The organism is Pseudomonas sp. Z1-12 (genome assembly GCF_051132015.1).
GTDB lineage: Bacteria > Pseudomonadota > Gammaproteobacteria > Pseudomonadales > Pseudomonadaceae > Aquipseudomonas > Aquipseudomonas zanjanensis.
This window is the reverse complement of the sequence record NZ_CP071647.1, coordinates 2353897-2410495: the sequence shown is the minus strand read 5'-3', so window position 1 is coordinate 2410495 and position 56599 is coordinate 2353897. Positions and strand designations below refer to the sequence as shown.

At 61.3% G+C, this 56599-nt stretch carries 54 protein-coding genes and 1 tRNA gene (1 of these 55 cut by a window edge); 15 read left to right on the top strand and 40 right to left on the bottom strand.

Annotated elements, in window-relative coordinates:
• Nucleotides 1–6: 6 nt before the first annotated feature.
• Nucleotides 7–2028, top strand: a complete 2022-nt coding sequence (locus J3P85_RS10750; protein ID WP_434705765.1) for a DKNYY domain-containing protein — start codon at nucleotides 7–9, stop codon at nucleotides 2026–2028.
• On the opposite strand, the gene J3P85_RS10745 is transcribed toward J3P85_RS10750, so the two are convergent.
• The 11 genes from J3P85_RS10745 to thrS form a co-directional block, all read right to left on the bottom strand.
• Nucleotides 2025–3065, bottom strand: coding sequence for a zinc-dependent alcohol dehydrogenase family protein (locus J3P85_RS10745; RefSeq protein WP_434705764.1), 1041 nt, complete (start codon nucleotides 3063–3065; stop codon nucleotides 2025–2027). The genes J3P85_RS10750 and J3P85_RS10745 overlap by 4 nt on opposite strands.
• Before the next feature lie 119 nt (nucleotides 3066–3184).
• Nucleotides 3185–3424: a YceK/YidQ family lipoprotein gene (locus tag J3P85_RS10740; protein ID WP_434705763.1), complete on the bottom strand. Its 240-nt coding sequence runs from the start codon at nucleotides 3422–3424 to the stop codon at nucleotides 3185–3187.
• Between the two features lie 154 nt (nucleotides 3425–3578).
• A tRNA-Pro gene (locus tag J3P85_RS10735) sits at nucleotides 3579–3655 on the bottom strand.
• Nucleotides 3656–3744: 89 nt separating this feature from the next.
• Nucleotides 3745–4101 (bottom strand): MerR family transcriptional regulator, encoded by a 357-nt coding sequence (locus J3P85_RS10730; RefSeq protein ID WP_003179985.1) that lies wholly within the window; start codon nucleotides 4099–4101, stop codon nucleotides 3745–3747.
• Nucleotides 4082–4384: an integration host factor subunit alpha gene (ihfA, locus tag J3P85_RS10725; protein WP_002553164.1), complete on the bottom strand. Its 303-nt coding sequence runs from the start codon at nucleotides 4382–4384 to the stop codon at nucleotides 4082–4084. The genes J3P85_RS10730 and ihfA overlap by 20 nt, the downstream gene beginning before the upstream one ends.
• Before the next feature lie 3 nt (nucleotides 4385–4387).
• Nucleotides 4388–6766 carry a phenylalanine--tRNA ligase subunit beta gene (gene pheT, locus J3P85_RS10720; RefSeq protein WP_186730393.1) on the bottom strand — a complete coding sequence of 793 codons (2379 nt, stop codon included), beginning with the start codon at nucleotides 6764–6766 and terminating at the stop codon, nucleotides 4388–4390.
• A 26-nt stretch (nucleotides 6767–6792) separates the two neighbouring features.
• Entirely contained in the window at nucleotides 6793–7809 is a 1017-nt protein-coding gene (gene pheS / locus J3P85_RS10715) for a phenylalanine--tRNA ligase subunit alpha (protein WP_186706639.1), read from the bottom strand.
• Between the two features lie 109 nt (nucleotides 7810–7918).
• Nucleotides 7919–8275 (bottom strand): 50S ribosomal protein L20, encoded by a 357-nt coding sequence (gene rplT / locus J3P85_RS10710; RefSeq protein WP_002553161.1) that lies wholly within the window; start codon nucleotides 8273–8275, stop codon nucleotides 7919–7921.
• Between the two features lie 30 nt (nucleotides 8276–8305).
• Nucleotides 8306–8500 carry a 50S ribosomal protein L35 gene (gene rpmI, locus J3P85_RS10705; protein WP_002553160.1) on the bottom strand — a complete coding sequence of 65 codons (195 nt, stop codon included), beginning with the start codon at nucleotides 8498–8500 and terminating at the stop codon, nucleotides 8306–8308.
• A 60-nt stretch (nucleotides 8501–8560) separates the two neighbouring features.
• The gene (gene infC, locus J3P85_RS10700) at nucleotides 8561–9112 is read right to left on the bottom strand and encodes a translation initiation factor IF-3 (protein WP_169432615.1); all 552 of its coding nucleotides are present in this window, start codon (nucleotides 9110–9112) and stop codon (nucleotides 8561–8563) included.
• Nucleotides 9112–11034: a threonine--tRNA ligase gene (thrS, locus tag J3P85_RS10695; protein WP_014337550.1), complete on the bottom strand. Its 1923-nt coding sequence runs from the start codon at nucleotides 11032–11034 to the stop codon at nucleotides 9112–9114. Before thrS ends, infC begins: the two co-directional genes overlap by 1 nt.
• A 370-nt stretch (nucleotides 11035–11404) precedes the next feature.
• Between thrS and J3P85_RS10690 the strand changes: the two genes are divergently transcribed.
• Nucleotides 11405–11707: a hypothetical protein gene (locus J3P85_RS10690; RefSeq protein ID WP_434705762.1), complete on the top strand. Its 303-nt coding sequence runs from the start codon at nucleotides 11405–11407 to the stop codon at nucleotides 11705–11707.
• Nucleotides 11708–11996: 289 nt separating this feature from the next.
• Nucleotides 11997–12209 (top strand): cold-shock protein, encoded by a 213-nt coding sequence (locus J3P85_RS10685; RefSeq protein WP_003179963.1) that lies wholly within the window; start codon nucleotides 11997–11999, stop codon nucleotides 12207–12209.
• Between the two features lie 68 nt (nucleotides 12210–12277).
• Here J3P85_RS10685 and J3P85_RS10680 read toward each other — a convergent pair whose 3' ends face one another.
• Nucleotides 12278–12592, bottom strand: a complete 315-nt coding sequence (locus J3P85_RS10680) for an I78 family peptidase inhibitor (RefSeq protein WP_434705761.1) — start codon at nucleotides 12590–12592, stop codon at nucleotides 12278–12280.
• Nucleotides 12593–12747: 155 nt separating this feature from the next.
• Entirely contained in the window at nucleotides 12748–13053 is a 306-nt protein-coding gene (locus J3P85_RS10675) for a hypothetical protein (RefSeq protein WP_186706636.1), read from the bottom strand.
• 127 nt (nucleotides 13054–13180) lie between these two features.
• Between J3P85_RS10675 and J3P85_RS10670 the strand changes: the two genes are divergently transcribed.
• Nucleotides 13181–13378: a hypothetical protein gene (locus J3P85_RS10670; protein ID WP_434705759.1), complete on the top strand. Its 198-nt coding sequence runs from the start codon at nucleotides 13181–13183 to the stop codon at nucleotides 13376–13378.
• 46 nt (nucleotides 13379–13424) lie between these two features.
• On the opposite strand, the gene J3P85_RS10665 is transcribed toward J3P85_RS10670, so the two are convergent.
• The 8 genes from J3P85_RS10665 to J3P85_RS10630 all read right to left on the bottom strand — a co-directional run bounded on the left by J3P85_RS10665 (nucleotide 13425) and on the right by J3P85_RS10630 (nucleotide 20987).
• Nucleotides 13425–14453, bottom strand: coding sequence for a nucleoside hydrolase (locus J3P85_RS10665; RefSeq protein WP_003203636.1), 1029 nt, complete (start codon nucleotides 14451–14453; stop codon nucleotides 13425–13427).
• Between the two features lie 30 nt (nucleotides 14454–14483).
• Nucleotides 14484–14888, bottom strand: a complete 405-nt coding sequence (gene rbsD / locus J3P85_RS10660) for a D-ribose pyranase (RefSeq protein WP_250962210.1) — start codon at nucleotides 14886–14888, stop codon at nucleotides 14484–14486.
• Nucleotides 14885–15799: a ribokinase gene (rbsK, locus tag J3P85_RS10655; protein ID WP_434705758.1), complete on the bottom strand. Its 915-nt coding sequence runs from the start codon at nucleotides 15797–15799 to the stop codon at nucleotides 14885–14887. Before rbsK ends, rbsD begins: the two co-directional genes overlap by 4 nt.
• Before the next feature lie 23 nt (nucleotides 15800–15822).
• Nucleotides 15823–16842, bottom strand: coding sequence for a LacI family DNA-binding transcriptional regulator (locus J3P85_RS10650; RefSeq protein ID WP_186706632.1), 1020 nt, complete (start codon nucleotides 16840–16842; stop codon nucleotides 15823–15825).
• A gap of 3 nt (nucleotides 16843–16845) precedes the next feature.
• A complete protein-coding gene (locus J3P85_RS10645) occupies nucleotides 16846–17823 on the bottom strand; it encodes an ABC transporter permease (protein WP_186706631.1) in 978 nt (325 codons plus the stop codon).
• Nucleotides 17820–19373 carry a sugar ABC transporter ATP-binding protein gene (locus J3P85_RS10640; protein WP_434705757.1) on the bottom strand — a complete coding sequence of 518 codons (1554 nt, stop codon included), beginning with the start codon at nucleotides 19371–19373 and terminating at the stop codon, nucleotides 17820–17822. The genes J3P85_RS10645 and J3P85_RS10640 overlap by 4 nt, the downstream gene beginning before the upstream one ends.
• A 55-nt stretch (nucleotides 19374–19428) precedes the next feature.
• The gene (locus tag J3P85_RS10635) at nucleotides 19429–20388 is read right to left on the bottom strand and encodes a sugar ABC transporter substrate-binding protein (RefSeq protein ID WP_186706629.1); all 960 of its coding nucleotides are present in this window, start codon (nucleotides 20386–20388) and stop codon (nucleotides 19429–19431) included.
• Nucleotides 20389–20534: 146 nt separating this feature from the next.
• Nucleotides 20535–20987 (bottom strand): hypothetical protein, encoded by a 453-nt coding sequence (locus J3P85_RS10630; protein ID WP_434705756.1) that lies wholly within the window; start codon nucleotides 20985–20987, stop codon nucleotides 20535–20537.
• Between the two features lie 203 nt (nucleotides 20988–21190).
• Here J3P85_RS10630 and J3P85_RS10625 point away from each other — a divergent pair, with 203 nt between their 5' ends.
• Entirely contained in the window at nucleotides 21191–21490 is a 300-nt protein-coding gene (locus tag J3P85_RS10625) for a DUF1654 domain-containing protein (RefSeq protein ID WP_053121397.1), read from the top strand.
• Between the two features lie 5 nt (nucleotides 21491–21495).
• Entirely contained in the window at nucleotides 21496–22185 is a 690-nt protein-coding gene (locus J3P85_RS10620; protein WP_186706626.1) for an endonuclease, read from the top strand.
• A 263-nt stretch (nucleotides 22186–22448) separates the two neighbouring features.
• Here the strand turns inward: J3P85_RS10620 and J3P85_RS10615 are convergent, their stop codons facing one another.
• On the bottom strand, nucleotides 22449–22814 hold the full coding sequence (locus J3P85_RS10615; protein ID WP_434705755.1) for an SPOR domain-containing protein: 366 nt from the start codon (nucleotides 22812–22814) through the stop codon (nucleotides 22449–22451).
• 247 nt (nucleotides 22815–23061) lie between these two features.
• Here J3P85_RS10615 and csrA point away from each other — a divergent pair, with 247 nt between their 5' ends.
• Nucleotides 23062–23256 (top strand): carbon storage regulator CsrA, encoded by a 195-nt coding sequence (gene csrA / locus J3P85_RS10610; protein ID WP_003179932.1) that lies wholly within the window; start codon nucleotides 23062–23064, stop codon nucleotides 23254–23256.
• 193 nt (nucleotides 23257–23449) lie between these two features.
• On the opposite strand, the gene J3P85_RS10605 is transcribed toward csrA, so the two are convergent.
• From J3P85_RS10605 to J3P85_RS10595, 3 genes are all read right to left on the bottom strand, one after another.
• Entirely contained in the window at nucleotides 23450–23905 is a 456-nt protein-coding gene (locus tag J3P85_RS10605) for a DUF2214 family protein (protein WP_434705754.1), read from the bottom strand.
• Nucleotides 23906–24218: 313 nt separating this feature from the next.
• Entirely contained in the window at nucleotides 24219–25601 is a 1383-nt protein-coding gene (cysS, locus tag J3P85_RS10600; protein WP_434705753.1) for a cysteine--tRNA ligase, read from the bottom strand.
• A gap of 21 nt (nucleotides 25602–25622) precedes the next feature.
• Nucleotides 25623–27320 carry a glutamine--tRNA ligase/YqeY domain fusion protein gene (locus J3P85_RS10595; RefSeq protein ID WP_186730386.1) on the bottom strand — a complete coding sequence of 566 codons (1698 nt, stop codon included), beginning with the start codon at nucleotides 27318–27320 and terminating at the stop codon, nucleotides 25623–25625.
• A gap of 248 nt (nucleotides 27321–27568) precedes the next feature.
• Here J3P85_RS10595 and J3P85_RS10590 point away from each other — a divergent pair, with 248 nt between their 5' ends.
• Both J3P85_RS10590 and J3P85_RS10585 read left to right on the top strand, forming a co-directional pair.
• Complete coding sequence (locus tag J3P85_RS10590; RefSeq protein WP_411385057.1) at nucleotides 27569–28072, top strand: peptidylprolyl isomerase; 504 nt, start codon at nucleotides 27569–27571, stop codon at nucleotides 28070–28072.
• On the top strand, nucleotides 28069–28836 hold the full coding sequence (locus tag J3P85_RS10585; RefSeq protein WP_434705752.1) for a UDP-2,3-diacylglucosamine diphosphatase: 768 nt from the start codon (nucleotides 28069–28071) through the stop codon (nucleotides 28834–28836). The genes J3P85_RS10590 and J3P85_RS10585 overlap by 4 nt, the downstream gene beginning before the upstream one ends.
• 141 nt (nucleotides 28837–28977) lie before the next feature.
• Here the strand turns inward: J3P85_RS10585 and J3P85_RS10580 are convergent, their stop codons facing one another.
• The 7 genes from J3P85_RS10580 to J3P85_RS10550 all read right to left on the bottom strand — a co-directional run bounded on the left by J3P85_RS10580 (nucleotide 28978) and on the right by J3P85_RS10550 (nucleotide 40173).
• Nucleotides 28978–30507 carry a DHA2 family efflux MFS transporter permease subunit gene (locus J3P85_RS10580; protein ID WP_434705751.1) on the bottom strand — a complete coding sequence of 510 codons (1530 nt, stop codon included), beginning with the start codon at nucleotides 30505–30507 and terminating at the stop codon, nucleotides 28978–28980.
• Between the two features lie 150 nt (nucleotides 30508–30657).
• Complete coding sequence (locus J3P85_RS10575) at nucleotides 30658–31857, bottom strand: efflux RND transporter periplasmic adaptor subunit (RefSeq protein WP_186730384.1); 1200 nt, start codon at nucleotides 31855–31857, stop codon at nucleotides 30658–30660.
• A 15-nt stretch (nucleotides 31858–31872) separates the two neighbouring features.
• Nucleotides 31873–33342, bottom strand: coding sequence for an efflux transporter outer membrane subunit (locus J3P85_RS10570; RefSeq protein WP_434705750.1), 1470 nt, complete (start codon nucleotides 33340–33342; stop codon nucleotides 31873–31875).
• Entirely contained in the window at nucleotides 33339–33812 is a 474-nt protein-coding gene (locus J3P85_RS10565) for a MarR family winged helix-turn-helix transcriptional regulator (RefSeq protein ID WP_186706617.1), read from the bottom strand. Before J3P85_RS10565 ends, J3P85_RS10570 begins: the two co-directional genes overlap by 4 nt.
• 240 nt (nucleotides 33813–34052) lie before the next feature.
• Nucleotides 34053–37739: a translocation/assembly module TamB domain-containing protein gene (locus tag J3P85_RS10560; protein WP_434705749.1), complete on the bottom strand. Its 3687-nt coding sequence runs from the start codon at nucleotides 37737–37739 to the stop codon at nucleotides 34053–34055.
• Entirely contained in the window at nucleotides 37736–39463 is a 1728-nt protein-coding gene (locus J3P85_RS10555; protein WP_434705748.1) for an autotransporter assembly complex protein TamA, read from the bottom strand. The genes J3P85_RS10560 and J3P85_RS10555 overlap by 4 nt, the downstream gene beginning before the upstream one ends.
• Before the next feature lie 65 nt (nucleotides 39464–39528).
• The gene (locus J3P85_RS10550) at nucleotides 39529–40173 is read right to left on the bottom strand and encodes a GNAT family N-acetyltransferase (protein WP_186706615.1); all 645 of its coding nucleotides are present in this window, start codon (nucleotides 40171–40173) and stop codon (nucleotides 39529–39531) included.
• A 177-nt stretch (nucleotides 40174–40350) separates the two neighbouring features.
• On the opposite strand from J3P85_RS10550, the gene xthA reads away from it, so the two are divergent.
• The 3 genes from xthA (at nucleotide 40351) to J3P85_RS10535 (ending at nucleotide 43527) form a co-directional block, all read left to right on the top strand.
• The gene (gene xthA / locus J3P85_RS10545) at nucleotides 40351–41163 is read left to right on the top strand and encodes an exodeoxyribonuclease III (protein WP_186706614.1); all 813 of its coding nucleotides are present in this window, start codon (nucleotides 40351–40353) and stop codon (nucleotides 41161–41163) included.
• A gap of 205 nt (nucleotides 41164–41368) precedes the next feature.
• Complete coding sequence (locus J3P85_RS10540) at nucleotides 41369–42703, top strand: substrate-binding domain-containing protein (protein WP_434705747.1); 1335 nt, start codon at nucleotides 41369–41371, stop codon at nucleotides 42701–42703.
• Between the two features lie 476 nt (nucleotides 42704–43179).
• Nucleotides 43180–43527, top strand: a complete 348-nt coding sequence (locus J3P85_RS10535) for a DUF6124 family protein (protein ID WP_434705746.1) — start codon at nucleotides 43180–43182, stop codon at nucleotides 43525–43527.
• A 151-nt stretch (nucleotides 43528–43678) separates the two neighbouring features.
• Here the strand turns inward: J3P85_RS10535 and J3P85_RS10530 are convergent, their stop codons facing one another.
• Nucleotides 43679–44917 carry a M20/M25/M40 family metallo-hydrolase gene (locus J3P85_RS10530; RefSeq protein ID WP_434705745.1) on the bottom strand — a complete coding sequence of 413 codons (1239 nt, stop codon included), beginning with the start codon at nucleotides 44915–44917 and terminating at the stop codon, nucleotides 43679–43681.
• 85 nt (nucleotides 44918–45002) lie between these two features.
• Complete coding sequence (locus J3P85_RS10525) at nucleotides 45003–46088, bottom strand: diguanylate cyclase (RefSeq protein WP_434705744.1); 1086 nt, start codon at nucleotides 46086–46088, stop codon at nucleotides 45003–45005.
• Nucleotides 46089–46359: 271 nt separating this feature from the next.
• On the opposite strand from J3P85_RS10525, the gene J3P85_RS10520 reads away from it, so the two are divergent.
• The 3 genes from J3P85_RS10520 to J3P85_RS10510 all read left to right on the top strand — a co-directional run bounded on the left by J3P85_RS10520 (nucleotide 46360) and on the right by J3P85_RS10510 (nucleotide 49638).
• Nucleotides 46360–47289: an alpha/beta fold hydrolase gene (locus J3P85_RS10520; protein ID WP_434705743.1), complete on the top strand. Its 930-nt coding sequence runs from the start codon at nucleotides 46360–46362 to the stop codon at nucleotides 47287–47289.
• Nucleotides 47290–47433: 144 nt separating this feature from the next.
• A complete protein-coding gene (gene hglS, locus J3P85_RS10515; RefSeq protein WP_434705742.1) occupies nucleotides 47434–48822 on the top strand; it encodes a 2-oxoadipate dioxygenase/decarboxylase HglS in 1389 nt (462 codons plus the stop codon).
• Between the two features lie 297 nt (nucleotides 48823–49119).
• Complete coding sequence (locus J3P85_RS10510) at nucleotides 49120–49638, top strand: Hcp family type VI secretion system effector (protein WP_434705741.1); 519 nt, start codon at nucleotides 49120–49122, stop codon at nucleotides 49636–49638.
• A gap of 415 nt (nucleotides 49639–50053) precedes the next feature.
• Here the strand turns inward: J3P85_RS10510 and J3P85_RS10505 are convergent, their stop codons facing one another.
• From J3P85_RS10505 to J3P85_RS10480, 6 genes are all read right to left on the bottom strand, one after another.
• On the bottom strand, nucleotides 50054–50227 hold the full coding sequence (locus J3P85_RS10505) for a hypothetical protein (RefSeq protein ID WP_186708648.1): 174 nt from the start codon (nucleotides 50225–50227) through the stop codon (nucleotides 50054–50056).
• Nucleotides 50228–50252: 25 nt separating this feature from the next.
• Entirely contained in the window at nucleotides 50253–50495 is a 243-nt protein-coding gene (locus J3P85_RS10500; RefSeq protein ID WP_434705739.1) for a hypothetical protein, read from the bottom strand.
• A 65-nt stretch (nucleotides 50496–50560) separates the two neighbouring features.
• Nucleotides 50561–51631: a lipocalin-like domain-containing protein gene (locus J3P85_RS10495; protein WP_434705738.1), complete on the bottom strand. Its 1071-nt coding sequence runs from the start codon at nucleotides 51629–51631 to the stop codon at nucleotides 50561–50563.
• A complete protein-coding gene (locus J3P85_RS10490; protein ID WP_434705737.1) occupies nucleotides 51621–54092 on the bottom strand; it encodes an FtsX-like permease family protein in 2472 nt (823 codons plus the stop codon). The genes J3P85_RS10495 and J3P85_RS10490 overlap by 11 nt, the downstream gene beginning before the upstream one ends.
• Nucleotides 54089–54757 (bottom strand): ABC transporter ATP-binding protein, encoded by a 669-nt coding sequence (locus J3P85_RS10485; RefSeq protein ID WP_434705735.1) that lies wholly within the window; start codon nucleotides 54755–54757, stop codon nucleotides 54089–54091. The genes J3P85_RS10490 and J3P85_RS10485 overlap by 4 nt, the downstream gene beginning before the upstream one ends.
• Before the next feature lie 360 nt (nucleotides 54758–55117).
• Nucleotides 55118–56599: the 3' portion of a sulfatase-like hydrolase/transferase gene (locus tag J3P85_RS10480; protein WP_434705734.1), read on the bottom strand. It continues 216 nt past the right edge of the window; only the last 1482 of its 1698 coding nucleotides appear in the window; its start codon lies off the right edge, out of view — the gene reads right to left on this strand; the stop codon is at nucleotides 55118–55120.

Below are 56599 nucleotides of genomic sequence, written 5' to 3'. Positions count from 1 at the left end.
AACAATATGGCAGACATAGACACGGCTATTGCTGACTGGGAACCGCTTAACCTTGAATGGCATCAAGGCTTCGCGTTCATGGACGGCGTGCTGCTGGGCGACGGGCAAGTGCCTGATGTGTACATCATGCTCAGCCCTGAAGGCGCACGCCCCGGCGAGTTGGCGCAATCTGCCAACGCCGGGCACTATCCGCCCTCGCCCTTGCTGGCCGGTCAGCCGGTTTGGCGGCATCGACGCAACCCTTGGGTCTTGCGCGACGTCCTGCGCGACTACTACCTGCTTCCAGCCTACCGGGCGCGCCACGGCTACCACGCGCTCCAAGCCTTGCCGTTTCGGTTCGACAGTGGCCTGGAAAGCCTCGGCCACCAGTACTGGCGTGACGCAGCCGGCGCCTATTGGTTCGGCGAGTACGCGATCAGCCAGATTCCCGAGGCCCGACCCGACAGCCTGGCCCTGTTGCCAGAGTCGCCCGCCTCGGTGACTTCAGCGTCCGCCCTGTTCAGCGACGGGATGAATATCTTTTTGCAGGGGCAACTTCTCGCCAGCGCCACGGCGCGGGTGCGGTATTGCAATCACCCGTCCTATCGAGTGATCGACGATCAGGTCTACAAGGGGTTCAAGCCCCTGCACCAAAAGGACGGCACGCCGCTGCCGGTGGCAAACCCGGACGACTTCCAGATGCTCGCCCAACGCTGGGGAACCGACGGACAGTCGATCATCGTGCAAGCGCAGCAAGGTTCAAGCATTTCCTACGAATACTTCTACCGCATCGACAATGCCGACCTGGCAACCTTCACCGTGCTGAATGAACGCTACGCCAAGGACAAGCAACGCGCCTATTACCTGACCGGCAAGAGCATCCGATACATTGGCGATTTCCACCTGCTCAAGTGCTGGCAGCCGACGTTCGATGAATGCGGGCGCGTGGTCAGCGCCAACGAATACGAGGATGAGTATTTTGCCGTGGACGACAATTTCGTCTACGCCGCCGGGACCCGCGTGCGTGACGCCCATGGTCCGAGCTTTCGCCACTTGGGGTTCGACTACTACCGTGATCACCTGCACGTCTACCAGCGCCAGAAACGCCTCGATGTCGACGCGCAAAGCTTCGTCGTGACCCAGCTCTGTCGCAACGACCAGGATTATTCACCCGTACTGGCAGGCGACAAGCACGGCCCGCTGGGCTCAGACGGGATCATCGATGCGGCCATGCAAGAGGCCTGGGCACCTTATTTCGAGGCCCATCCGCAGTTGGAGGGCTATTGGTGGCACCGTTTGCGGGCAACAACCGAGGCCGCGCAAACACACGCGCAAACGCAGCCGCTACAGGCCATCGGTCTCGGATTCGAACTAGGCGACCAAGTGTATTTCCATGGCCGCGCGATCAATGGGCTGGACGCGGCGAGTTTCAAATTGCTCGATACGCACCTGTGCGGCGATGCCCAGGGCTTGTATCTGATCCCGTTTCATAACGCCGAAACGCAAGTGCCCGAACGGTTTTCCCAAGAACCCGCGGAGCACTTCCGCGCGCTCGGTGGGCCCTACCTGACCGACGGAAAAACCGTGTTCTGCCACCGGATTTTCTACCATCCTCCCGAACCGATTCGTAAAGCCGATGTGGCTACCTTCGAGTCCTGCGGCCATGGCTGGGCCCAGGATCAAAATGCGGTGTATTACTACGGCGAGGCAAAAAAACGCCTACATCCCTCGGATACCCGCATTCTCGGCACCTATGCCGTCAGCCCTACCCTGATCCTCTCGGAAGGCAAACCGCTGGATGTACCGTTCGACCCCGACGAAGTCCGCGTGCCCCACCCCGACTTCCTGCAACTGGGCACGCGCAAGTTGTTCTGCCACCGACGGCCCGTCAGCGCCAAGCGTATCGACCTGGCCACCCTGGAATTCCTGAGTGAGCGCTATGCTCGGGACAGGAACCGAATGTACTACTACGACGGTTATGCAACCCTGACCGAGGTCGACGAAGCACAGTATCGGGAGTCTCTCGGCCAGCCGGTGGCAAGCGTCTAGAACTGCGTCACCACCGTCACCCCTGCCGTGTCGAACCGGTCCATGTTCATAAGCGCATCAATGGATTGTTCGAGGCTGATGGTCTTGCCCACCAGTTTTTCAGGTGCCAGCTTGCCGGAGGTGATCATGTCCATCATTGCGCCGTAACGGTGAGCCTGCATGCCATGGCTGCCACAGATTTCCAGCTCGTAGGCAATGACTTTGCTCATCGGGATCGCCGGCGTGCTGTGATCGGCCAGCATCAAACCGACCTGGACATGCCGGCCACGCCGTCTCAGATTGTTGATGGAGTTGAAGCAGGTCGTTGGATGACCGAGCGCATCCAACGAAACATGAACGCCGCCCTTCGTCATCTCAAGCACCGCCTCGGTCACATCCGCCACACGGCTGGCATTGACCGTCGCAACGGCACCAAGCGACTGGGCAAGCTTGAGCTTATCGTCGGAGATATCAATCGCGATAACGTTCGCCCCGACAGCGTGGGCGATCATCACCGCTGACAGTCCCACACCACCACAACCATGAACCGCCACCCACTGGCCCGCCGTGACCTTGCCTTGATCGACCACCGCACGGAACGACGTGACGAACCGACAACCCAGGCTCGCCGCCGTGGCGAAGTCCATGTTGTCCGGCAGCGCAACCAGGTTCAAATCCGCCTGGTGAATCCCAACATACTCGGCGAAAGAGCCCCAATGGGTGAACCCCGGCTGAAACTGGCTGTGGCACACCTGCTGGTTGCCGCTATTGCATTCCGGGCATGCGCCACAGCCACCGACAAAAGGCACGGTAATGCGATCGCCCACCTTCCATCGGGTGACGTCCTTGCCCACCTCCGCCACGACCCCTGCCAATTCGTGGCCGGGCACATGGGGCAGCTGAATATCAGGATCATGTCCTTTCCAGCCATGCCAGTCGCTTCGGCATACGCCCGTGCCGAGGACCTGGACAACCACACCGTGACGCTCGGGAGTTGGGTCTTCGACGGTCATCACACGTGGGGGTTGGGAAAAGGCTTCGTAAACGACGGCTTTCATGCAGAATCCCTCTACTTTAGAAAAGCGCTATGCCTGAACCCTGGCTCGCGGACTGGCCTGGGCACAAACAAACGTCAACAGTAGCCACAAACGCCCCTGCACGTAAGAGCCTCTGTCGCTTAGAGGTTGCAGCTGTATTGATATTCGAAGGGGAAGAATACGGTATCGACCACCAGCGAAAACGGTGCGTCGATCAACAGGAAAGGAATCAGCTTTCCTTTGGACGTGCCCACCAGCCACCAGTCAAAGCGCAGGCCGATGTAGGGGCATCGGTGCTTGTCGTAGTCCATCCGCATCGCGGTGGCCATGCAGCCGCTTAGGCTGGTGATCAGCACCAGTAGAATCGCTTTCCGTAGCACGTAGTGTCCTTATTATGCTTTTGCCCGGCTGCGCAGGCAGGCTTAGTCGAATCTTCAGCACCGGATGCGAAGGAACATGGACACAAGTTTTGCGCAGGCACAAAAAAGCCGATCAATCTGATCGGCTTAATTGTCTGATTTTACTCAGTAAATATGGTCGGGACGGAGTGATTCGAACACTCGACCCCTAGCACCCCATGCTAGTGCGCTACCGGACTGCGCTACGCCCCGACTAGGCGTGAATCTTGTTCCGCTTCTCAGCGGAACGCCCAGGAATATAACGCAAGCTTTTGAAAACTGGAAGTATTTAAAAGCAGAAATTATTTCTTGAGCACCACCAGCACATCTTCAAGCTCGGCGATCATCTGGCGGATCATCTGTTTGTACTGGGTGGTATCGTCCTTGGCCTCATCACCGGAGAGGCGCAGGCGTGCGCCGCCGATGGTGAACCCCTGGTCGTACAGCAGCGCGCGGATCTGCCGGATCATCAGCACGTCTTGTCGCTGATAATACCGGCGGTTTCCGCGGCGCTTGACCGGGTTGAGTTGAGGAAACTCCTGCTCCCAATAGCGCAGCACGTGTGGTTTTACCGCACACAGCTCGCTGACTTCACCAATGGTGAAGTAGCGTTTGCCCGGGATGACGGGTAGTTCGTCGTTATGACTTGGTTCCAGCATAAGCCTCAACTCGGGCCTTCAACTTCTGCCCTGGACGAAAGGTGACCACACGGCGAGCCGTGATCGGGATTTCTTCTCCCGTTTTCGGATTGCGGCCAGGCCGCTGGCGTTTGTCCCGAAGGTCGAAATTGCCGAAACCGGACAACTTGACCTGTTCGTTGTCTTCCAGAGCGTGCCTGATTTCTTCGAAAAACAGTTCGACCAATTCTTTGGCCTCCCGTTTATTCAGGCCCAGCTCCTCATACAGACGTTCCGCCATCTCAGCTTTCGTCAGAGCCCCCATACGTCACTTCCTTAACGTGGCGTTCAACCTGGTTTCGAGCGAGGTGAGGATATTTTGCGTTGCGGTATTCACCTCATCGTCATTAAGAGTGCGCGATGGATGCTGCCAGGTCAAGCCGACTGCAAGGCTTTTTCTATGCGGATCAATACCTTTACCCTGATACACGTCAAATAGCCTGAGGTCCGTTAGCCATTCGCCTGCATTTTCACGAATTACTTCCAGTACAGCACTGGAAGCGACCTCACGGTCGGCCAGCAACGCCAGGTCACGACGCACTTCAGGAAAGCGCGATAACTCCTGGAATTTCGGCATTTTCCCCTGTGCCACTTCGGCCAGGACCAGCTCGAAAACGAAGACGGGACGATCGAGGCCCAGGGTTTTCGACAGTTCCGGGTGAATCGCACCGACATAACCGACTTCACGCCCGTCTCGCTCGATCCGCGCAGTCTGCCCCGGATGCAGCGCCGGGTGCTTGCCCGGTACGAAAGTGAATGCGTCGAGCGCGCCGGCGAAGCCCAGCACCGCTTCCACGTCAGCCTTGACGTCGAAGAAGTCGACGACATCGCGACCTTGCGCCCAGCCTTCCGGCAAGCGACTGCCACAGACGACACCGGCCAACATCGGCTCTTGCTTCAAGCCTTCCAACTGACCGACAAAACGCAGGCCGCTTTCGAACAAGCGCACGCGATCCTGCTGGCGGTTCAGGTTGTGCTGGAGCGACTTGACCAGGCCCGGCCACAGGGACGAACGCATGGCGGCCATGTCGTTGGAGATCGGGTTGGCCAGCAACAGCGGCTCGACGCCCGGGCTGAACAGCTCGAACTGGCGTGGATCGATGAAGCTGTAGGTGATCGCTTCCTGATACCCACGGGCCACCAGCAGGCGGCGCAGTTCCGGCAGGTCGCTGCGGGCTTCAGCCTTGGCTTGCGGGGCCAGGCGGGCTTGCGGGTAGCGTACCGGCAGGCGGTTGTAGCCGTACAGGCGGGCCAGTTCTTCGATCAGGTCGACTTCCAGGCTGATATCGAAGCGATGGCTTGGCACTTCGACGCGCCACTGCCCTGCCCCATCGGCGCTGATGTTCAGGCCCAAGGCGCTGAGCAGGCGTTCGACTTCGGCCGAATCCATTTCCATGCCCAGCATCTGGGTGATGCGCTGGGCACGCAGGGTGATCGGTGCAATCTTGGGCAGGTGCTGTTCGCTGACAGTCTCGATGACCGGCCCGGCTTCGCCACCGGTGATGTCCAGCAGCAGGCCGGTGGCGCGCTCCATGGCTTCACGGGCCAGCTGCCAGTCCACGCCTCGCTCGTAGCGGTGCGAGGCGTCGGTGTGCAGGCCATAGGAACGAGCCTTGCCAGCGACGGCGATCTGGTCGAAGAACGCGCTTTCCAGGAATACATCGCGGGTGGTGGCGGATACGCCACTGTGCTCGCCACCCATCACGCCGGCAATCGCCAGGGCGCGGGCGTGGTCGGCAATCACCAGGGTGTCGCTGCGCAGGGTCACTTCCTGGCCGTCGAGCAGCACCAGCTTCTCGCCCTCTTCGGCCATGCGTACGCGGATGCCACCGTTGATTTCGGCGAGATCGAACGCATGCAGCGGCTGACCCAGCTCCAGCATTACATAGTTGGTGATGTCGACGGCGGCGTCGATGCTGCGCACGTCGGCGCGACGCAGGCGCTCGACCATCCACAGCGGCGTTGGCTTGGACAGGTCGACGTTACGGATCACACGGCCCAGGTACCGCGGGCACGCCGCCGGCGCCAGGACTTCAATCGAACGCACTTCGTCATGCACGGCCGGCACGGTCGCGACCGTCGGACGCGTCACAGGAGCGGCATACAGCGCGCCGACTTCACGGGCCAGACCCGCCAGGGACAGGCAGTCGCCACGGTTCGGCGTCAGGTCGACCTCGATGCTCGCGTCGTCCAGGCCCAGGTATTCACGAATGTCCTGGCCCACCGGCGCATCCGCCGGAAGCTCCATCAGGCCATCGTTGCCTTCGCCAATCTGCAGTTCGGCCTGGGAGCACAACATGCCGTTGGACTCGACGCCGCGCAGCTTGGCTTTCTTGATCTTGAAGTCGCCCGGCAGTTCGGCACCGATCATGGCGAACGGGATCTTCAGGCCCGGGCGCACGTTGGGCGCGCCACAGACGACCTGAAAAGTTTCCGCGCCATTGCTGACCTGGCAAACCCGCAGCTTGTCAGCGTCAGGGTGCTGCTCGGTGCCCAGCACCTCGCCCACCACCACACCGCTGAATGCACCGGCGGCCGGCGTCACACTATCGACCTCGAGGCCGGCCATCGACAGGCGAGCAACCAGCTCGTCCTGGCTTACCTGCGGGCTTACCCAGCCGCGCAGCCATTGTTCACTGAATTTCATCCTGCTCTCCTAAAGGTTCGTTACGACTAGCGAAATTGCGCGAGGAACCGCAAGTCGTTGTCGAAGAACAGACGCAAGTCGTTCACGCCGTAACGCAGCATGGCCAGGCGTTCCACGCCCATGCCGAAGGCAAAGCCCGAGAATTCTTCCGGATCGATTCCGGACATGCGCAGCACGTTCGGGTGAACCATGCCGCAGCCCATGACTTCCAGCCAGCCCGTCTGCTTACAGACGCGGCAGCCTTTGCCGCTGCACATCACGCATTCCATGTCGACTTCCGCCGACGGCTCGGTGAATGGGAAGTACGAAGGGCGGAAACGCACGGCCAGCTCTTTTTCGAAGAACACCCGCAGGAATTCTTCGATGGTGCCTTTGAGGTCGGCGAAATTGATGTCGCGATCAACCAGCAAGCCTTCGACCTGGTGGAACATCGGCGAGTGGGTGATATCGGAGTCGCTGCGATACACACGGCCTGGGCAGACGATGCGGATCGGCGGCCGCTGCGATTCCATGGTGCGGACCTGTACCGGCGAGGTATGGGTGCGCAACAGCATGTTCGCGTTGAAATAGAAGGTGTCGTGCATCGACCGGGCCGGGTGATGGCCTGGGATGTTGAGCGCCTCGAAGTTGTGATAGTCGTCTTCGACCTCGGGGCCTTCGGCAATGCCGTAGCCGATGTGGGTGAAGAACTGCTCGATGCGTTCCAGGGTCCGAGTGACCGGATGCAGGCCACCAGAAGTCTGGCCACGGCCAGGCAGGGTCACGTCGATGGACTCGGCGGCGAGCTTGGCGGCCAGGTCCGCCTCCTCGAACAACGCCTTGCGCGCATTGAGGACCTCTGTGACACGCTCCTTGGCAACGTTGATCAGCGCACCGACCTGCGGACGCTCTTCGGCTGGCAGGTTCCCCAGGGTCTTCATCACCTGAGTCAACTCGCCCTTCTTGCCAAGGTAGTGAACCCGGATTTGCTCCAGGGCATTGATATCTTCAGCGCTTTGCACAGCCTCTAGTGCTTGAGCGACCAGCGCGTCCAGGTTTTCCATGTACAGACTCCAGATACAAAATAGGGGAAGAGCTTTAAGGCTCTTCCCCTATTTATGACGTTTGACACCTGGGCCCACAGAGGTGGACCCCGGTGACTGCCGGGGGTACTTAAGCCAAGGTGGCTTTAGCTTTCTCGACAATCGCAGCAAACGCCGCTTTTTCGTTCACTGCCAGATCAGCCAGAACCTTACGGTCGATCTCGATGGACGCTTTTTTCAGGCCAGCGATGAAACGGCTGTAGGACAGACCGTTAACACGAGCACCAGCGTTGATACGAGCGATCCACAGAGCGCGGAACTGACGTTTTTTCTGACGACGGTCACGGTAGGCGTATTGGCCTGCCTTGATTACCGCTTGCTTGGCAACACGGAATACGCGGGAACGCGCGCCGTAGTAGCCTTTAGCAAGTTTCAGAATTTTTTTGTGACGTTTACGGGCAATGACGCCACGCTTTACACGAGCCATGAGTTACTTCCTCTATTCTTGATCCAAAAATTAACGAAGGCGCAGCATGCGCTCGACTTTTGCCACGTCAGACGGATGCAGCAAGCTGCTACCGCGCAGTTGACGCTTACGCTTGGTCGACATTTTGGTCAGGATGTGGCTCTTGAAAGCGTGCTTGTGCTTGATACCGTTAGCAGTTTTCAGAAACCGCTTAGCAGCACCACTTTTGGTCTTCATCTTTGGCATGTTCGGATACTCCGCATTCAGTTGATAAACATAATCGCAAGGCCTGCCGTGCCCTGGTGATTACTTCTTCTTTTTCGGGGCGATGACCATGATCAGCTGGCGTCCTTCCATCTTAGGATGCTGTTCGACCGAACCGTACTCGAGCAGGTCTTGTTCAACCCGCTTGAGGAGTTCCATCCCCAGCTCCTGGTGGGCCATCTCACGGCCGCGGAATCGCAAGGATACCTTGGCCCTGTCCCCATCACTCAGGAAACGTACCAGGTTGCGCAGTTTTACCTGGTAATCCCCTTCCTCCGTCCCTGGACGAAACTTGATTTCTTTTACCTGAATCTGCTTCTGGTTTTTCTTCGCCGCGGCAATCTGCTTCTTCTTTTCGAAGATCGACTTGCCGTAGTCCATCACCCGGCAAACCGGTGGGACTGCGTCCGCGGAGATTTCTACCAGATCAAGCTTGGCTTCTTCAGCAATACGAAGCGCTTCATCAATCGAGACGATGCCAATCTGCTCGCCGTCAGCGCCAATTAACCGAACCTCGCGTGCCGAGATATTCTCGTTGATCGGGGCTTTCGGTGCAGCTCGTTTATCTTGTCTCATTTCACGCTTAATAATAATTACTCCAAATCTGGGCGACCACGCCGGGAAACCGCTTGCGCGAGGAACTCAGCGAATTCGGCGACGGGCATCGAGCCCAGGTCAGCACCTTCACGAGTACGCACAGCGACAGTCTGCATCTCGACCTCCCGATCTCCAATAACCAAGAGAAAGGGAACCTTGAGCAAAGTATGCTCGCGGATTTTAAAGCCGATCTTTTCATTTCTCAAGTCGGACTTGGCACGAAATCCGCTTTGATTGAGAGTTTTTTCGACTTCAGCGGCAAAATCTGCCTGTTTATCAGTGATATTCATGATCACTGCCTGGGTCGGCGCCAGCCACGCAGGGAACGCGCCCTCGTAGTGTTCGATCAGAATCCCGACGAAACGCTCGAACGAACCAAGGATCGCGCGGTGAAGCATGACCGGGTGCTTGCGGCTGTTGTCTTCGGACACATATTCAGCGCCCAGACGGATCGGCAGGTTGAAATCGAGCTGCAAGGTACCACACTGCCACACGCGACCGAGGCAATCTTTCAGCGAAAATTCGATCTTCGGACCGTAGAAGGCGCCCTCACCCGGCTGCAGGTCGTACGCAAGCCCCGCGCTATCAAGGGCGGCGGCCAGGGCCGCTTCGGCGCGATCCCACAGCTCATCGGAGCCGACGCGTTTTTCCGGACGAGTGGACAGCTTCATCTCGACCTCGGTGAACCCGAAATCGCGATAGACGTCCATGGTCAGCTTGATGAACGCGGCGGATTCGGCCTGCATCTGCTCTTCGGTGCAGAAAATGTGCGCATCGTCCTGGGTGAACGCACGCACGCGCATGATGCCGTGCAGCGCACCCGATGGCTCGTTGCGGTGGCAAGCACCGAACTCGGCCAGGCGCATTGGCAGTTCGCGGTAGCTCTTCAAGCCCTGGTTGAACACCTGCACGTGGCACGGGCAGTTCATCGGCTTGATGGCGTAGTCGCGGTTTTCCGACTGGGTGGTGAACATGTTGTCGGCGTAGTTGGCCCAGTGCCCGGATTTTTCCCACAGGCTGCGGTCGACCACTTGCGGCGTCTTGATCTCCAGGTAGCCGTTCTCACGCTGGACCTGGCGCATGTACTGCTCGAGCACCTGGTACAGGGTCCAGCCGTTTGGGTGCCAGAACACCATGCCCGGGGATTCTTCCTGGGTATGGAACAGGCCCAGGCGCTTGCCGATCTTGCGGTGATCGCGCTTTTCGGCTTCTTCGATGCGCTGGATGTAGGCCGCCAGTTGCTTCTTGTCCGCCCAGGCGGTGCCGTAGACGCGCTGCAATTGCTCGTTCTTCGCGTCGCCACGCCAGTAGGCACCGGACAGCTTGGTCAGCTTGAAGGACTTCAGGAAGCGGGTGTTCGGCACGTGCGGGCCGCGGCACATGTCGACGTATTCTTCGTGGTAGTACAGGCCCATGGCCTGCTCGTCCGGCATGTCTTCCACCAGACGCAGCTTGTAGTCCTCGCCACGGGCCTTGAAGACTTCGATGACTTCGGCGCGCGGGGTGACTTTCTTGATGACGTCGTAATCTTTCTCGATCAGCTGCTGCATGCGCTGTTCGATGGCCGCCATGTCGTCCGGGGTGAAAGGACGTTCGAAGGCGATGTCGTAATAGAAGCCCTCATCGATGACCGGCCCGATGACCATCTTCGCGCTCGGGTACAGCTGCTTGACCGCATGGCCGACCAGGTGCGCGCAAGAATGGCGAATGATCTCCAGCCCCTCTTCATCCTTGGGCGTGATGATTTGCAGCGTGGCGTCGCTGTCGATGACGTCACTGGCGTCGACCAGCTTGCCGTTGACCTTGCCGGCCAGGGTGGCCTTGGCCAGGCCAGCACCAATGGATGCGGCGACCTCGGCTACGGAAACCGGGTGATCGAACGAACGTTGACTGCCGTCGGGAAGAGTAATAGTTGGCATGGCGCCTCCTCTCCTAGTGGTGACCCCTACCAAAGGTCACGTGGGTTGGGATGAGCCAGTACAAGATCCAGTCCAGGCCATTCAATGACGAACGCCTGCCTTACAGCGGCAGGAGCCTTGCGGCCAACCGGGAAACCGAACCAGAGTGACTGGGATTCAAATCAGGGTTATTCGGGTTCTTTGCCAGCGGGACGAACGATCATCCGCAGCCTGGAAATAGCCGAGCCCGGCATGCTAGCACAGATGAACGGTCATCGCCGCGTGGGAATTGAAGCAGACGTAAATCCAGGGTTTTTATGCCAGAGTGCTGAACTGAAGCGAGCGCAACGCCTCAGATAACAAGACATCGACCCGAAAGGAGCATCTTCGCATGCGTCTGAATACATTGTTTGCAGTAGTCGCCCCCCTCGCCCTGCTGCTTCCCCTGACCGCCCATGCCGACTGGCCCAAGGGCGAGCGCGAAAAATACATGGCCCAATGCACGCAAGCCGCGACGCCCCAGATCGGCGCGGCCGCGGCCAAATCCCATTGTGCCTGCGGGGCAGACGCGATCAAGTCCTACCCAGCGTCGGACATCCAGGCCCTGATGGACAACAAGGCCACCCCGGAACTGCAGCAGAAAGCACTCGGCCAGATCGCCAAATGCAAGGCCAACCCGCCTGCGAAAAAATGAATAATCGGGGCCTTGCGAGGCGCCCGACAGGGATAAAAAGGCTCGAATAAAGGCTTTTTTCTTTGATTTATGCAGGTTTTTCAGCTTTTTTTATCGTCTTTACTTTCGGCTGAAAGCCTTTAAAACCGGGCCTTTCAGCGGGTAAAGGCGATAAAGTAAACACGACTGATTGGCAAACAGCGCCTGCGGGGGGCTCCCAAATCGAACATTTCGACTATGATACCCGGGTGTGCCCAGTTGGCCTGAGCAGCACAGTACACTGAAAATATATGTTTCTTGGAGATACACCATGTCTAATCGCCAAACCGGCACCGTTAAATGGTTCAACGATGAAAAAGGCTTCGGCTTCATCACTCCTCAAGGTGGCGGTGACGACCTGTTCGTACACTTCAAAGCTATCGAAAGCGACGGTTTCAAAAGCCTGAAAGAAGGCCAGACCGTTTCCTTCGTGGCTGAGAAAGGCCAAAAGGGTATGCAAGCTGCACAGGTTCGCCCAGAGTAATTTCTCGGCGTACTAAAAAAACCCCGTCCATGTGACGGGGTTTTTTATGGGCGATTGAAAAGCGTCGATCAGCCGCAGTTCACTCGATTGATCACCAGGCTGGCATCGGTATTGAGGTTCAGGCGATCGGAGCGATATTCAAGCGTCACCATGTCGTTGGGCTTGAGGATCCGCGCATTCTGCGCGCCGGCACGGGTACGGGCCTGCTCCAGCAGCTCTGGCGAAGCCTTTTTTCCAATGGCGAACTCGGCGGCCTTTGCTTCGCAGCGGGTGTGACCGGTCTCGGCCGCCACAGGTTCAGGGGTCGATTCAGAGGTGTTGCTGCAACCGCTCAAGATCATGGCGGCCAGCAAAGTACTCAATGACGCGAGCTTCCAAGGCATGAAGCCTCCTTTTTTCGATGAATAAACAGTGAGCGTGCGACAACCTAAACGGCGCTTGGTTGCAACACCGCAGCCATCAGACTGGGAAAGCTGGCAGTTTGCCTGAGCCCGTTCCCGCTGTTCAGGCTTGAATCGTGACTGGATATGAACGCGACTCAATAAACGTCGATGTAATCGAAGGGCGGATTGGGCCAGTTGTCCTTCAGCGCGTTGTAGATCTGCATGACCCAAACCTCGTCACTGGCAGCGACGCGCCCGACGTAGCCCGAACCCTTCGCCCAGGTCTCGAGGCGAAACCGTAAACCGTCGATGTCGGTGCCGCCGACCACACCCGAGGACAAATAGGCGATGCCGCCCTTGGTCACGCGCAGCTGGGTATGCTCGTCATCACTAGCCGAGGCCAGCAACTGACGAACCGCCTCGACGGTCAGGCCATCAGGAGCGTTCAAATCGATCTGCACGGTGGGGCTCCTTAAAAATAAAAGACCAAGTGTCGCACAGCCCTCCCCCAATGCCTAAGTCGCAGTGCCAAATCCTCGGCAAAAATGGTTAACTCAGCCTACAGACCTCCAACTCGCGAGCCCGACCATGAGCACCGTCAGCATCGAAGCCACCATCAATGCCAAATGGTCGCAGGGCCACAGCTCCTATAGCCCGGGCAGCCCGGAGGAACTGGCGCTCATCGGTATAGAATTGTTGGTGAAGGAGCTGGGAACGGAGGTCGCACGCGACTTCATCCAGCAGGCCTTCGAGCGTTACCCGAGCGTCGTCGACGCCGTGGATTGAGGCTCATGCACCCGCAGCTCCGGCCTGCGGGCACATGACAGGCTAGTTACTTCAGGCGCGCCAGGCGCTCGGTTAGCAGGTCGAAGAAGCCTTGGGCATCGCCGTTTTCCACCCAGAACGCGTTCTTCGGTGCCTTCAAGCCGTCGTACCAGTCAACGATGGTCTGCCCGAACGTCGGCCCCTCGCGGCTGTCCACGACGACATTGACCGAACGGCCGGTGAACAATTGCGGCTTGAGCAGGTAGGCAATCACCGTCGCGTCATGCACCGGCCCGCCCGTCATGCCGTAGTGCTCCATGTCGCCCTTGACGTATTCGTTGAGAATATCGCCCACCAGCTTGCTGGCGTTATTGTTCAACGCCGCGATCTGCTTCAGGCGCGCTTCGCTGGTGAGGATCTTGTGGGTCACGTCCAATGGCAGGTAGGTCAGCTTCACGCCGCTCTTGGCCACCACCTCGGCCGCCTGCGGGTCGGCGAACAGATTGAACTCGGCCACCGGCGTGATATTGCCGCCGTTGAAGTGCGCGCCGCCCATGATCACCACTTCCTTGATGCCCTGGACGATATCGGGCTCCTGGACCAAGGCCAGCGCCAGGTTGGTCTGCGGACCCAGCATCGCAATGGTGATGCTGTGGGGCTTGGCAGCCTTTAGCGTGTCGATCAGGTAGTTGACGGCATTGCCCTCGGCCAACCCCTTCTTCGGCTCATGTACCGTGACACCCGACAGGCCTTCCTTGCCATGGATGTTTTCGGCGTAGATGGGCGTGCGCATCAACGGTTTCGGCGCACCGGCGTAGACCGGCACGTCTTCGCGCCCCGCCCATTCACGGGCCAGGCGAGCGTTGCGCGAGGTCTTGTCCAGGCGCACATTGCCGGCAACGGTGGTCAGCGCACGGATATGCAGTTCCTCGGGCGATGCCAGGGCGAACAGCAGCGCCACCACGTCGTCAGCGCCTGGATCAGTGTCGATGATCAAGTCGATTTTTTCCGCTGCCTGGGCGCTCGTTGCGGTGATCAGTGACAAAAGCAGCAGACTCCGGATCAGTTGATGCATTTTCTGAGCATAGCGGTGCATGGCGCACTCCTTGTGCAGGGTTGAACAGGATTAGAACGTCACTCCAGCGACCAGCACGATATTGCAGTACGGCGAACACTCGCCGGTACGAATGATCGCCCGCGCCTGTCGGCTGATGACCTTGAATTGCTCATGACTGACCAACGCCCGCTCCCCCAGCGCACCCTCTGCATTCAACGTTTGCAGGGTCGTCAGGGCCGACGGTTGCTTGTCGAGGATTTCCTCGGCCAAAACATGGCTTTCCACCTGCATTTCGCTGAGCACCACCTTCAAGGTGCTGACAAAGTCAGGAATGCCATGGGTCAGGGCCAGGTCGATCAACTCGACCTGGGGCGGCACAGGCAGGCCGGCATCGCCGATGACCACCTTGTCGCCATGGCCGAGGGAAGCGATCAGTCGTGACAGTGCCACATTCAACAACGGCGTCTTTTTCATGATTTGAAAGCCTGTACGTCCAGCAATGTGGGAATTGAAGGTTGCGCGCCGGATCGGGTGACCGACAGCGCGGCGGCGGCCTGACCGAAACGAATCGCGTCGACCTCGTTCTTGCCGCTGGCCAGGGCTGCCGCGAAGCCGCCGACAAAGGTGTCTCCGGCCGCCGTGGTGTCCACTGCCTTGACCCGCGGGGCCGGGAAATGTTCGAAGCTGGCACCGTCGGCGAACATCAAGCCCTGGGCACCCAGGGTCACGATCACCTTGCCGGCACCGGCGGCGATCAGATGCGCTGCGGCGGCTTCGGCGGTTTCCAACGATTCCACCGCCAGCCCGCTCAGCACCGCGGCTTCGCTTTCATTGGGAATCAGATAATCGACGCAGGCATACCAGTCGGCCGGCAACGCATGGGAAGCCGGCGCGGGGTTGAGAATGACGGTTTTGCCCAACTCACGGCCGCGCTTGAGGGCATGGCCGACGGTGGCGTCCGGCACTTCCAACTGGCAGATGATGACATCGGCGCTTTGCAGCACTGCATCGACACTGTCCAAGACCTCGGCAGTGAGTGCTCCGTTGGCGCCGGCGACAATGACGATGGCATTCTGGCTGTTGTCATCAACGACAATCAGCGCCACGCCACTTGAGTCCTCCACCACGCGGACCGCCTGGCAGTCGATGCCCTCGACCAGCAGCGCGCCGCGCAATTGCTCGCCGTAGGCATCGCTGCCCACGCAACCCACCATCGACACCTGCGCGCCCAGGCGCGCGGCAGCGACCGCCTGGTTGGCGCCCTTGCCGCCCGGGATGGTAGCGAACGATTGACCAATCAGCGTTTCACCGCCACGGGGCAGGCGCGGCGCCCGGGTCACCAGGTCCATGTTCAGGCTGCCGATTACCACTACTTTTGCTGGCATACATCACTACTCATCAATTCGGTTCAGCGGTATTGGGCGAATGTACCGGACAGCGGTGCAGTCGACTCTCGCAGGACAATACTCGGCGTCACGATCCGCTGGTCGGTGGCAAGGCTAGGCGTCGCGATACGCAGCAGCAGCACTTCGGCCGCCATCTCGCCAAGCTGCAGGATCGACTGCCCCACCGTGGTCAACGCCGGATAGACATAACGGCTCATCTGGATGTCGTCGAAACCGATGACCGACAGTTCGCTGGGCACGCGCACGTTGCGTTCGGCGGCGGCACGCAGCACACCGATGCCGATCATGTCGTTGGCCGCAAAGATCGCGCTGGGCGGCTGCCGCTCAAGCAGTTGCGCAGCGGCGCGGTAGCCGCCGGTACTGGTGAAATCGCTCTCGAGCATGCGCTCGACGGGCAACTCGATCCCCGCCTCTTTCAGCGCTCGGCAGTAACCGGCCAAGCGCATTTGCGCCACGCTGGTATTGGCCGGGCCGCCGATAAAGGCAATATCGCGGTGCCCCAGCTCCAGCAAATGCCGGGTCGCCAAGTAGGCGCCGTATTCATGATCGATGCGCACCAGGTCCGCATCGACACCCTCGAGCCCGCGGTCGACGATCACCATGGGCGTGCGCACGTTGGCCAGCCCCTCGGCCAGGCCGACATCACCGCCGGTGGACGCGAAGATCAGCCCATCGATACGTTTTTCCAGCAATACCCGCAGGTAGCTGCGTTGCTTGTCCGGGTTGTCGTCGGAGTTGCACAGGATCACGCAATAGCCGTTGCGCTCACAGTAATCCTCAATGCCCCGGGCCAGTTCGGCAAAGTAAGGGTTGAGGCTGTTGGGCACCAGCAGGCCGATGGTCGCCGTGGTCTTGGCCTTGAGCGACCGGGCCACGGCGCTGGGCACGTAGTCCAGGCGCTCGATGGCCGCCTCGACCTTGAGCCGCACCTCCTCGCTGACCGGTCGCGTCTTGTTCACCACATGGGACACGGTGGTGTAGGAAATACCTGCGAGCGCCGCTACATCCTTGATCGTCGCCATGGTTCAAGCCCGCCGACTGGCGCGCTGGCTGCGGTAGGTATCGAGCACGACCGCCACCACGATCACCGCGCCGGTAATGATGCGCTTGGTCGGCTCGGTGGCGCCAATCTGCGCCAGGCCCGCCGCGAGCACGGAGATGATCAGCACGCCAAAGAAGGTGCTGATGACCGAGCCGCGCCCACCCATCAGACTGGTGCCGCCAATGACGACTGCAGCGATCACTTGCAGCTCGAGCCCCGAACCGGCGTTCGGATCCGCGGCCTCCAGGCGAGAGATCTGGAACAGCGCCGCCACACCGGCCAGCAGCCCCATCAGGCTGAACACCAGGATCTTGTAAGGCTTTGGGTTGATGCCGGCCAGGCGCACGGCTTCTTCATTGGTGCCGATGCCGATCAGGTAGCGACCGAACACCGTGCGGGTCAGCACCGCTTGGGCAATGAAGATCACCAGCAAGGCGATGATGAACGAAGGCGAGATGCCAAAGGCGATGGGATTGGACAGCCAGGCGAACGAGTCGCCGATGTAGGCGGTCCGGGATCCGGTCATCTGGTACGCCAGGCCCCGGGCCATTTCCAGCACGCCGAGGGAGACGATGAACGATGGAATCCGCCATGCCACGGTGATCGAACCAGTGACCGTGCCCGCCAGCGCCGCCACGGCCATGCCGAGCAAGGCCGATGGCCAGACGCTCCAACCCCAGCCGAGCACGGCCACGCTGACCGTCGAGGCTGCCAATGCGAGCACCGAGCCCACCGACAGGTCGATGCCGCCGATGATCAGGATGAAGGTCATGCCGACCGCCAGCACCATGAGGTCGGGAATCTGGTTGGCCAAGGTGCTGAACGTGTCATAGGACAGGAAATGGCTGCTCAGGACCGAGAACAGCGCGACCATGGCCAGCAGCGCGCCAGCCAGGCCCAGGTAGGTCCCGAGGCCATAGAAGTTGCCACTCGATTTGCCGACGGCAGATGCGGTTTTCATGAAAAATCCCTAGGCGCTGCTTCGTTGAGCAACGCATCACGTTTCTGGTAGCCGGCGAATGCGGCGGCAAGCAAGTCATCCTGGGTCCAGCTGTCGCGCTCGAAGGTGTCGATCAAGCGTCCGGCAGACAGCACGCCGATCCGGTCGCAGATCAACATCAATTCCCGCAGGTCACTGGACACCACGACTAGCGCCTTGCCCTGGCGAGTCAGCTCGCCGAGCAGTGCATAAATATCGAATTTGGCACCGACGTCGATGCCACGGGTCGGCTCGTCGAACAGCATGACCGCACAGTCACGTTCGAGCCAACGACCGATCACGACTTTCTGCTGGTTGCCGCCCGACAATTCGGACACCAATTGGGTCGGGCTGGAACTGCGGATGCGCATGGCATCGACCTGCCGCTGGGCCAAGGCCAATTCGGCATCGCCATTGACCAGGCCGGCGCTGGAAATCTCCGGCATGTTGCCCAGGGCAATGTTGGCGGCGATGGATTGAGTCAGCAGCAGGCCTTCGCCCTTGCGGTCTTCGGTGATCAATGCAATGCCATGGGCCACCGCATCGGCCGGCGAGCGAATGCTCACGACCTGGGCCGGCGAACCCAGCGCCACCGTGCCACTGTCGGCCGGGTCTGCACCGAAGATCAGCCGCAACAACTCGGTGCGCCCGGCCCCGATCAGGCCGGAGATGCCAAAGATCTCGCCACTGCGCACTTCGAAGGACACGTCACGGACCTTGTCGGAACGGGTCAGGCCTTTGACGGTCAACGCTGGCGCGCCGATCTGGCGCGGACCAAGGTCGATATGCTCGCCCAGCTCCCGCCCGACCATCAGGGTCACCAGTTGCTCGCTGTCGTAGTTGGCCATCGGCTCGACGCAGACCAGGTTGCCATCGCGCAGCACGGCAATGCGCTGGGCGACCCGCGCCAGTTCTTCGAGGCGATGGGAAATGTAGATGATCGACACGCCGCGCGCCTGCAGGCGCGTGATCTGCTCAAAAAGCATCTCGACTTCGCGCGCCGTGAGCATGGCGGTCGGCTCATCGAGAATCAGCACATGGCAATCGCCGATCAGGTTGCGGGCGATCTCGACCATCTGCTGGTGACCGATCCCCAACTCGCCGACCAGCGTGTCGGGATCGATGGCATCGAGGCCCACCTGGGCCATGGCCTCGATCGCCGCCTTGCGCAACTGCTTGCGGCTGATCCAGCCACCGTGGCTGGGCAGGTTGTCGAGAAACAGGTTTTCCGCCACGGACAGGGTCGGCAGCAGGTTGAGTTCCTGCATCACCATGCGTACGCCCAGCTCTTCAGCCTGGGCCCGGCTGCCAGGACGATAATCCTGCCCTTGAAATTGCATCTGCCCGGTCGTCGGCGTCACCAGCCCACCGATGATCTTGGACAAGGTGCTTTTGCCGGCGCCATTTTCGCCGGTCAGCGCCAGCACCTCACCGCGCATCAACGTCAGGGTGATGTCGGTCAGTACTGGCTGGGCATAGGTCTTGCCGATACCGCTGACGCACAGGACAGCGTTCGGGTCGCGAACGGACATAACAAACTCTCCAATGCGCTCGCCCGGAGGGGCGAGCACCGTTGTGTCGCCAGGATTACGGCTTGGTCACCAGCTCGACCGGAGTTTCGATAACGCCGTTGGTGCCGCTGTCGACTTTTTCGCCCTTGAGCATCTTCAGCGCTGTTTCGATGCCGAACACCGCCTGCTTGGCAGCGAACTGGTCGGCAGTCGCCAGGACACGACCGTCCTTGAGCATCGGCTTGATGGCGTTGATGTTGTCGTAGCCGACCACCTGCACCTTGCCGGCCTTGCCTGCCGCGCGCACGGCCGATACGGCACCGACCGCCATGCTGTCGTTACCGGCCAGCAGTGCCTTGATGTTCGGGTATTCGCTGAGCATCGACGCGGCCACCTGGTTGCCCTTGTTGATTTCCCAATCGCCGGATTGCAGGGACACGACCTTGACCTGCGCCGCTTCCATCGCATCCTTGAAGCCCGCGGTACGGGCCTGGGCGTTGGTGGTGGTGGACACGCCTTCGATAATGCCGACCTCGTCACCGGCCTTGAGCTGCTTGGCCAGGTATTCGCCCACCAGACGCGCGCCCTTGCGGTTGTCAGGACCTACGAACGGCACGGTGATGTTCTTGCTCTTGACCACGGCCGGATCGAGCTGGTTATCGATGTTGATGACCGTGATGCCGGCATCCACGGCTTTCTTGATCACCGGCACCATCGCCTTGGAATCCGCGGGCGCGATGATCAGGGCATCGACCTTGGACACGATCATCTGCTCGACGATACGGATCTGGTTGGCGGTGTCGGTTTCATCCTTGATCCCATTGGAGATCAGGTCGAAATCGGCGGAGTGTTCCTTCTGATAAGCCTTGGCGCCGTCTTCCATGGTCAGGAAGAATTCGTTGGCCAGGGATTTCATGACCAGGGCGACCTTCGGTTTTTCTGCGGTCTGGGCGAATGCCGAGGAGAGAGGCAGCGCAGCGGAGGCAGCCGCGAGCATGGCAACAGCGAGAAGGCGTCCAGCGAATGGCAACTTCATGGGTTCACTCCGATCTTATGATTATTGTGAGCAAATCAGTGCACGGAACGCCGCGCAAACGTTTGCGTGAAGTGAACTATGGTAAGGCTTCAGGGATTTGTCAACGTTGCGATTTGATCCGCAACGTCGCAGCTCAACGGAGAAGCTCAGGCTGTCGTGTTGACCACCGTACCCGAACCGGCACCCTTGGCCAGCTCCGTGACCAGGCGGCCGGTGACTTCCAGCAACGCGCCACTGGTATCGGCAATCTGGCCCTGAACCGCCATGACCGCCGAGGTCTTGGCTTCCTCCGTCGAATAGTTGCGCGCCTCGGCGGCGGCCAGTTGCTGTTGCTGCTCACGGAGCTGTTGCTGCAGCTCTTGCATCCGTTTGAGCAGCACCTGGACGGCCACGCTCTCGGTGCTGCCACCCTCCTGCGCCTGGTCGGCTGCTTCGGCGCTGGCACCCAGGCCCGTGCGAACCTTGCCCGAGGTTTGCGTCGTACCCAAGGCCTCATCGGCAGCCTGGGCTTCTGCCTCGCTCAGCGCCTTCAAGGTGGCTGCGGATTTGCCGCCGATGGTCACGGCTGCCGCACTGGGAAAGCCGATGGAAAAGGCCATATCAAAACTCCATGAAGGGGGATTCCTACGAAGGACATCGCCCGCCGAAGCACTTTCTTTAGCGCTTGCCGAGATCAGTCGATAACTTCGCCACCCTGAACGGGTGACACCTGTTTATGTACGGAGAAAAAAATTCTTTCTCCTACACCAAAACGAAAAAAGTGCTGTCAGACGATCTTCTTGAATTTTAAGTAGTTGCGTAAATGCCTACGGTTAAATACTGTATGCCCGTACAGCTTAATAAGGATAATCCTGTGGCCACTCCCTCCGCTGCAACCACCCCCTTAGATTCCTATACGCGACTCGGCCTTCGGGTCTCGAAAATCATCAACGCCCCCACCGCGCAAAAAGCCAAGGCCGCACTGATCTTCCGTCTTCCCGACGAGCCTGTGGATGAGTGGGAGCGCCTCCTGGAAGAAATCGACGAGAACGACAACGTGACCCTCGCCTATCGCGACGACGGTGGCGTGCAGGTTTTCTGGGTTGTGCCGAAGGAAGATTGAGCGTGATGAGTGTTCGCTGTTTAGCTTTACTGCTTGTGTTTATCGCCACGGGCGCACAGGCCGGTGCCCCGCGCACCTTCAACGAAGCCAAGAAAATCGCCTGGAAACTCTACGCCCCGCAATCCACGGAGTTCTATTGCGGCTGCAAATACACCGGCAACCGCGTGAACCTGGCCGCCTGCGGTTATGTACCGCGCAAGAATGCCAGCCGTGCCGCTCGTATCGAGTGGGAGCATATCGTTCCGGCGTGGCAGATCGGCCATCAGCGTCAATGCTGGCAAGCAGGCGGTCGCAAGAACTGCACCCGCTATGATCCGGTCTATCAACGGGCCGAGGCCGACCTGCACAACCTGGTGCCGAGCATCGGGGAAGTGAATGGCGACCGCAGCAATTTCAGTTTCGGCTGGCTGCCGGAGCAAAAGGGCCAATATGGCTCATGCCTGACCCAAGTGGATTTCAAGGCCAAGAAGGTCATGCCCCGCCCTTCCATCCGAGGGATGATCGCCCGGACCTATTTCTACATGAGCAAGCAATATGGCCTGCGCCTGTCGAAACAGGACCGGCGCCTGTATGAAGCCTGGGACAAGACCTACCCGGTCGAAAGCTGGGAACGCCAGCGCAACCAGAGCGTGGCGTGCGTCATGGGACGTGGGAACGAGTTTGTGGGGCCGGTGGACATGAAGGCCTGCGGTTGACCTCCCCTTTGTAAACACCACAAACCCACTGTGGGAGCGAGCTTGCTCGCGATAGGGGCATGTCAGTCAAGCTCTACATTGGCTGATCCACCGCTATCGCGAGCAAGCTCGCTCCCACAAGGGGTCGGCTGCGCAGCTGGAAATTCTGCCCCATCACAAATCCCTGTGGGAGCGGGCTTGCCCGCGAAGGCGTCCGCACAGCCAACATCTTGGCAAGCTGACACACTGCCATCGCAAGCTCTCACAGGTTTTGTTATGCCGACTTACGGGGCCGTCGGGTAATCCACCACCAACGCCTCGATGTTGCGTTTCTTCGCCCGGACCAACGCGGCCGTGACCTGTTCCTGCTTGGCTTTGGCTTCAGCCTCGGAGCTCAAAGGGCCGACCAGGACGCGCTCCTTGCCGTTTTCCCGCACCACGGTCGACATGAAGCTGTGCTCGATGAGCCAACCGGTCAGGTCGCTGACAGCCTGCGGTGTCTGCCCGCGAACCTCGACGGCCCACTGCGGTGCGGCAGCGCCGGCCGGTGCGGAGGTCGCGGCGGGTTTCGGCTTCGGTGCTTCGACGTCACGCCCTTCCCCGCACCCTGCCAGTGCCAATACCGCAATTACCCAAGCCAATTTGCGCACAACGTTTCCCCTGGAAGACATGAGGCACGGATTTTAGCACCCGTGCCCATCAAGATCGCCGCAAACAATGCTCAAAACACGAGAATCCTGCCCGGCGTCTCTGTATAGTCGCACCCTGGGAATTAATGCAGCATCTGCACGTCAGAAAGAGGCACCCACATTGTGACACTTAGCACTAATCTATAAGCAGTACCGACATCTGCACTGTCTGAATCAGGTGCCCTATAAAGCAATCAAGGAGAACACCATGCTGATACTCACCCGCAAAGTCGGTGAAAGCATAAACATTGGTGACGACATCACGATCACCATTCTAGGCGTTAGCGGCCAACAGGTCCGGATCGGCATCAACGCCCCGAAGAACGTTGCGGTGCATCGCGAAGAGATTTATCAGCGTATTCAGGCCGGCCTCACCGCGCCCGACAAGCCGCAAACTCCCTGAGCCTTGCAAGCAGTCCGCAGCCAGCCCGTTTGCATCGTCGCAATGGCTGGCTAAAGATTCTGGTCGACCGCGCCGTACCCCGCCCTCCTCGCCTTCCTTCGTCCCGCCCGTGAACCGATACTAATGGCATGGCCTCTAGCATGGCTGTCAGACGTTTCGTTTTAATGATGGCGAAGCAGGCGTTCGCGGCCGGTCAGCCTAGGCCCACGCCGCGCGCCATGCCTGTGGCGGCGACCACCATCAAGATCAGCAACAAGGCTTCGATGTGGCTGATCCGCGCCAGTCGGCCGGCTTTCGAAGGATCGATCGCCGCCCCTTTGCCCAGCGCCATCCGCCATTTGATCAGGGCGATCATTGGCACGATCTCCAGCAGCAGGATCAGCAGCAGCAACGTCATCTTCAGGTGAAACAGCGGTTGGTGCAGATAATAGTCCGTGCCTTTTTCGAACCCGCCGAAGGCTCGCATCCCACCGGTCACCAACAGCACCAGCGCCGACAAGCCCCATACGTTGTCGGCGACCAAGACACCCCGCACCGCATCCACGCCGCCCGCCAGGCGTCGTAGCGCCGTGCCGCGCGTCAGCACCGCCCAGAACCCGAGGGCAAACGCCAGCAAATGAATTGCCGCAAGCGACCAATGAGTCAACATGGAAGACTCCTGACAGAGAGAACGTCGAATCGACCTGACAGTACTAGCTCATAAAGCAATGATTGCCAGGGTTGGCATGCAAAAAACTGCGGGGGGTATCAGTGACAAAAATGCTGCCTGAGACACCGCATTCGCGAGCAGGCTCGCTCCCACAGGGGATTTGTGAGGATGAGATGCTTGTGAACCCTGCAAAAAACTGTGGGAGCGAGCTTGCTCGCGATGGCGGTCTTTCAGTCAACATCATTGCGGACTGATCTGACGCTATCGCGAGCAAGCTCGCTCCCACAGGGGGGTATTGCAGGCTTTGAAGATCTTAGTCCGCCAGTCGCCAGGTCGTCCCGCCCTTCCCGTCTTCCAGCACCACGCCCATGGCGGTGAGCTGGTCGCGGATGCGGTCGGATTCGGCCCAGTCCTTGTTGGCCCGGGCGGTCAGGCGCGCCTGGATCAAGGCTTCGACCTCGGCGGCGTCCACCCGGCCTTCGGCGCCAGCCTGCAGAAAGTCATCGGCTTCGAGCTGCAACACACCCAGCACGCTGGCCAGTTCCTTCAGGCGGGCCGCGAGACCGGCCGCAGCATTGAGATCGCTCTCACGCAGACGGTTGATTTCGCGCACCATCTCGAACAGCACCGCGCAGGCTTCCGGCGTGCCGAAGTCGTCGTTCATCACTTCGGTGAAACGCGCCACGAACGCTTCGCCACCCGCGGGCGCCACGGCAGGCAAGCCCTTCAACGCATGGTAGAAACGCTCCAGGGCACCCTTGGCGTCCTTGAGGTTGTCTTCCGAGTAGTTGATGGCGCTGCGATAGTGGCTGGACACCAGCAGGTAACGCACGACTTCCGGGTGGTACTTGTCGAGCACGTCGCGGATGGTGAAGAAGTTGTTCAAGGACTTGGACATCTTCTCGCCATTGATGCGAATCATGCCGCAATGCATCCACGCGTTGGCGTAGGTCTTGCCGGTGGCCGCTTCGCTCTGGGCGATTTCGTTTTCGTGGTGCGGGAATTCCAGGTCGCTGCCGCCGCCATGAATGTCGAAGGTCTCGCCCAGGCAGCAGGTGGACATCACCGAGCACTCGATGTGCCAGCCCGGACGCCCGGCGCCCCACGGCGACTCCCAGCTCGGCTCGCCCGGCTTGGCGCTCTTCCACAGCACGAAGTCCAGCGGGTCTTGCTTCGACTCGTCGACTTCGATGCGTGCGCCGATGCGCAGGTCTTCGATCTTCTTGCGCGACAGCTTGCCGTAGCCCATGAACTTGGCGACGCGGTAGTACACATCGCCATTGCCCGGTGCGTAGGCATAACCTTTGTCGATCAAGGTCTGGATCATCGCCAGCATGCCCGGGATGTGGTCCGTGGCACGGGGCTCCAGGTCCGGCTTGAGGATATTGAGGCGCGCCTCGTCCTCGTGCATGGCCTTGATCATGCGCTCGGTCAGCGCATCGTACGGCTCGCCGTTTTCACGGGCACGGTTGATGATCTTGTCTTCGATGTCGGTGATGTTGCGTACGTAAGTCAGGTCGTAGCCACTGAAACGCAACCAGCGGGTCACCAGGTCGAAGGCGACCATGCTGCGACCATGGCCGATGTGGCAGTAGTCGTACACGGTCATGCCGCAGACGTACATGCGGACCTTGTTGCCATCCAGCGGCTTGAAGACTTCTTTGCTCTTGGTGAGCGTGTTGTAGATCGTAAGCACAGGGTTTCCCTTAAGACTTGATCACTGACCCCAGGAATCGCGCAAGGTCACGGTACGGTTGAATACCGGAGCACCGGGTTTCGAGTCCTTGATATCCGCGCAGAAGTAGCCTTCGCGCTCGAACTGGAAACGGTCTTCCGGCTGTGCGTTGCCCAGCGAAGGCTCGGCACGACAACCCGTAAGTACTTGCAGGGAGTCAGGGTTGATGTTGTCCAGGAAGCTGGCGCTGTCTTCGGCCTTCTCCGGGTTCGGCGAACGGAACAGGCGATCGTACAGGCGCACTTCGCACTCGACGCTGGCGGCGGCCGGCACCCAGTGGATCACGCCCTTGACCTTGCGACCTTCCGGGTTCTTGCCCAGGGTGTCGGGATCGTAGGAGCAACGCAGTTCGACGATGTTGCCGTCGGCGTCCTTGATGGCTTCGTCGGCGCGGATCACGTAGCTGCCACGCAGGCGCACTTCACCGGCAGGCTCCAGGCGCTTGTAGCCTTTTGGCGGCTCTTCCATGAAGTCGTCACGGTCGATGTAGATTTCCCGGGCGAATGGCAGGACGCGCACGCCCATGTCTTCTTTCGGGTGGCGCGGCAGCTCGAGGTTCTCGACCTGGCCTTCCGGGTAGTTGGTAATGACGACTTTCAGCGGACGCAGCACGCACATGGCGCGGGGGGCGCTGTGGTCCAGGTCGTCACGGATGCTGAATTCCAGCATGCCGAAGTCCACCACACCGTCGGAACGGTTGGTGCCGACCATCTCGCAGAAGTTGCGGATCGATTTGGGTGTGTAGCCGCGACGACGGAAGCCCGACAGCGTCGACATGCGCGGGTCGTCCCAGCCATTGACGTGCTTCTCGTCCACCAGTTGCTTGAGCTTGCGCTTGCTGGTGATGGTGTAGTTCAGGTTCAGGCGACTGAATTCGTACTGGCGCGGGGTGGCCGGCACCGGCAGGTGCTCGAGGAACCACTCGTACAACGGACGGTGGCTTTCGAACTCCAGGGTGCAGATCGAGTGAGTGATGCCTTCGATGGCATCCGACTGGCCATGGGTGAAGTCATAGTTGGGGTAGATGCACCATTTGTCGCCGGTCTGGTGGTGATGGGCGTGACGGATGCGGTACATGATCGGGTCGCGCAGGTTCATGTTCGGCGAGGCCATGTCGATCTTGGCGCGCAACACCCGGGCACCGTCCGGGAACTCACCGGCGCGCATGCGGGCGAACAGGTCCAGGTTCTCTTCCACGCTGCGCTCACGGAACGGGCTGTTCTTGCCCGGCTCGGTCAGGCTGCCACGGTATTCCTTGGCCTGCTCGGGGGTCAGGTCGCACACGTAGGCGTTGCCGGACTTGATCAGCTCCACTGCCCAGTCGTGCAACTGGTCGAAATATTGCGAGGCGTAGCGCACCTCACCGGACCATTCGAAACCCAGCCACTTGACGTCGCTTTCGATTGCGTCGATGTATTCCTGGTCTTCCTTGGCCGGGTTGGTGTCGTCGAAACGCAGGTGCGTGACGCCGCCGAACTCCTGGGCCAGGCCGAAATTCACGCAGATCGACTTGGCATGGCCGATGTGCAGGTAGCCGTTGGGCTCCGGTGGAAAACGCGTGACGATCTGTGTGTGCTTACCCGAGTCCAGGTCCGCCTGGATGATCGGGCGCAGGAAATTGACCGGCACGGCCGGGCCGGTCTTGGAATTCGAGGTAGGGTCGACAGTGGGCTTGCTCATAGGATCCTTGAACATACAAGTGCGCGGCCGGGTGCGGCCTGATAAATCAAAGCCCGTATCATAGCCGATGCTGTCAAGCACCTGACAGGCCAGGCCGGCAAACGATTGAATTTAATCGACGGCCAGATGAAAAACAGCCTCGAAATTCGTGCCTGGCGCGCTAAACTGCCCAACCTGGCGATTGCAGCCGGACCGGTTGCGGGCGTTCGCGCCCCGAAACCCACGAATTTCTTGAAAGAGTAGTAATCATGACCCAAGTCAAACTGACCACCAACCATGGCGACATCGTCCTGGAACTGAACGCCGAGAAGGCTCCGATTACCGTTGCCAACTTCGTTGAATACGTCAAGGCAGGCCATTACGAGAACACCGTTTTCCACCGCGTGATCGGTAACTTCATGATTCAAGGCGGTGGTTTCGAGCCGGGCATGAAGGAAAAGAAAGACAAGCGCCCAAGCATCCAGAACGAAGCCGACAACGGTCTCTCCAACGACAAGTACACCGTCGCCATGGCCCGCACCATGGAACCGCATTCGGCCTCCGCGCAATTCTTCATCAACGTCGCCGACAACGCGTTCCTGAACCACAGTGGCAAGAACGTCCAGGGCTGGGGCTACGCGGTATTCGGTAAAGTCACCGCCGGCACCGACGTGGTCGACAAGATCAAAGGCGTCGCCACCACTTCCAAGGCTGGCCACCAGGACGTCCCGGCAGAAGACGTGATCATCGAGAAAGCCGAGATCATTGAGTGATACTGCTGATTTCAGACTTGCATCTGGAAGAGGAGCGCCCGGACATCACCCGGGCGTTTCTGGATTTACTGGCCACACGCGCCCGTTCGGCGCAAGCGTTGTACATCCTGGGCGACTTTTTCGAAGCCTGGATCGGCGACGATGCCATGACGCCCTTCCAGCGTTCCATCTGCCAGGCCCTGCGCGAATTGAGCGACAGCGGCACGGCCATTTTCCTGATGCACGGCAATCGCGATTTCATGCTGGGGCAGGCCTTCTGCAAAGCGGCCGGCTGCACCCTGCTCAAGGACCCGAGCGTCGTGCCGTTCAATGGTGAGCCGGTGCTGCTGATGCACGGTGATAGCCTCTGCACCCGCGACGAAGGCTACATGAAGCTGCGGCGCTGGCTGCGCAACCCGGTCACGCTGTTCATCCTGCGTCACCTGCCGCTGGGCAGCCGCCAGAAACTGGCGCGCAAGCTGCGCAGCGAAAGCCGCGCGCAGACACGCATGAAAGCCAATGACATTGTCGACGTCACGCCCGAAGAGATCCCGCGGATCATGCAGCAATACGGCGTGAAGACCCTGGTCCACGGCCACACCCACCGCCCCGCCATCCACAAGTTGCAACTGGGCGAACACGCCGCCCGACGCATCGTGCTGGGGGATTGGGACAAGCAAGGCTGGGCGTTGCAGGTGGATGAACAGGGGTTTGCGTTGGCGCCGTTCGGGTTTGCGCCGCCGCCACAACTGCCGGCACCCGAGGCAATCCCCAGCCACCCATGACCCTTGCGGAGGCGAGCTTGTGGGAGCCGAGCTTGCTCGCGATGGGGCCCTTCCAGTCAACATCTCTGCTGTCTGTCACGCCGCTATCGCGAGCAAGCTCGGCTCCCACAAAAGCTTGCTCCCACAGCGATTGTGCTTGAATCAATGACCGCTGGCAGCAGGCCCCGCCTTCGCCGCGAACGGCGGTTTGGCCAGCCACACCAGCACGATCAACCCCATGAACGCCCACCCCAGCAATGTGAAGTAATCCACGGTGGAGAGCATGTACGCCTGGCTGTTGAGGATCTGGTCGAGCTGGGCATAGGCCGGCGTACTCGCGCCGCCGAGCTGGTTGAGGGCTTCGCGGGTGGTGGGCTCGAAGGTGCTGATGCTTTCGCTCAGGTAGGCGTGATGTTGGTCGGCCCGGCGGATCCAGATCCAGGTGGTCAACGACGCGGCAAAGCTGCCGCCCAAGGTCCGCAGGAACGTCGCCAGCCCCGCGCCGTCGGCAATCTGGTGCGGCGGCAGGTCCGACATCAGGATGCTCAAGGTCGGCATGAAGAACAGCGCCACGCCAATACCCATGAACAACTGCACCAGCGCAATGTGCTGGAAATCCACTTCGTTGGTGAAGCCGGCGCGCATGAAGCAACTCAGGCCGATGGCCAGGAACGCCAGCCCGGCCAGCAAGCGCAGGTCGAACTTGTGGGCGTACTTGCCGACGAAAGGCGACATCAGCACCGGCAGGATGCCGATGGGCGCCACCGCCAGCCCGGCCCAGGTCGCGGTGTAGCCCATCTGCGTCTGCAACCATTGCGGCAGGATCAGGTTGATGCCGAAGAACCCGGCATAGCCGCCCACTAGCACAATGGTGCCGATGCGGAAGTTGCGATAAGCGAACAGCCGCAGGTTGACCACCGGATGGCGATCGGTCATTTCCCAGATCACGAACACCGCCAGGGCAATGACTGAAATCAAGGCTCCGATGACGATGAAGTTCGACTCGAACCAGTCCAGGTCGTTGCCCTTGTCGAGGATCACCTGGAGTGCACCGACGCCGATGATCAACGTGATCAACCCGACGTAGTCCATCGGTTGATGACTGGTGACCACAGGCCGGGCCTTGAGCTGCTGGCGCACCACCATCACCGCAAAGATCCCAATCGGCACGTTGATGAAGAAGATCCACGGCCAACTGTAGCTGTCGGTGATCCAGCCACCGAGGATCGGCCCGGCAATCGGCGCCACCACCGTGACCATCGCCAGCAGCGCCAAGGCCATGCCCCGCCTGGCCGGCGGGTACACGGCAATCAGCAGCGTCTGGGTCATCGGGTACAACGGCCCGGCCACCAGCCCCTGGACCACACGAAAGCCAATCAGCTCCGGCATCGAAGTGGAAATGCCACACAGGAACGAAGCGAGCACGAACAACATCGTTGCCCACAAAAACAGCTTCACCTCGCCAAAGCGTCGGCTCAGCCAGCCGGTGAGCGGCAGGGCGATGGCGTTGCTCACCGCGAACGAGGTGATCACCCAGGTGCCCTGCTCCGAGCTGACGCCCAGGTTGCCGGAAATGGTCGGCAAGGCGACGTTGGCGATGGTGGTGTCGAGCACTTGCATGAACGTCGCCAGCGACAGCCCGATGGTGCTGAGCAACAGGCTGGGCGGCGTGAAGGACGCGTTATTGCTCATTGCGAGAATCCTATGAAGCGGAGGTGGCGAGACCCAAAACCCTGTGGGAGCGAGCTTGCTCGCGATAGCGATGTATCAATCAACACTGGAGCAAGCTGATCTGACGCCATCGCGAGCAAGCTCGCTCCCACAGGTTCATGCCATAACTGACTAACGCTGCGCGGTCTTGCTCGCCGCGGCGCTGTTGTCGTGGATCAGGCGGGTGATCATCGCGTCGGCATCGGCCAGTTGTCGATCATAGACCTGGGTGCTGAACGAGGCTTTCTGCGGTGGCTGCTGGGCAAGTACCGGGCCGCTCTGGTCGTGCAGGTTGACACTGACCTGGGTCGACAGGCCGACCCGCAGCGGGTGCTTGGCCAGTTCCTGGGCATTGATGTGAATACGCACCGGCACCCGCTGGACGATCTTGATCCAGTTACCGGTGGCGTTCTGCGCCGGCAGCAAGGCAAACGCACTGCCGGTCCCGGCGCCCAGGCTGTCGATGGTGCCGCTGTACTTCACATCGCTGCCGTACAGGTCGGTCTCGATGTCCACCGGCTGGCCGATGCGCATGTCACGCAGTTGGGTCTCCTTGAAGTTGGCATCGATCCACAGTTGATCCAGCGGGATCACCGCCATCAGCGCCGTGCCCGGCTGCACCCGTTGGCCCAACTGCACGGTGCGCTTGGCCACATAACCGGTGACCGGCGCGATCAAGGTGCTGCGGGCATTGGTCAGGAAGGCCTGGCGCAGTTGCGCGGCCGCGGCTTGCACATCGGGATGGGATGACACCACGGTATCGTCCACCAACGCGCTGGTCGTCTTGAGCTGTTGCCGGGCATTGGCCAGGGCGTTCTGCGCCGAGGTCAGGTCATCCCGGGCGTGGGACAGTTCTTCCTGGGAAATCGCCCCGCCGGCCGCCAGGTTCTTGCGTCGGCTGTAGTTTTCCTGGGCCTTCTGCACTTCGGCCTCTTGAGCATTGACCTGCGCCCGCATGCCGTCGACGTTACTGTACAAGCCACGCACCTGGCGCACGGTCCGGGCCAGGTTGGCCTGGGCACTTTGCAGCCCGACTTCGGCATCGTTCGGATCGAATTGCACCAACACCTGGCCTTCACGCACCAGGTCGCCGTCATCGGCACCGATGCTCACCACGGTCCCGGTGACTTGCGGAGTGATTTCCACCACGTTGCCATTCACATAGGCGTCGTCGGTGCTTTCGCTCCAGCGACCATACAGTTCATGCCAGCCCCACACCCCCAGGCCCGCGAGGATGACGATCAGAGTGAGTGCCAACAGCATGACCTTGCGCTTGCGTGGGTTGCCGCTGTCTTGGGTTTGTGCGGATTGAGTCGTTTCGGCAGTCGCCATGACAAGTACCTCGAATCAGTGGGTCGGCGTGGCAGGGGTCGGCGTGGCCGCCGCCAGGGTCTGGGCTTCGAAACCACCACCCAGGGCCTGCATCAGTTGGATCGACAAATCGATCTGCTCGGCATTCAGGTTCGCCAGTTGGCGCTGGGCCTGAAGCAATTGCTGCTCGATGCTCAGCACGTCCAGGTAATTACCGATGCCCGAGCCGTAGCGCTGGACCACGGTGTCGTAGGAGTTCTGCGCGATGTCGGTGGCATGTTGCTGGGCACCGATCTGGCGAGCGATGTCACGCAACTGGTTGATGGTGTCGCTCACATCACCAAGGGCCGTGACCAGGCTCTTGTTGTACTGCGCCACCGCCAGGTCGTAATCGGCGTCCCGGGCATCCAGGTCCGCCCGCAAACGGCCGCCGTCGAAGATCGGCAGCGACACGGTGGGCGCCACGTTGAAGAAACGGCTGGGCGAACCGAACATCGCATCGCCCAGCAACGACTGCACTCCCGCCGCCGCGCTCAGGTTGAGGTTGGGATAGAACTGGGTCTTGCCAGCCTCGATGTTCTTGCTCGCCGCCTCCACCCGCCAGCGCGCCGCGACCAGGTCGGGGCGGCGGCCCAGCAGCTCGGCCGGCAGGTTCGACGGCAAGGCGACCGCGCTGGCTTGCAGCACGTTCGGCCGGGCGATTTCGTTGCCGCGGTCCGGCCCCTTGCCCAGCAGCACGGCCAGGGCGATCTTGGCGCTCTGCAGACGTTTCTCGGCGTCGATCAGGGTCGCATCGGCGCTGGCTTCCAGGCTTTCGGTCTGCTGGAACTGATATTCGCTGTCAATCCCGGCGCTGAGACGGCGCTTGCCCAGATCGAGCATTTGCCGGGTGCGCTTGAGGTCCTCGGCGGCCAGGTCATGAATGATGTGGGCCTGGCCCAGGTCGCTGTAGGCCCGGGCCACGTCGGCGGCCAGGGTCAGCTGCGCGGCCTGGCGATCGATCTCGGCGGCGCGGGCCTGGCCCAGGGCGGCTTCCCAGGCGGCACGCTGGCCACCCCAGAGGTCGAAGTTGTAGTTGAAGTCCACGCTCAGCGAACGCAGGGTGCTGTAGGCCCCGCCCTGCCCTTGCGGATCCTGGTCACGGGCCAGTCGCGAACGGCTGACGCTGCCGCTGGCATCCAGGGTCGGCAGGCGTGCCGCGTTGGCGGCATAGGCCGCGGCACTGGCCTGGTGGACCCGGGCGCTGGCGACCTGCATGTCCGGGCTGTCGCGCAAGGCTTCACGGATCAGGCCGTCGAGTTGCGGGTCGCCGAGGCTTTTCCACCAGTCGTTTTTCGGCCACGCGGCCGGCGACAGCGTGACCCCATTCAACGATTGACCAGCCTGGAGACGCTTGGCCTCGAGGCTGACGCCTTCGGTCTTCAAGCCACTGTAGCTGGCACAACCGGCGAGGCTCATGGCCAACAGCACCAGGCTCAACCGGGTACGCAAGGTTTGACGTTTCATTTCTCCCCCAATCGCAACACGGTGATGGGATCACCGGCGGCGAGCAGTATTTTCTTGAGGATGTCTTCGAGGGTTTGCAGCTCCTCGCGGCTGATGGCACCGGCCAACTGATTCATGGCGTCGGCACCAATGAACGGCAGGCGATCGGCGAGGGCCTGGCCAGCTTCGGTCAACACCAATTGCACCTGGCGCCGATCCTCTGCCGAGCGCTGGCGGACCAGGAAACCTTTCTGCTCCAGGCGATCGAGCATGCGCGTCATCGAGCCGCTGTCCAGGGACAGGTAGCGACACAGCTCGACCGGCGTGTCGATGCCGTGCTGGGCCATGATGATCAACACCTTGAACTGCGCGGCGGTGATGCCGACGGGTTCCATGTGGGTGTCGATGATCCGGTCCTTGAGCAGCGCGGCGCGGCCGAGCAGCATGCCGAGATGGCAATTGTGAAATTCGTCAGGGGTGAAATGCTTCATCCGGGCACCGTTTGCTGCCTAGGCAGTGAATGTATGTCGAAATATTACTGCTTAGGCAGCAAATGTCAAACAAATCGTTAGCGTGCTATTCACCAACAGACGAAACGCAGACAAACCTGTAGGCGAACAAATGTGGGAGCGAGCTCGCTCGCGATAGCGGTGTGTCAATCAACGACGAGGTTGAATGTCATGCCGCTATCGCGAGCAAGCTCGCTCCCACAGGGGGACTTGGGGATGAAGTTAGAAATCGCGCTTGTAGAAGATATCCAGCGAGCTGGCGACGCCGCTGGCGGCTTCGAGGTAGACCTTCTTGCTGAGCTTGTAGCGCAGGGCGATGGTGTTGGCCGGTTCGAACACGCCGACGCCGTAGCGCAGGCTGAGCTTTTCCGAGAGGTTGCCGCTGGCGACCACGCTGGTGGTGTTGCCGCTGCCCTGGGTGTCGAGCTGGAAATCATCGATGCCCAGGTTATTGGCCAGGCTGGTGGTCACCCCCGAACTGCCCATCAACCCCAGGCCCAAGGCGGCCTGGGCGAGCATGTTGTTGTCCTCGCCCGTGGTGCTCAACGGTCGGCCCAGCACCAGATAGGACAATGCCTGCTCCTGGCTCATGGCCGGTTCGGAAAAGATTTGCGTGGTCGGTTGCTCGGCGCTGCCGCTCAAGCGGATGCCGGCGACCACATCGTCGGTCTGGCGGATCGCTTCGATGTCCAGGTAGGGCTGGTCGATGGGCCCAGCGAACAGCAGCCGTGCCCGGCGCACCGTCAGCCGTTGCCCGTAGGCGCGATAACGGCCGTCGTTGAGCCACAGTTCACCGCGGGTATCCATGTTGTCGCCGATGTGCACCTGGCCCTGGACGTTGGCCGTCAAACCGAAACCCGAGAATGCGAGTTTGTCCTGGCCGACGATCACATCGATGTCCATCGCCATGGCCAGCGGCGCCTTGCCCTCTTCGGTCTGGTAACCGACGATCACCGTATCATCCGAGACCTTGACGGTGGACGGCGGCAGTTCGCGAACAGTGATCTCGCCTTTGGGCACCAGGACCTTGCCGGCAATGGAAAGCTGCTCGCCCTGCATCGTGATGTTCAGGTCCGGTGCCACGTCGAGCACCGCATAAGGCTCAACGGTGACCGGCAGTTGCGAGCCCTTGAGGGCCAGGTTCATCGACAGAGCCTCGCCCCAGCCGATGTTCCCGGTCAAGCTGCCCTGCCCGCGCTTGCCACTTTTCCAGTCGCCGTCGAGCCGTACCGTTTCGCCGGCGATCATCGCCCGCACTTGCAAGGCTTCGAGGCTGACCGGCAGCTCCGGCCCGGAGACTTCACCGTCGCTGAGCACCAGGTTGCCGTTGACCTGGGGCGCGAGCAAACCACCGGACAACGTCCCGCTGCCGTTCAGGTGACCGGTGAGGGTTTCCACCATCGGTAAGAACGGCCGGGCCACGGACAAGTCTAGGCCAGTGAGGCGGAATGAGCCGCTCAAGGGCTTGCTCGCCGGCAGCGGGTTGATTTGCGCCTGGAGCATCAGTTCGCCGAGCCTGGCACCGACGAAATTCAGGTCGGTGTCGATGCGCTTGGGAGTCAGGCGGCTGTTGAGCGTCAGGGTCTGGTACGGGAAGTCCAGCCATCGCGGCTTATCACTCGCCTTATCCCGAATCCGCAAGGTGCCGCCACTGGCATCCACCAGGATGCGGCCATTCGGGCCGCTGGCCGGCAGGTCCAATTGCAGGTCCGCGTTGAGCCGGCCCTGCCAGGCAAAATCCTTGGGCATCCACTGGGCCAGGCTTTCGATGGGGAATTGCTTGAGGTGATAACGCAGCTTTGGCTCCGGCATCAGCCGTTGGTCTTCACCGCACAGGCTGGCCTCACCGGAACGCCAGCAATGAGCGCCGACGTTGAGCGTGCCATCGGCCAGGCGTTCGAGTTTCGCCGGGGCTTGCAGGCGCCAGGCTTGGCCGCCGGCCTGCACCTCGCCGCTGGCCAGGCGCCCGCGCCAACTGCCCTGGTCGAGGGCGCCGTCGAGTGCCAGGGTCGTGTCGAGCTGCGGCCCCTGCAAATCCAGATTCAGTGATTGCCGCTTGATGTCGCCCTGCCCGCTGACGGTCAGCACGCCTAACGACGTTTCGCCGGCGCGGATGCCACTGGCCTTGAGGTCGAGCTTGCCGCGCTGGGCGCTGTCGAGGGACGCGTCCAGGTTCAGGCTTTGCAGGCGATTGTCCTGCAACGCCAACTGCGTGCCTTGCAAGCCGAGCTTGCCCTGGGGCGCCTTGAGCGTGCCGGCCATGTCGACCCGGCCGACCATTTGGCCGCGCAGTTGCGGCCAGAGCTGGGCCAGGCGCGAGAGCTTGATGTCGATCTGGCCGGTGAGCTTCTGTTGCAGGCTGGCGCTGCCGTTGATGCGGTTGTCTCCCAGGCGGATATCCAGCGCGCTGAGGTTCCACTGCTCGCCGGCGCCGCTGGCCTTGGCCTGGAACTGCGCCGGTTGTCCGCGCAGCTTGCCCTTGAGGTCCAGGTCCGCGTCGAGGTCGAGGCGGTCGTTCTTCATCGCCCCTTTGCTGCGCAACGGCCCGGCCAGGGTCCCGGGCAGTTCGCCCAGCCAGTACGCCGGGTTGATGGCCGACAGTTGCAGCGCCGTGTCCCAGGCAATGCCGTCGGCAAATTGCAGGCTCAGGTGCCCTTCGGCCTTGCCCTGCCCCGCGGCGAGCTTGAGCTGTGGCAGATGAATTCGCGTCAGGTCGCCGCTGAAGGGGCTGTCCAGGCTGAAGGCTCCGGCCGGTCCGTCCAGGGCGGCTTGGAAGTTGCCCAGGTATTTACCGTCGGTGTATGAGACTTCGCCGTTGAAGCTGCGCAAGGTCACCTGCGGCTCGTCGATCAGCGGATAAAGGCGATGCCAGGGGAAATCCAGCCAGGCGACTTTCGCCTCGGCGCTCAGGCCTTCGCGCCAGTCCAGCCGCCCGTTGAGCTTCAGGCTTTGCTGATCGCCAGCGTCCAGGTCCAAACCGGCGATGTGTGCGCCATTGGCGTCCACGGTGCCTTGTAGCAGCAACGCCACCGGTCCTTTTTCGGCCGGCAGGGTCGCCTTGCCGAGCAGTTGGTAGCCGTTTTTCAGATCGCCTGCGCCGGTCAATTCCAGCTGGTTGAGCAACAAGGTGTCGGGCAGATCGCCGCTGGCCTTGAAGCCGTCGGCGGTGATGCGCACCTTGGCCGGCAGGTTGTCCGCCAACGGTTGCAGCTCACCGGTCAACTGGCCTTGCAGGTAGCCGCTGCTGTCGGCCTTGAGGTTGAGGGTCTTGAGCAGGTTGCCGTCGACTTTCAGGTCCAGGGCCCAGGGCGCCGCACCTGGCGCCGGCAAGGTCAATCGGCCTTCGGCGTTCAATGGCCAGTCGCCGCCGGGCTTGAGCAGGCCGGACAGCTGCAGGCCCAGCGCGTCGCGCTGTAATTGCACCGAATCGATCTGCAGGCCCTCGGAGGTCCAATGGGCAACCAATTGCAAACCCTTGAGCTGCTCGCTGCCGTTGAACGACAGGCTGCCGACTTGCACATCGCCCAGTTCGATCGCGAGCGGCAAGTCCAGGTCCGGCAAGCTGATCGGGCCGCTGCTTGGCTCATCGGCCGAGGCTGGCAATCGCAACGCGATCTGGTCGGCCTTGAGCTGTTCGATGCACAGGGTCATGCGCACCAGGCACAGCGGCGACCAGGCGAATATCAACCGATCCACCTCCACCCGACTGTCGCCCTGCTGCCACAGCAGCCGATCGGCGCTCCACTGCCCGCCCAGCCGGCCCTGGAAGTTTTCCACGCTCAGCCCAGGCACCAGGCCAAGGGCCCAGCGGCTGCCAAAGGCCGTGCCCAGCGCCACGCCCAAGGCCAGCACGAGCGCCAGCAATACCCCGGCGAGCGCCAGCAGCGTTGTCTTCACACCACGCGTCACAGCTCAGGCCCCATGGAGAAGTGCAATCGAATGCCGCCCTCGTCGTCCATCGCATGGGCCAGGTCGAGGCGGATCGGCCCCACCGGCGACACCCAACGCACGCCGACACCCACGCCGGTCTTCAGGCTCGGCAGCTCCAGGCTATTAAAGGAGTTGCCCTGGTCGATAAACGTCGCCACCCGCCATTTTTCCGCGATGGAATATTGATACTCCAGGCTGCCGGCGACCATGTAGCGACCACCGATACGGTCGCCCTCGGAGTTCTCCGGAGACAGGCTCTGGTAGTCGTAACCGCGCACGCTCTGGTCGCCACCGGCGAAGAAGCGCAGGGACGGCGGAATGGATTTATAGCCATTGGTGGCGCTCCCGCCGATCTGCGCCCGAGCCAGCAGCCGATGCTTGTCGAACACGGTGGTCAGGCCCTTGACCATGGCGGTGCCGTATAACAGGTTGTTGTCCGAACCCAGGCCTTCCTTGGCGACCTTGGTGTCGAACTGCAAACGGTAGCCGTTGTGCGGGTCGATACGGTTGTCGCTGCGCAGGTAGGAATAACTCACGCCGGGCATCAACAACGTGCTCAGGCCCGCATCGTCGCCGAGGCGGTACTCCTCGCGCTGCCATTTGAGCGACACCACCCGCTGCCAGCCGCTGGGCAACTTGCTGTGCCATTCCGGGCCCACGGTGAGCAGTTTGCTGAGGCTGTCGGTGCCGGCCAGTTCTTCATATTGATAACCGCCGGCGTAGCGCATCTTGTCGGTCAGCGGCGGGTCCAGCGGCACGTCGTACCACAGGCCGACGTTCTGCCGGGGCGCCGACACTTCCGCTTCCCAGCCATAACTGTGGCCCTGGGGGTTGACCCAGTGACGCGTCCAGTTGGCTTTGGCCCGGGGACCGACGTCGGTGGAAAAGCCCAGGCCCAGGCCCATGGTGCGCGGCTTGCGCGTATCGAGCTTGACCGCCACCGGAATTACGTTATCGGTGGCAGCGGTGGGCGCGGCATCGACGCGCACGCCTTCGAAATAACCGCTCGATTGCAGGGCCTGGTTGAGTTCTGCGATGAGTTCGGAATCGTACGCCGTGCCGGCCTTGAACGGCACCATGCGTTGCAGCAAGTCTTCGTCGAACGGCGTGTCGCCTTCGAAGCTGACCGGACCCAAGGCATAACGCGGGCCGCTGTCGTAGACCAGTTCGATGTCGGCGAGGCCCGCCTGAGGGTCTACCAGGAGTTTCTGCTGGGTAAAGCGCCCACTGAAATAGCCATAGCGCGAGGCCTGGTTCTGGATGACCCGCTTGGCGTCTTCGTAACGACCATGGTTGAGCACCGCGCCGGGTTTCAGGCCGGCGTTGCCGGGTACGCGAAAAGCCTTGAGCGAAGCCGCCGGGCCATCGATGCGCACAGTGACATTGCGCAAGTGCACCGGCTCGCCGGGTTCGATGGTCAGCATCAGGCGCGGGTCCTTGCCGCCCTTGACCTCACTGTCGATCTGCGGCTGGTAGTAGCCCAGCGCCTGGGCGGCCTTGCGCGCCTGTTCCTCGGCGCCGCGACTGAAGCGCAGCAAGGCCTCCTCGTCACGATCACCCAAGCCACCGATGTAACCTTCTACGTTGGCCTTGAGTTCGTCGTTGGACGGCTGGACGCGTACTTCCAATTCACTTTTTGCCAGGGCCGCGCAGCTGAGGGACAGCAAGAGCGCGCCACTGATCATTCTTCCTGAGCGGTTCATGGCGCGGATGCTATCACGAGCGTAGGTGCCTGATAGAGCCGGACATTTCCTAAAAGTTCGCCCGACTATGCCGTTGCGCTTTGCAGAACCTGCGGGTTGGCGTGGAAGAACACATGCTCGCGGATAGGTCCTACCGCCACTTCCCCGATTTCCTCGTAACCCTGGCGTTTATAAAACTCCAGGTAACGCGGGTTGCCGGTGTCCAGCACCACGCCTCGGGAATGTTCGTCCACCGCACACCAGTTATGCACCGCCGTGAGCAATTGTTCGCCGAAATGCTTGCCCTGGAACTGTGGGTGCACACCCAGCAGCGGCAGTACATGGACCGCATCGGACGGCAGGCAGGCCAACACCGCCGCGTGATAGTCCAAGTAGCGCCTTGTGCAACGAAAACCAGTGCTCAAGACCATGCGCAGGCGCCAGGCCCAGCTTTCAGTGATGCCCAGGCGCCGCTGCGGCGGGGCGATCAGGGCAATGCCGATCAGGCGGTCGTTGACCAGCAGGCCGATGGCCGGCAGGTCCTGGAGAAAGTGCTGCTTGACCAGCTCGCGCACCGTGGCCCGTACCCGCTGTTCATAACCGGGACGCTCGGATTCGAACAGGTAGCTGAAGGTCGGCTCATGGCGATAGGCCTGGTACAGCAACGAACGGGCTTCACGGGAATAACCACTGTCGAGCATATGGACGTCGGCGATGGCGGTTTCAGGCATGGCGTTGGATCTCCTGGGGCGAGGCTCGGTGAGGCCCTGCTCTTATTGAGTACGAACTCGATAGGGTCGTGATCGTTCCTACATGCAAAGGACATTAGCAGCGCATTTGTCCTACTGCCACGCTGGCTCCCTTCCCACATGTCAGCTAGCATCGCAGTTTTGCCAGGACAGCCGACCATGAAGATCGTCTCCTTCAACATCAACGGGCTGCGCGCCCGCCCCCATCAGCTGGCGGCGCTGATCGAGAAGCACCAGCCGGATGTGATCGGGCTGCAGGAAACCAAGGTCCACGACGAACAGTTCCCCCTGGCCGAAGTGCAGGCCCTGGGCTACCACGTGCATTACCACGGGCAAAAAGGCCACTACGGCGTCGCCCTGCTCTCCCGCCAGGCGCCGCTGAGCCTGTACAAAGGCTTCGAAGGTGACGACGAAGACGCCCAGCGGCGCTTCATCTGGGGCACCTTCGCCGACGCCAACGGCGTGCCGGTGACCATCATGAACGGTTATTTCCCACAGGGTGAAAGCCGCGACCACCCGACCAAATTCCCGGCCAAGGAACGTTTCTACAGCGATCTGCAGCATCTGCTGGAGAGCCGCTTCAGCAACGACCAGCCGGTGGTGGTAATGGGTGACGTGAACATTTCCCCGGAAGACTGCGACATCGGCATCGGCCCGGACAACATGAAGCGCTGGCTGAAGACCGGCAAATGCAGCTTCCTGCCGGAAGAGCGCGAATGGATGGCCCGCCTGAAGAACTGGGGCCTGGTGGACAGCTTCCGCCACCTGAACCCGGACGTCACCGACCGTTTCAGCTGGTTCGACTACCGCAGCCGCGGTTTCGAGGACGAGCCCAAGCGCGGCCTGCGCATCGACCTGATCCTCACCTCCCACGGCCTGCTGCCACGGGTCAAGGATGCCGGTGTGGACTATGAGTTGCGGGGCATGGAAAAACCGTCGGACCATGCGCCGATCTGGTTGCAGTTGGGCTAAGTCCGAAGCATCCAAATACCCCCTGTGGGAGCGAGCTTGCTCGCGATAGCGGTCTGACTGTCACATAGATCCTGAACGTGCCGCCGTCATCGCGAGCAAGCTCGCTCCCACATCGGACTTCGGTGCCCCGTCGCACCCCTGTCACCTTTCAGTAACCTGACTGACTTAATCTTCCGGCACTTCCTCGGGTTCAGCAGGTGCCGGCATGCGGCTGTGTGTTGTCTTTTTCATGGGCCTCTGGCTGCCGTTCGTGGCATGGGCCGGCAATTTGCCCATTCCCGAACACGGCCCAGCCTTGCGCCTGCAGGGCTCCAATACCATCGGCGCGGCGCTGGGGCCGGCGCTGGTCAGGGGATTGATGGAGGACCAGGGGCTGCTCAGGGTCAGCAGCGAAATCACAGGGCGCGACAATGAGCAGCGCATCGTCGGCCAGACCGCCGATGGCCGACGGGTACAGGTCGATATCGCGGCCCACGGCTCCAGCACCGGCTTTGCTGCCCTCAAACAGGCCAGCACCGACCTGGCGGCATCCTCCCGGCCGATCAAGGACAGCGAACTGAAGGACTTGTCGTCCCTGGGCGACCTGAAAAGTCCTGCCGCCGAACAAGTCATCGCCATCGATGGCCTGGCGATCATCCTTCATCCCCACAACCCACTGCGCCAACTCGATACCGTACAGCTGGCACGAATATTCAGCGGCGAGGCAAAAACCTGGGAAGCCGTCGGCGGCACGGGCGGCCCGATTCATCTGTACGCCCGGGATGAGCAATCCGGCACCTACGACACCTTCAAGGAACTGGTCCTTAGCCGACAGGGAAAACGGCTGGATCCTACAGCGCGACGCTTCGAGTCCAGCGAACAGCTGTCCGACGCTGTCAGCCAGGACCCGCAAGGCATCGGTTTCATCGGTTTGCCCTACGTGCGCCAGGCCAAGGCGCTGGCCATTGTCGACGGCGCATCCCAGCCCATGCTGCCGCTTAACCACCTGATCGCCACCGAGGACTACCCGCTTTCCCGGCGCCTGTTCTTCTATCTGCCACCCTGGGGCACCAACCCCTGGGCCGAAGCGTTGGTGGCGTTTACCCAAAGCGACAAAGGCCAGGCCATCGTCGCGGCCAACGGTTTCATCGCCCAGACCGTCCAAGCCATGGCCGTCGCACCGAATGCACTGATGCCCGAGGGCTACCAGGCCCTGAGCCGCCATGCCCAACGCTTGACCGTGAATTTTCGCTTCGAAGAAGGCAGCGCCAGCCTGGACAACAAGGCCCACCAGGACCTGGGGCGCGTGCTCGACTATATAAAGCAGCATGGCAAAGCCGACCGACGCGTGACCCTGGTGGGCTTTGGCGACGTCAAGGACGACCCGGCCCGGGCCGATCTGTTGTCCAAACTGCGAGCCATGGCGGTGCGACGGGAACTGGTCAAATACGGCGTGGCGCTACGGGAAGTGCGAGGGTTCGGGGCGTTGATGCCGGTGGCGGCCAACAGCGAGGATGAAGGACGGGTCAGGAATCGGCGGGTGGAGGTCTGGGTTTACTAGCAACGATGCCATCAAACGCCTAACCCGCTCTTGTGGCGAGGGAGCTTGCTCCCGCTGGGTCGCGAAGCGGCCCCAAGCATTTTGTGTCAAACCAAAAAACCTGGGCCTGCTGCGCAGTCCAGCGGGAGCAAGCTCCCTCGCCACAAAAGCCTTATGTTTATCGCATTAATCTCGGCGTAAGACCGAACGACCTCACCTTGCGCCATTGCCTACAACTACGCCAGAATCCGCCGGCTTGTGCGCCTTGGGGCCAGGGCTTTATCGTTTCCGGGTCGCTGACGAATCAGCGATCGGGTTTGGTAGCCCGGGTAAAACTAAGGCGCACAGCTCCGGCATATTTATTATGGCGGCTGTGCGCGGGGCGCCTCTTGGCGCGCTGGGTTTGCCTTGGTACCCGGTCTACCAACCTGCGTATAGCCGCCACCCAATGTTTGGTAGCAAAGGGTTGTGGCTCCCATTACCAAGGAGTTTCATCCATGTTCAAAGCAACCCCAAACCCGCCGGACAAACATCCAGCCGACTCGGAAGCACTCGACAAAGCGGCGGCAGACCGCGCCCTCAATTACTACCTCAAACCCAAATCCAGCAAACCGCAAACCGACCCAAGCCAGCTCTTCACCCTTATCAACGGCATCAACACCGAAACCCTGCTCGCCAACCTCAGCGAAAACCTGGCCTCGGCCAACGCCATGCTCAGCGACCTGGCCTTCGACCTGGAAGGCTCAAGGCGCCACATTGCCCTGGGCATCCACCAATTGATCGAATTGAGTGGACAGCTGGCAGACCGAGCGCTGGACAACGTCGAAGCGCACCCGTCGACATAGTGCATCCCCCGTGGCGAGGGAGCTTGCTCCCGCTGGGTCGCGAAGCGGCCCCAAGCATTTTGTGTCTAACCAAAAGCTTGGGCCTGCTGCGCAGTCCAGCGGGAGCAAGCTCCCTCGCCACAAGAGCATGTGTGTCATGACAAGCAGCCTGTTACCGCCCCGCCAATTCCATGATCATCCGCGACAACAGATAAATCCTTGGCACCACACTTTCGACTTCGGCGTACTCCTCCGGCGTGTGGATATTGCCACCCACGATGCCAAACCCATCCAGCGTCGGCGTACCAACCCCGGCTGACAGACTGGCGTCCGCCGCGCCGCCACTGCCTTCTTCGGTCAGTTTGCGCCCCAGTTCGCCATAGATGCCCTGGGCCATGGCCATCAACCGGTCCGACTCCGCCGTCTGCGGCATCGGTGGCAGGCCGCGCTTGAGGCTGGTGGTGACTTCGGTATCGGCGATCAGCTTGTCCTGTGAAACACGGGCCAGGTCTTTTTCGATACGGTCGAATTCTTCCGGCACCGCCGCCCGCACATCGGCCTTGGCGCTCGCCTGGTCGGGGATCACGTTGGTCCGGTCACCGGCCTTGAGCACGGTGAAGTTGATGGTGGTTTTCTTTTCCGCGTCGCCGAGCTTGCCCAGTTGCAGAATCTGGTGTGCCGCTTCCATCGCCGCATTGCGCCCCAGTTCCGGCGCGACACCGGCGTGGGACGCCTTGCCCTTGACCTCCACCAGCGCCGTGGCACTGCCTTTGCGCCACACCACCAGGCCGTCGGCCGGGCGACCCGGCTCGAGGTTGAGGGTCACGTCGTGGGCCTTGGCGGTTTTCTTGATCAGGTCGGTGGCCACGTCCGAGCCGGTTTCCTCGCTGGCGTCGAGCAGGAAGGTGATTTGCGCGTAATTCTTGAAATCGAGGTTCTTGAGCACTTTCAAGGCGTAGATCCCGGCGACGATGCCGCCCTTGTCATCCATCACCCCCGGCCCGTAGGCACGGCCATCCTTGATGTGGAACGGGCGTTCAGCGGCCGAGCCCTCCTTGAACACCGTGTCCATATGGGCCATCAGCAGGATTTTTGCTTTACCGGTGCCCTTGAGGGTCGCCAGGATGTGCTGGCTACCGTCCGAATTCGGCACCTTCTCGATGGTAGCGCCCAACTTTTCCAGTTCGTCGATGGCAATGTCACCGACCTGGGTCAGCCCCGGCACATAGCCGGAGCCGGAGTCGATATTCACCAGCCGCTCCAGCAGTTTCAGGGCCTCGCCCTGGTAATGCTGCGCATCGGTCAGGATTTGTTGATGGGGTTGCGCGAAGGCCATGGGGGTGAAGGCGCCAAGGGCCAGGCTCAGGCCGAGGCTGACGGCCAGACGGGAGCGAACAGCGGTCATCGTCATGATTTCATCCTTGTTCCGTATCGAGTGAGTGCCATGGGCACCCTACCTGACAACGGGGCAAGGCTCTAGACAGCAGGTGGCCATCTCAGAGGGAAACAACCGATGCTTCCAGCACCTGCCGATGCCGGTGGCAAGTGACCCGGTTGCGCCCGCTGGTCTTGGCTTCGTACAACGCCTGGTCTGCATCGTTGAGCCAAAGCGTTGCGTCGCCATACGCCGGGTTGAACACCGCCAGGCCAATACTCAGGCTCACTTTAAGCGCCGGATCCTGCTCGTAGCTGAGGGTCGCGAAGCGCTCACGCAAACCATCCATCGCCTGCACAGCGTTATGCAGGGTCAGGTCCGGCAAGACCACGCAAAACTCGTCGCCACCATAACGCCCGACAACGTCGGCGGCGCGCAGGTTCTGCCTGAGCAGCTTGCCGAGCCGGCGCAGCACGACGTCGCCGGCGCCGTGGCCGTAGGTGTCATTGATGGCTTTGAAATGGTCGATGTCGATCAGCGCAATCGCGCCATGGGTGGTCCCGTCCGCTGGATGGCGCCCGCAACGCTGGAACTCCTCGTTGAGGCGGTCTTTCCAGGCGCCATGGTTGAGCAACCCGGTCAGGCTGTCGGTACGACTCAGGGCCAGCAATTCACGTTTCTGTCGCCCCAGGGTGTAGGCCTGGCGAAAACAGATCCAACCCAGTGCCATCGGATACAGGCACAGCAGCGGCAGACAAGCGTAGATCTGTGCCGGACTGGTCATGGGCACGCCGGTCAGCGGGAAGATCACCATGCCCACGGCGATGCCCGCCACTTGGGCCACAACCCCGACGAGCAGGAAACGCAAACCACCGATGGCGACGTTATTCATCGCCATCATCGCCAGCGTGACGGCCGTGGGCAGCGGGTTGAATTGCATCGCCACGACCCAGAAGCCGCCGAGAAAGGCATCGATCAACAAGTTGCGGTGTTCGGCGTGGTACGGCACCGCGCATCGGCGAGCCCACCCATAGGACAGGTGCGGCCAGAGCAGGCCGTTGAACAGCATGAAGCCCCAGACCCAGGGCGGCGGATCGAGGGGATAGAGCGCGGCGCTGACCAGCAGCAACCCCAGCGTCAGGCCCAGGATGCGCGATACGTAGAGCCTCCTGGCCAACGACAGTCCCTTTTTTCCCGTCTTTTGCATAGACGCCTCTGCACCGCGGGTTTCCCGAGTCATCGGGATGGGCTTGCCTGGAGTCTATCAGGGCGGCATCAAATAGCCACCACTGAATGCAGGGGTATTTTTCTTCAGCAAAATGCGGGGGCTCTGCTCGGATCTTGGCTATATATGACAAGGAAATCCGTGACGCCTCGCAAAGCAGGATTCCTGGGCAACGATGTTCCTGGGTTAAGCTTCACTGAACACCGCCTGATCCGTTTGATTACATTCTGTCGCAGCCCATGGAGGGCAAAACATGCTGGTGTTGTTCGTGGTTATTGCTGTACTTATCGCCTGGAGTTGGTTGACCTATCCCGGCATCGGCCATGTGATCTACGACATGAGCATGGCCTTGGAAGCACGCCTTTACCGGTTGCGCAAAATCACCGTGCCCATCAGTGAAATGACCGTGTCGACCTGGCAGGGCGGGCCTTATGAAGCATCGGCGAGCATCCTGATGCTGCACGGCTACAGCGGCGACAAGAACCTCTGGCTGCGGGTTGCCCGACATTTTGTCGGTGATTACCGAGTGGTGATCCCCGACCTCCCCGGCCATGGCGAAACCGGCTTCAAGGCCGGCGGCGGCTACGACATCCCGACCCAGGCCCGGCGGGTGATCGAGTTGCTCGACGCCTGCGGCCTGGACAAGGTCCACGTGATCGGCAATTCCATGGGTGGGCATCTCGCCGCGTGGCTGGCGGCCACTTCGCCTGAACGTGTGCTGACCCTGGCGCTGCTCAATCCGGCCGGCGTCACCTCCCCCCAACCCAGTGACATGGACCGCCAACTGGCCGCCGGTCGTAACCCGTCCCTCGTGCATTCGCGGGAGGAATTCATGCCGTTCTACGCAATGACCATGGCCTCGCCGCCCTGGGTGCCGGGCATGGTCATGGCCGCCGTGGCCGAGCGTTATGTACAGCGGCGCGAGGAACTGGCGGAGATCTACACCGACTTTCGCGCCAGCCCGCCAATGGAGCCCCACTTGGCCGCCATTCGTGCCCCTTCGCTGCTGCTCTGGGGTCGCCAGGACCGGGTGATCGACGTCAGCAGCGTGCCCGTATGGAGCAAGGGCATCGCGGACTTGCGTGTGGAAATCTGGGACGGGATCGGCCACCTGCCCATGATCGAACAACCGGGGAAAACCGCGGCGCTGTACCGTGACTTTCTCAAGGGATTGGGGCAGTGATCATGATGCAAGCAACGCCCCGTGGTGAACCGGTGGGTCAGTCCCTGGCAGAATGAAGTCCTGAAGATTCTTCGTTTGCCGGGACCGGCGAAGGCTGCGATCTTTCGTCCAACTTTCCCACAGCCCTCGCCAGGAATTCTCACGATGAGCTTCGTCAGCCCCGACCTGATCCGTCAACGCTTCTCCAGAGCGATGTCCGACATGTACCGCGACGAGGTGCCGTTGTATGGCGCACTGATGGAGCTGGTGGAAGACACCAACGCCCAGGTCCTGACCGAACAGCCGGAACTGGCCGCCCACCTGCGCAACACTGGCGAACTCGAGCGCCTGGACCTGGAACGCCACGGCGCGATCCGCGTCGGCACCGCCGCCGAGCTGGCGACCCTGGGGCGACTGTTCGCGGTCATGGGCATGCAGCCGGTGGGCTACTACGACCTCACGCCAGCCGGTGTACCGGTACATTCCACCGCGTTTCGCGCCGTGCATGAAAGCGCCTTGCAGGTCAGCCCGTTCCGGGTGTTTACCTCGCTGCTGCGCCTGGAACTGATCGAGAATGCAGAGCTTCGGGCCTTTGCCGAATCGGTGTTGGCCAAACGGCAGATCTTCACCCCCGGCGCCCTTGAGCTCATTGACCTGGCCGAACGCCAGGGCGGCCTGAGCGAAACCCAAGCCGAGGACTTTGTCCTACAGGCCCTGGAAACCTTCCGCTGGCACCACAGCGCCACCGTCACCGCCGAACAGTATCGGCAACTGAGTGCCCAGCATCGCCTGATCGCCGACGTGGTGGCGTTCAAGGGCCCGCACATCAATCACCTGACGCCGCGCACCCTGGACATCGACATCGTCCAGGCGCGGATGCCCGTGCACGGCATCACCCCCAAGGCCGTGATCGAAGGCCCACCCCGTCGCCAATGCCCGATCCTGCTGCGCCAGACCAGTTTCAAGGCGCTCGATGAGCCCGTTGCCTTCACCGACCAGCCCCAGACCCGGACCCAGCCCCAAGGCAGCCATAGCGCCCGCTTCGGCGAAATCGAACAACGCGGCGCCGCGCTCACGCCCAAGGGCCGTGCACTCTATGACCAATTGCTCAACGCCGCGCGCGATGCGCTGGGGGCGTTTCCCAACGAAGCCAACGCCGAACGCTACAACGTGCTGATGGCCGAACATTTCGTCGCATTCCCGGACAACCACGATGAGCTGCGCCGACAGGCATTGGCGTATTTCCGTTATGTCCCGACGCCCAAGGGCCTCGCCGCCAAGGGCACCCTTGAGGCAGCGACCTCCCTGGAACACTTGCTCGAACAGCAATACCTGCGGGCCGAGCCCTTGGTGTACGAAGACTTCCTGCCCGTCAGCGCCGCCGGCATCTTCCAGTCGAACCTCGGCGACGCCGCCCAGAGCCATTACGCCGGGCAGTCCAACCGCCAGGCCTTCGAGGCGGCGCTGGGGCGAGGGACCATCGACGAGTTGGGGCTGTATGCCCAGACGCAACAGCGCTCTATCGACGAGTGCAGGGCTGCATTGGGCGTGTAGGAATACGCCGAAGGATAAAACGGCAAGAAGTTGCCTGACAGGCACGCAGCGCGGCGCGCCTGTCTCGATGATTCTGCCCGGGCAGCTGGCGTCCGGGTGGGCCGCGAGAATCTGTCATGCGCCGGGCAAGGGTTTGTGCGCTTTGTGGCCTTTCTGGAGAAAAAAGCCACCAAGAATCAAATCAACCTATTGATCTATTTGGTTTTTTTGAAAATGGCACAGCTCTTGATAACCGTCAGGCCACCTCGGGGCGATTTCCGTCCCAGGCCCTTAGTTATCCAGGAAGGAGAGCATCCCTTGGCTACCCCCGCGTATATGACCATTGTCGGCACCAAACAAGGCCCGATTACCGACGGCGTGTTTACCGCCGACTCGGTGGGCAATACTTATCAGGAAGGACACGAAAATCAGATCATGGTGCAGGGCTTCCAGCACCAAGTGATCATCCCGCGCGACCCTCAATCCGGCCAACCAACCGGCCAGCGCATACACAAGCCCTTGGTTATCACCAAGGTGTTTGACAAGGCCTCGCCCCTGTTGCTGGCGGCCCTGACCAGCGGTGAGCTCATGGAAGAGGTCTCGATTCAATGGTTTCGCACTTCGAAACTAGGCACTCAGGAACACTACTACACGACCACGTTGTTCGACGCGATCATCGTGGAAATCAAGGACTACATGTTCAATTGCCAAGACCCGACGAACGCTCACTTCACCCATCTGGAAGACGTTCACTTCACGTATCGCAAGATCACCTGGACCCACGAAGTCAGCGGCACCTCGGGTTCCGATGACTGGCGTGCACCCGCCGTCGGTTGAATCAAAGATAACCGTTCACGCATCGGCCAACGCTGTTGGTCAATGTGCGCTCAAATAGTTGACAGTTATTAATTCAGGACGGTGTTCGCCCAGTGCGACGGCCTCGGCAATCCATGCACTGGTAAAGAGCCTGACACTGGGCGAACGGGGACAATAATAATGGAACTTTCAGACTATGTCCGGGAGACTGTTTAAATAATTGTTTATCTTTGATCGGAACTGCCGCCGATTGATGATCACTCACTTGTTCGTACAGCTAAATCTGAGGGCTATACCCCAAACCTGTGGAGAGGGAGCTTATGAGCTGGCTGCACAAACAGTTATACAAAACATGGACAAGTACAAAAAAAGTTATCGGCAAAAATTTAAACAGCCATTAAAAACTCTTTCTTAATACCCGCCGGCATGACGCACTTCATCCACGCCGTCCGGTTTTTTGCGCATCGGTGTCTCCCGCATCAGGGTCACCGTGTTGCTGTTTGCGCTTGGCCGGGTCATTGGGCCGCAAGGCATCGTTGTCGCGTTCCACTTCGCCGGGCAATGCTGGCGCGTCCGGGTTGGGCCGGGTTTGATCGGGGCTGTGGTTCATGGCGAACTCCTGGGGCATTCGGGATTCAGGCATCGGGGTCGGCGACTTCTTCAGCGACATTGGCATCCGGAGAGCGAAGGTGCAGTTGCTCGGCCTGGGTCTGCAAATCCTGCCAACATGCCAGATCGATGGCGCCGCGGCCGAACAGGTCATTGGCCACCTGCATCAACTCGGTGAAATGAGCATCGGGGGACTGCTGCCGGTAGGCCTTGTCGTCGAACAGTCGCTGCCAATCGGCCAGCGACGGTAGCTTGAGGTCATCGCCCATGACGGACTCCTGCGAGACATTCATAGGTTATGAGGGTCGGCATTCGCGGGGAGTTCCAGTGATTTTCAGTAGCCGGTCATTTCCAGGTAACCCATGCCGCCCTGGTTGCCGCTCAGCCGCACCGGGCCTTCCCAATAGGGAATGCGCAAGTCCATCCAGGCCTTGGGATTGAGTGCCTGGGTGATGATGTCGAGTTGCTTGCCGGGGATCTTGATGGCCCAGCGTACCGGCATCGCGCGCCCGGCGACCTTGGCCGTGTCCAATGGCACGAGACTGATCTCCTCGGCGCGCAGGGTTTGCGCCCGGCCCTGGGCATCGATCCAGGTGCCCGTGAGGTAAGGCGCGCCGTGCTTGTGGCGCATGCGATAGAGCATCAAGTGCTCGCCATTGTCCAGGTGCAGGGAGAACCAGTCCCAGCCGGTCTGGTTGGCGGTCAGGGGCTGGCTGCTCCATTCGCGATCGAGCCAGGCCGGGCCGCTGACCGTGTAGCGCTGGCCGTCGACTTCCAGTTCACCGTTGGCCTGGAAAAACGGCTGGCTGTAGTAGTACGACGCCTGGCCCTGTTCGGATTTCTGGCTGAAACCTTGATCGCCCTGCAACACCAACGGACGGTTCGACGTCAGCCGCAAGGCATAGCTGAAGCGTCGGTCCCGAGCCTTCAATTGCATGTCTGCCAACGGCTCGGCCGCTGAAGCCTGGGTGCCGAATTGCCAATTATCGATCCAGGCCTCGAAGGGGGCCGCTTTTACCCCGGCCTGCCCCACCCCACCTCGCGCATAACGCTCGGCGGCATGGTGCACGCTGTCGGAAGTGACCGCCGCATGACCGAGCCAGATTGCCTGGTTGCGCCAACCGCTGGCTTGGGGTGCGGCATCCAAGGCGCTGCGAAACAATGTCCACTGCACGCCGAACTCCCGGCCTTGGGCATCCTTGAGGTTGGCGGTGACGTACCACCACTCGATGCGAAAACCGTCATGCATACCGTGGTCGGCCGGGAAACTGAACACCCGCCCAGGCACGACCGGCGTGAACGCGACAGCCTGGTCGCCGAGGCCGGCGAAGCCCTTTTGCGTCGACGCCGAGTCATCACAACCGCTGAGCAACGCCAGCAGCAACAGGCCGGCTTTAATCTTCATGGGCAAAGCTCCTCAGCAAATCCGCCGGCTGCGTGCGGTACAACGCATACAGCGGCCAGGCCGATGCCAGGAGCGTGGCGAGCATCGCCAGGGCCAGCAACTGCGCCAACTGCAATGGGAACACCCGCAACGGCAGGCGCCAGCCGAAAGCCTGCACATTGATCACCGCGTCCAGGCACCAGGCCAGGGCAATGCCCAGCGGCAAGGCCAGGACCAGGGTCAGCAGCGCCAGTAGCCAGGTCTGGCCGAGGTTGAGCAACATCAACTGCCGACGCGTCACCCCCAGCGCCCACAGCGGCGCCAACTGGCCGAGACGACTCTGGCTCTGGGTCAGCAGGCTGATGAACAACGCCACCCCGGCTACCGCCAGGGTCAGGCTATTGAGGGCGGCGGTGGCGGCGAAGGTGCGTTCGAACACCTGGGTCGACCAGCCCTTGAGCCGGGCTTGGTCGACAATGCGGCTGTCATCCAGGCCGAACCGGCCCTGCAATGCCGTCACCAGCGCCGGGATCGCGGACGGTTCGATGCGCAGGTTGAAACGGTTCGGCGTCAGGTTCGGCCAGTGCGCCAGCAAGTGCTCGACGTTGACCAGCACATGGCCCTTGGGATTGCCGTAATCGGCGTAGACGCCGACGATGCGCAGTGCCCAAGGTCCCTGCGGCGTCGGCAAGGTCAACCGATCGCCGATACTGACCTTGAGGCGTCGGGCCAGTTGTTCGCTGAGCATGAGGGTGTCGGCGGCGGCCAACTGCTCCCACGGCTTGTCGCCGGACGATTCCAGCAGCGGCCAATGCTGGCGATAGTGAGGGTGGTCGAGGATGCCATGGATATCCGTCGGCCAGCCCTGCAACGGGAGCGAGACTTGCCAGAGGGGCACAACGGCAATAATCGCCGGTTGCTGCTTGAGCCAGGTATGCAGCTCTTCGGCCTGGGCCGGGGTTTGCGGGTTGATGTACAACTCGGCGCTCAGCCGTTGTTCGAGCCAGTTGCTGAACGTCTGGCGAAAGCCGGCGGTCATGCTGCCGGCGCCGATGTTCGCCGCCAATGCCAACAGCAGGGCCATCAGCGCGAGGCTCAGGGTCGGCAATTGTTGGCGGCAATCGGCGAGAAACCATTGCCCGAGCACCGAGCGGCTGCGGCGCAACAACCACGTCAGCACGCCGCTGAGCAACACCGGCAAGGCCAGTGCCGCACCCAGCAACAAGGCGGTCATCAGGACAAAACCACTGGCCAGGCTGTCGCCCCAGACCAACGCCGATGCGGCAATCAACGCCGCCACCGTCGCCACCCAACCCTGGCGTCGCAGCCAGCGCCCATGGGCTTGATGCCAGGCTTGGGGATTGGCCAGCGCCAGCAAGGGCAGGCGCGCCGCCCGCAACAGGCTGTCGGCGCCAGCCAGCAAAGCACCGAGCAGGCTCAGGCCGACACCGCTGAGCCACCACGCCGGGCTGAGGTTCAAGTGCCCGGCCACCTCGGCGCCATACAAACCCCGCAGGCTCGCCGCGACATCGGGCAACAACAGGCTCGCCAGCCAATAGCCGCTGAGCACCCCGGCGATCCCACCGAGCAAGGCCAACCCGCCCAGCTCAATCGCCAGGCTGGTGAGCAGTACCCGCGCACTGACGCCACAGGCCCGCAGGGTTCGCAACAGACTGCGGCGCTGTTCAAGGGCCAGGCCGATGGCCGCGTGAACGATGAGCAGCCCCACCACGAAGGATAAAAAGCCCAGGGCGTCGAGGTTCAGGTGGAAACTTTCGGTCAGGCGCGAGAGGTTGTTTTCTTCATCGGCGCGCTTGAATTGCAGCCGATCGCCGAACGCCTCCGGCAGCGCATCGCTGAACGTCGCGGGCAACAGCAGCCGCGACAGCTGGTCCGGCATTCCGAGTACCGCTTGGGCAAACCCGATGTCCATCAACAGCATGCCCGGCGCCATGTCCTCTTGGACATGCAGCGGCGGCAGGGGTCGTCCATCGACGGTTTGGGGCTGGTCGCCCTCCCCCAGCCCCAGGGCCTGCAAAGTCTGCGGGGCGATCCAGGTACGACCGGGACTGGTAAAGAACTCCACCACCTCGACCATCTCCCGCGCCTGTCCCGCCAACGCCGCACCGGGCGGCAGCGACACCGGGTCGATGCCCATCAGTTGCAGACGCTGGTCCTCGTGCCCCTTGAGCACCACCCGGGCCTGCAACACCGGCGACACCGGCCAGCCCTGGCGCCGCAAGTCGACAAACCATTGCTGAGGAAAGGTGCCGCCGCCGGGTGCAGTGAGGCTGGCCTGGGGTTCGCCGCCGATCAGTTGGCTGGCCCGGGCGTAGCTGTCCCGGGCCTGACTGTTCAGCGCTTGCACGCCGGTGAGCAGACTGGTGGCGAGCCAGAGGCCAGTCAACACGCTGAAGAACTGCACCGGGTGCTGGCGCCAATGGCTGAGCAGGGCCTTGAGGGTCTGGCGAAAAATCATCACCCCTGGGCCACCTGCGCCAACCGTCCGCCATGCAATACCACGCGTTGGGCCAGGCGAGCCGCTACCCGGGGACTGTGGGTCACCATCAACAGGCTGGTGGGGCTGCCCTCCAGCAGTTCCAGCAACAGTTGCAGCACTTCGTCACTGGTGGCTTCGTCGAGGCTGCCGGTGGGTTCGTCAGCCAGCAACAAGGGCGGTCGAGAAGCCAGCGCCCGCCCCAGCGCCACCCGTTGCTGCTGCCCGCCGGAAAGCTGCTCGGGGTAACGCCGCAGCAACCCTGAAAGCCCGAGCCGCTGCACCAGATGGGCTTGCCAGGCCGCGTCATAGCGACCGCACAAGCGGGCCTGAAACGCCAGGTTGTCCTCCACCGACAAGCTGCTGATGAGGTTGAACTGCTGGAACACCAGGCCGATTTCCGTGCGCCGCCAATTCGCCAGCTGGCTTTCACTCATGCCGTCGAGTCGATATTCGCCACTGCGAATGCTCCCGTGATCGACCTTGTCCAGCCCGGCAACCAAATGCAGCAAGGTACTCTTGCCGCTGCCAGATTCCCCCATCAGCGCCAGGCTGCTGCCGGGCATCAGGGTCAGGTCGACGCCCTGCAACACCGGCAACGGGCCTTGGGGTGTGGGGTAGCTTTTGAACACTTGGCGGACTTCAAGCATGGACAGCCTCGACGGGTGGGCGTGAGGCTCAGGATAGCGGAGGTTGGGCACACTCAACACCTCCACCCACTCACCCACTCACCCACCGCCATCGCGAGCAGGCTCGCTCCCACAGGATTTACCGTTGATCAATCCGTGGCGTGATGGCTGGGTAGCTTTTGTGGCGAGGGAGCTTGCTCCCGCTTGAGTGCGCAGCGCTCATCGCTTTTTTTGGGGCCGCTGCGCGACCCAGCGGGAGCAAGCTCCCTCGCCACAGGGTCGTGCAAGACCTTGTGGGTATCCAACATCATCGCAAACTGACCCTCCGACATCGCGAGCAAGCTCGCTCCCACAAAGAGCCCAGCGCATAGGGGCCTTCAATCAATGCCCCGCCGCCATTTCGGCCTGGCCAGCAGCCGGCGTCACGATATGGTCCAGGTCAATATGCTTCCAAGCCGGTTTCGCCCCCAACCGCGCATTGAAACGATAGTTGAACGTAAACTCATCATCCGTCGGCTGGCTCAACGACCTGCCATAAACCGATTCAACCCCAACCGGGTCATACCCCATCAACTGCAACAGCGTCGGAAAGATGTTGTAGTGGCTCGAACGATCCTTGTTCCGCGCCCAGGCGCCACGCCAATCAAGACTATTGAATTGGCGACCCTGGATCACCACCAACGGCACCAACCCCTCTTCAGGCATCGGGTCGCCACCGCAATGAGTGTTGAGCCCAGGATTGCCACGCTCGTGCAGATCCTGGCCATGGTCGGAGGTGTAGATCAGCACCGCTCGGCTCAAATCGGCTTGCTGGAAGACTCGCTTGAAGAACTCGCCAACGTTCCACAGCAAAGTGTTCTGGTACGCGTTGCGGTACAGCAACCAGTCATCTTTCTGCCCATCGAAGCCGTCGCGGCTGCCGGTATCGGCCACTTCCTGGAACTGCCCGCGCGGCAAGGCCGGGCGGTAATTTATGAAGTCGTCGGGGTATTTGTCGTGTACCGGGAAATGCGCCCCCACCTTGTTGATCACCACCAGTTCAGCCTGGTGATCGTCCAGCAGTTCGATCAACTTCGCCGCCGCCGCCATGTCGCGGTCGCGCACGCGGGTCTGGTCGAATTGGACGAATTCATCGATGTCCTGTTTTTCCAATTCGGTCATCAGGTTCTGCAAGTTGCCACCGGTGCGCTGGGCGTCGATGTAGACGGTACGCAAGCCGGCCTTTTTGGCGTACTGCCAGATCGACGGCCGAGTGCTGTTGATGCGTATGTAGTCGGTCCGCGTCCCCCCGTAGCGCAACGTGACATTGGTGTCGGCGCTGCAATTGGCTATGGACGCCGCGTAGCCGAAATTGAACATATCCACGCCCTCGGGCGGTGTCTTCAGGCCGCTGCGCACGCCAAACGGGGTGTTGATATCCAGGTAATTGCCGCCGACGCTTTCGTCGATGATCAGCACTATGTCCTGATCGATCACGGATGATCGCCGCGTCAGGGTGACCGGCTCCCGGGGACCGATCGTGCTGTGCAAGGACTCATAGGCCAAGAGGTTCAAATAGGCCAACGGCGTGTACATCACCGGCAGGCCGCGCGCCCCTTCGCCCGCCCGCACGAACAACACACCACTGAGCAACATCACCCCCAGCACGGGCGCGACCACAGGCAGATAACCGGGCACTCGCAGCGTTCGTCGAGGCTTGAGAGCGATGCCGAACAACAGTAACAAGCCACCGATCACCGCGTTGATGATCACCTCGCGGTACTGATAGGCCGCCTCCTGGATAAACCCTCCCGAGTACACCAGCGAAACGAACTGGCTGTAGGTCAGGTAACTGTCCGTGACCTGGGTGTACACCTCGAAAAA

Bases quoted from the DNA above. Each gene is read 5' to 3' on its own strand.
- ihfA (WP_002553164.1), bottom strand. From the start codon at position 4,384: ATGGGGGCTCTGACGAAAGCTGAGATGGCGGAACGTCTGTATGAGGAG.
- J3P85_RS10575 (WP_186730384.1), bottom strand. From the start codon at position 31,857: ATGGCGACTGCCGAAACGACTCAATCCGCACAAACCCAAGACAGCGGC.
- thrS (WP_014337550.1), bottom strand. From the start codon at position 11,034: ATGCCAACTATTACTCTTCCCGACGGCAGTCAACGTTCGTTCGATCAC.
- J3P85_RS10580 (WP_434705751.1), bottom strand. From the start codon at position 30,507: ATGAGCAATAACGCGTCCTTCACGCCGCCCAGCCTGTTGCTCAGCACC.
- J3P85_RS10625 (WP_053121397.1), top strand. From the start codon at position 21,191: ATGCCTACGGTTAAATACTGTATGCCCGTACAGCTTAATAAGGATAAT.
- rplT (WP_002553161.1), bottom strand. From the start codon at position 8,275: ATGGCTCGTGTAAAGCGTGGCGTCATTGCCCGTAAACGTCACAAAAAA.
- J3P85_RS10635 (WP_186706629.1), bottom strand. From the start codon at position 20,388: ATGAAGTTGCCATTCGCTGGACGCCTTCTCGCTGTTGCCATGCTCGCG.
- J3P85_RS10690 (WP_434705762.1), top strand. From the start codon at position 11,405: ATGCGTCTGAATACATTGTTTGCAGTAGTCGCCCCCCTCGCCCTGCTG.
- pheT (WP_186730393.1), bottom strand. From the start codon at position 6,766: ATGAAATTCAGTGAACAATGGCTGCGCGGCTGGGTAAGCCCGCAGGTA.
- J3P85_RS10630 (WP_434705756.1), bottom strand. From the start codon at position 20,987: ATGGCCTTTTCCATCGGCTTTCCCAGTGCGGCAGCCGTGACCATCGGC.
- J3P85_RS10520 (WP_434705743.1), top strand. From the start codon at position 46,360: ATGCTGGTGTTGTTCGTGGTTATTGCTGTACTTATCGCCTGGAGTTGG.
- J3P85_RS10555 (WP_434705748.1), bottom strand. From the start codon at position 39,463: ATGAACCGCTCAGGAAGAATGATCAGTGGCGCGCTCTTGCTGTCCCTC.
- J3P85_RS10550 (WP_186706615.1), bottom strand. From the start codon at position 40,173: ATGCCTGAAACCGCCATCGCCGACGTCCATATGCTCGACAGTGGTTAT.
- hglS (WP_434705742.1), top strand. From the start codon at position 47,434: ATGAGCTTCGTCAGCCCCGACCTGATCCGTCAACGCTTCTCCAGAGCG.
- xthA (WP_186706614.1), top strand. From the start codon at position 40,351: ATGAAGATCGTCTCCTTCAACATCAACGGGCTGCGCGCCCGCCCCCAT.
- J3P85_RS10670 (WP_434705759.1), top strand. From the start codon at position 13,181: ATGAGCACCGTCAGCATCGAAGCCACCATCAATGCCAAATGGTCGCAG.
- J3P85_RS10650 (WP_186706632.1), bottom strand. From the start codon at position 16,842: ATGGCGACGATCAAGGATGTAGCGGCGCTCGCAGGTATTTCCTACACC.
- J3P85_RS10745 (WP_434705764.1), bottom strand. From the start codon at position 3,065: ATGAAAGCCGTCGTTTACGAAGCCTTTTCCCAACCCCCACGTGTGATG.
- J3P85_RS10620 (WP_186706626.1), top strand. From the start codon at position 21,496: ATGAGTGTTCGCTGTTTAGCTTTACTGCTTGTGTTTATCGCCACGGGC.
- rbsK (WP_434705758.1), bottom strand. From the start codon at position 15,799: ATGCCAGCAAAAGTAGTGGTAATCGGCAGCCTGAACATGGACCTGGTG.
- J3P85_RS10595 (WP_186730386.1), bottom strand. From the start codon at position 27,320: ATGAGCAAGCCCACTGTCGACCCTACCTCGAATTCCAAGACCGGCCCG.
- J3P85_RS10665 (WP_003203636.1), bottom strand. From the start codon at position 14,453: ATGCACCGCTATGCTCAGAAAATGCATCAACTGATCCGGAGTCTGCTG.
- J3P85_RS10505 (WP_186708648.1), bottom strand. From the start codon at position 50,227: ATGAACCACAGCCCCGATCAAACCCGGCCCAACCCGGACGCGCCAGCA.
- J3P85_RS10525 (WP_434705744.1), bottom strand. From the start codon at position 46,088: ATGCAAAAGACGGGAAAAAAGGGACTGTCGTTGGCCAGGAGGCTCTAC.
- rbsD (WP_250962210.1), bottom strand. From the start codon at position 14,888: ATGAAAAAGACGCCGTTGTTGAATGTGGCACTGTCACGACTGATCGCT.
- J3P85_RS10685 (WP_003179963.1), top strand. From the start codon at position 11,997: ATGTCTAATCGCCAAACCGGCACCGTTAAATGGTTCAACGATGAAAAA.
- csrA (WP_003179932.1), top strand. From the start codon at position 23,062: ATGCTGATACTCACCCGCAAAGTCGGTGAAAGCATAAACATTGGTGAC.
- J3P85_RS10590 (WP_411385057.1), top strand. From the start codon at position 27,569: ATGACCCAAGTCAAACTGACCACCAACCATGGCGACATCGTCCTGGAA.
- J3P85_RS10640 (WP_434705757.1), bottom strand. From the start codon at position 19,373: ATGTCCGTTCGCGACCCGAACGCTGTCCTGTGCGTCAGCGGTATCGGC.
- pheS (WP_186706639.1), bottom strand. From the start codon at position 7,809: ATGGAAAACCTGGACGCGCTGGTCGCTCAAGCACTAGAGGCTGTGCAA.
- J3P85_RS10485 (WP_434705735.1), bottom strand. From the start codon at position 54,757: ATGCTTGAAGTCCGCCAAGTGTTCAAAAGCTACCCCACACCCCAAGGC.
- J3P85_RS10645 (WP_186706631.1), bottom strand. From the start codon at position 17,823: ATGAAAACCGCATCTGCCGTCGGCAAATCGAGTGGCAACTTCTATGGC.
- J3P85_RS10680 (WP_434705761.1), bottom strand. From the start codon at position 12,592: ATGCCTTGGAAGCTCGCGTCATTGAGTACTTTGCTGGCCGCCATGATC.
- J3P85_RS10750 (WP_434705765.1), top strand. From the start codon at position 7: ATGGCAGACATAGACACGGCTATTGCTGACTGGGAACCGCTTAACCTT.
- J3P85_RS10730 (WP_003179985.1), bottom strand. From the start codon at position 4,101: ATGCTGGAACCAAGTCATAACGACGAACTACCCGTCATCCCGGGCAAA.
- J3P85_RS10540 (WP_434705747.1), top strand. From the start codon at position 41,369: ATGCGGCTGTGTGTTGTCTTTTTCATGGGCCTCTGGCTGCCGTTCGTG.
- J3P85_RS10495 (WP_434705738.1), bottom strand. From the start codon at position 51,631: ATGAAGATTAAAGCCGGCCTGTTGCTGCTGGCGTTGCTCAGCGGTTGT.
- J3P85_RS10565 (WP_186706617.1), bottom strand. From the start codon at position 33,812: ATGAAGCATTTCACCCCTGACGAATTTCACAATTGCCATCTCGGCATG.
- J3P85_RS10570 (WP_434705750.1), bottom strand. From the start codon at position 33,342: ATGAAACGTCAAACCTTGCGTACCCGGTTGAGCCTGGTGCTGTTGGCC.
- J3P85_RS10530 (WP_434705745.1), bottom strand. From the start codon at position 44,917: ATGACGATGACCGCTGTTCGCTCCCGTCTGGCCGTCAGCCTCGGCCTG.
- rpmI (WP_002553160.1), bottom strand. From the start codon at position 8,500: ATGCCAAAGATGAAGACCAAAAGTGGTGCTGCTAAGCGGTTTCTGAAA.
- J3P85_RS10500 (WP_434705739.1), bottom strand. From the start codon at position 50,495: ATGGGCGATGACCTCAAGCTACCGTCGCTGGCCGATTGGCAGCGACTG.
- J3P85_RS10535 (WP_434705746.1), top strand. From the start codon at position 43,180: ATGTTCAAAGCAACCCCAAACCCGCCGGACAAACATCCAGCCGACTCG.
- J3P85_RS10605 (WP_434705754.1), bottom strand. From the start codon at position 23,905: ATGTTGACTCATTGGTCGCTTGCGGCAATTCATTTGCTGGCGTTTGCC.